Below are 55,250 nucleotides of genomic sequence, written 5' to 3' on the forward strand. Positions count from 1 at the left end.
CAGCAGCCTCGGCTACCGCAGTCCCGCCGAATACGAGACCGCCTTGGCAGCCTGACCACCACACCAAAGGTGTCCGTCAAAGCGGAACAAGCTCAAGTGCACGCTGCGCACGGAAGCACGATAGCGACGGATCCCGCCGGTGACCGCCTCGATGACCCCAGGCCCGACAACCGGCCGTCGCCCCGACTGCTGCTGTTTCGCGTGGACATCCACGGCCCCAAGATCCGCGGCTGCTGGTCAGGACAGCGGACAATCGCCGCTGCTAGAAGTGAACGAAGCCGTTCACCAGCTCGCCCCACCGGTCGACCTGGTCCACCAGGACAACCCCGACAAGGTCGTGGCCCCGCTGACCACGCCCTCGCCGAAGTTCGGCGGCCTGTGACAGAACACCGGCAGCGGCCCGCCGAGGCCATGCCGGGACCGGCTGCGGCTCGCCCCGTACCGTCGGGGCGGGCCGCAGCCGCGTAGCCGCGCCAGCTATCAGCGCATACCGAGCGCATCAGGATCAGCCCGGCGCTGCGGGCTCAGCCCGAGCCCTGGCCTCGCCAACGCGCGTGGACAGGGAAGAGCGTTGCCGGGAACGGCTCTTGGGCCGCCGCGGTCAGCGCCGTCCACGGCTGGTGTGACCGAGCGGCTCAGCCGTTCCCGGGTCCCTGGCGAGTAGGGGCAGGGTCAGGTGGCGGGCAGTACCTTCCAGGAGCCGGTGCCGGTGGCGCGGTCGGTGTAGGGGCTGGTGGACACGTCGTACTTGGCGCCCTGCTGGGTGGACACGCCGTTGGTGTCGAGGAAGCCGCCGTTGGCGGAGCCGTAGTCGTTGAGCAGGCGGACGATGTCGTCGGTGCGGATGTGACTGTCCCTGGGAGAGGACGTCTTGGCGAAGATGTGCCACTTGCCGGTGCCCGGACCGCGGTCCTTGGTGACGGTGGTGGACACTTCGTACTTGGCGCCCTGTCGGGTGGAACGACCGTTGGTGTCGAGGTAGGTGCCGCTGCCGTACTGGTTGACGAGGTAGATGACATCGCCGCTGGTGACACGGGTACCGCTCGCCTTGCCGGTGGCGGAGACGACCTTCCAGACCGACGTCGCCGGGCCACGACTGTTGGGGGTCTGGTTGGTGCTCACGTCATAGGTGGCGCCAGACTGGGCGGAACGGCCGTTGGTGTCGAGGTAACCGCCGTCGCCTCCGTACTGGTTCTGCAGCAGGATGCTGCTGCCGTAGGTGAGTTCACTGCCGGCCGCGGCGCCTGCGGCCGCCGCCGGGGCGGCGAGCGCGGCGCTGGCGAAGGTGAATGCTGCGGCGGCGCCGACTGCCAAGCGCTGCTTCATGGTGCGGAGCAAAGGTCCCCTCCATTACCTTCCGTGCTTAAAGGATTGCCGAGAGTGAGTCTGTCCGACATCGGAGACTTACGCGCACAGTGCATGACCTTTGCTTCGCCAAACCGCCCTATATGGGGAAGCTTGCATATTTCTGCATCATGGACGGCTGTCGGAGACGAGGCCGAACCCACTCGTGTGTCAGCGAGGCCGACATCCGGCCTCGCGGTAGGAGTCGGTGAGGCGCGGGGGCGCAATGGTGGTCGGGGAGCGGCAGGCCGGGGGCGAGCCGTACATGCGGGTGGAGACGGATCTGGTGGTGGAAGTGCTGGCCGGGGCAAGCATCTGGCGAGTAGGCCTGACGAGTGCCGATGTTGATTTCCAGCACGGGTTGTCGACACTGCCGGCCCACGGAAATGCTACGGCCGGGCTCAGTATCGACAGACCTGGGTGCCGCCGGCGCACGCCATGGTCGTCAGCGCTCCAGCCCATGGGCAGCGAGCCCGCCTGACAGCCATATCGTTCGACGGGCTCCGCAGCAGATGCACTCTGGGCGTGTGTCATGACGTTGTGGCTCTGTTCAACGAGTTCCGGTTCTGGCCCAACTGCCGTGGAGCCGGCTGTGGGGCTTCATTTATGACGTGGCGTCAGGCTGACAACCTCAACCGCACAACCTCAGCGGCGATCAGCTACGTAGACCTTCTCCCCCAGCATGAGCGGCGCGTCGGCCGATCCCTCGATGGAGGGGCCGCGCCAGATGAGGCGGTGCTCCTGCGCGGGCGGGTACCACTGACGCACCTTGTGCATGCGCACAGGTCACCGATGGTGATACGTCCGTACGTCCGCACCTGCTTCTCTGCCCCATCTCCGCGATGCGCTGCGCCGGGACGGGCGCGGCCCCCAGGCGGCCCAGGCGTTCGTAGAGGGCGCGGACGAGGCGGGCGCGGTACTGGACATACAGCGCACGGCGCCCTCCAGCGTCGTGGACAGCCGCCCTTCCGCCTCTTTGAGGACGACGTCGGCAAGCGCCTTGGACCCGCTGTTCTTCGGCACTGTTCGGCGCGGCGTCGTACGTCGGCGGCGACCGCGTGGGCGTGGCCGGTTTTCGCCTCTGAGGAGCGGCGTCGATGTCGATGCATTTCCGGGAGCCGGCTGCGGGCACAGGCCGAAACCGAGGGGCTCGCCATCGGGTGCTTCGGCGCCGGCACAGGAGCTGCCGCCACCCCGTGGGCCGCCGCAAAGCCGGTTCACCGGGAACATGGCTCCTGCGCACCGCACACGCACAGCCGCATGGCGCCCCCATCGCACGGATCCTTCGCGCATCGCCCGCGACGGCTTTAGCGTGGGAGGGTGCACGAGGGTGTGGTCACCCTGTTCCTCGGCGGGGACGTGATGCTCGGCCGGGGCGTCGATCAGATCCTCCCGCACCCCGGTGACCCGGCACTGCGGGAGGCGTACATCCGCGACGCCCGTGCCTACGTCGACCTGGCGGAGGCGGCGAGCGGGCCGATCCCCCGGCCGGTCGACTTCCGCTGGCCGTGGGGCGAGGCGCTGCCGGTCCTGGATGACGCCGCGCCGGACGTGCGGGTGGTCAATCTGGAGACAGCCGTCACCAGTGGCGGGGACTTCGCGCCCGGCAAGGGCGTCCACTACCGGATGAGCCCGGCCAACCTGCCGTGCCTGGCCGCGGCCCGGCCGGACGTCTGCGCGCTGGCCAACAACCATGTGCTCGACTTCGGCCCCCGCGGCCTCCACGAGACGCTCGACGCCCTGGCGGATGCGGGGCTGCGGACGGCGGGGGCGGGCCGGGACGAGGTGCGGGCGAGACAACCGGCGATCGTGCCCCTCGGCGCCGGCGGGCGGGTGCTGGTCTTCTCCTTCGGGATGCCGTCCAGCGGGATCCCGAAGGACTGGGCCGCCACTGCGCAGCGGGTCGGTGTCGACGTGCTCGCGGAGCCTTCGGCGGCCGCCGCGTCCGCGTTCGCCGACGGTCTTCGGCAGGTCAAGCGGCCGGGGGACATCGCGGTGGCCTCGATCCACTGGGGCCCCAACTGGGGCTACGACATCTCCCGCTCCCAGGTCCGCTTCGCCCACGCGCTCCTCGACGCAGGCGTGGACGTCGTGCACGGACATTCCTCGCACCACCCGCGCCCGCTGGAGGTGTACCGGGAGAGGTTCATCCTGTACGGCTGCGGCGACCTCGTCGACGACTATGAGGGCATCGGCGGCTACGAGAGCTACCGGGACGACCTGCGGGTGCTGTACCTGGTCTCGGTGGAGGCGGACACCGGCCGCCTGGTTGATGCGCGGATGGTGCCCCTGCAGGCACGCAGGATGCGGCTGGAACACGCCTCCCCCGAGGACACCGAGTGGCTGCGCGCCATCCTCGACAGGCACAGCCGGGAGTTCGGCACCCGCGTCGATTGCGGGCCCGACGGCACGCTCACGCTGCGGCCCCTGCGCGCCGGGCGGCACACATGACGTGGACCTCGGGCGGGGACCGCTCAGCACGTGTGCGACGCATGCGACGTGCCTGTGGCCCGTGGCCCGTGGCAGAGCACCGGAAGATCTTGAAACATGGAAGCGGAGATCCGTCGCGGGGGTCGGTTCGCTGGTGGTCGACCACATTCGCGCCAGCTGATCTCGGCTGGCCCGTTCGATCCACAGGAGGATCACGATGGGCGTTCATGTCGTGGCCGGTTCTGCTCACAGGACACTGGCCGAGCGCGGCCTCCAGCCAATCCAGCCGTTCGTAGAGGGCGCGGACGAGGCGGCCGCGGCTCTGGACGCAGCGCACCATGCCTTCCAGCGTCGCGGACAGCCGGCCTTCCGCCCCCGCGCAGGACGACGTCGGCGAGCGCCCGGGGCCCGCAGCTCTCCGGCAGCTGGTTCGCGCGGCGCTGTACGTCGGAGACGACCGCGCGGGCACGGCCGGTCAGCTGGAGGCCGATCTGCTCGTAGTCGCGTTCGGCGAGCGTGTCCTCGCCGGTCCACGCAAGGACTGCCTTGACGAGGCAGTCGTACGGTTCGCGGTCGAGCGGGAACTCCGCCTCGATCAGATTGCGAGCTCCGGGCGGGGCGTCACTTCAGTTCCATGAGGATGTTGGCGCGAGCGTAATAGTCGGCCACCGGGAGACGGTTGCGGGTGATCCTGACGAACCCGGCTTCCTTGTACAGGTGGATGGCGGCAGCCAGCTTGTCGTTCGTGCCGAGGAACAGTCGGGCCGCACCAAATGCCTGGGCACGGTCGATCGCCGCGACTATGAGTTGGCGGCCGATGCCGCGTCCTTGCGCGGCTGGGGCCACGGCCATCTTCGCCAGCTCGAACACGGCCTCCGGGTAAGCCAAAAGTGCGACGCACCCGACAACGGCGCCGCTGCCCTGCTCGCGCGCCAGGAGCACATCACCGCCCGGGCCCACGATGTGGCCGAACGGATCTCCGAGAACCGCCCGGTCCTCTTCCTGCAGGGTGAATAGGCGGGAGATCCACTCCTCGTTCAACGCGCGGAACGCGTCGGCATCACTTTGTGAGGCGATCGAGGAGACCACGGTGGGAGCAGAAATGTACGGCATGAGGCGGGTTTCCCTTCGGATGTAGCTTCCCGCCAGCCTCCGACCCCGCTTACCCATATGTCCAATACAAGCAGTGGCCCATATCAATAAGCTTGAACTATGGATCAGCGAATCGAGCTCCGCCACCTGCGGTACTTTCTGGCTGTGGCCGAGGAACTCCACTTCGGCCGTGCCGCCCAGCGGCTGCACATCGCTCAGCCCGCCCTGTCGCAGCAGATCAGGCAGCTCGAGAAGATCGTCGGTGTCGAGTTGTTCCGGCGGACCTCTCGAAGCGTCCGCCTCACAGACGCGGGAGCGACGTTCCAGCCACGGGCGAGGGACCTTCTGGGCCGTCTGGCGGCCGATCTCGACGAGGCCGGCCGTGTCGGGCGTGGCGAGGCCGGTCGCCTGGATGTCGCCTTCATCACCTCCGCCACGGCGATCGTCAGCGAACGGCTCCGTGAATTCTCCCGCTGCCGCCCAGACGTCCAGGTCAAACTGCACGACGGCTTCACCGTCGATGTCCTGGCGGCTCTGGAGCGGGGCACGGCCGACATCGGGATCGTGCGTGATGCTGAGCAGCGAGACGACATCGACCTTTCCCTGCTGACAACGGAACGGTTTGTCGCCGTCATTCCTGCAGACCACCCCGCCGCAAAGGCTGACCGTGTGGAAGCAACCGCGCTGGCCGCTGACCCGCTGATTCTGTTTCCGCGTTCAGCAGGAGCACAGGCGTTCGATGTGAACACACAGCCGTTGCGGGACGCCGGCATCGACGTCCAGGTCGCGCAAGAGTGCTCGAACTGGCACACCATCATCATGTTCGTCGCCGCTGGCCTTGGCGTCACCATCGCCCCCTACAGCATCACGGCGCTGCTCCCCGCAGGCGCCCAACGTCTTGAACTCGACGGACCTCCCACAATGAGCCGGATCTTCATGGCCACCCGCCGAGGCGACAAGCGTCCCCTCGTGCAAGCCTTCATCGCAGCTTCTGAGTCGGTGACAGAACGTGGCCACGACCGGACGACGAGAGCACGTTGACCTGTCGACCGAGTGCCTCCAAGTGCAAGGGCCGCTTGAAGGCGTACCGTGCGCAACCTCATCCGCCGCGTCCGCTGCACCCACCTGCAGCAGGAGCAGCAGGAGCAGCAGGAGCAGCGTGCCCGGGAGCGGGCGCGGGCCGAGCAGTCGCGGAAGACCCGACTTCGGCGCAGTGGGAACACAGGGTTGTTGCACCGCGGGGCGGTTCCCTGTACGGGACGCAGGTCGGCTTCCTCAACCGAGAGGACACGGTGATCGTGCTGGCGGAGCCGGACATCGAGCCGTGCCAGATCGGCAAACCCGAGGCGGGACTGGTCGACGGGTAGGGCCGTACGGACCGCTCAGCGCGCTTCGGGGGGGGCGGGTCTTGATCATCCCCCTCGAACGTACCCGACGGGCGCAGGGGTGAGCGACGAGGACATGCTGCCCATGGGCCTCCACCTGCGCGACATCGCCGCCCGGCTCGTCATCACCATGGCCGGAACCCCTCGCCCGCCACCGTCATGCGCATGCTGCGCGAGCACGACGAGCAGACCGTCATGTCGGCGAGCGCGTGATCCCCCGTACTCTGCGGCTGGTGTCCGGGCTGGGACTTCGGGGGCGTGTCGATCCAGCGCCACGACGAGGCAATGGAGCTGACGAAGAGTATCGCAGGGGGCTTCGTGCCCGGAGACCCGCTCGACCCGAAGGCCAAGCTCGGGCCGCTGGTGTCCGGCGCCCAGCGCGACCGGGTACACGGATTCATCAGGCAAGGCATCGAAAGCCGGCGCGCGCCTCGTGACCGGCGGCAGCGCGGCGCCCGACGGCTTCGAGCGCGGCTACTTCGTACGCCCGACCGTGTTCGGCGGAGTCGATCCGGACTCGGTGATCGCCCAGGAGGAGATCTTCGGCCCCGTTCTCTCGATCATCCCGTTCGAAGGTGACGACGAAGCTCTGGCTATCGCGAGCCACTCTGCCTTCGGCCTGCACGGAGCGGTCTGGTCGGCCGACCAGGATCGCGCACTCACTTTCGCGCGGCGCAGGTCCGTACCGGGCAGATCGACGTCAACGGCGGCGCCTTCAATCCGCTCGCTCCGTTCGGTGGCTACAAGCAGTCCGGCGTCGGCCGGGAGATGCCCGGCTCCTCTCCACAGCCCGCCAGTAACCCGACCACCCTTGCTACACCGCTCGATCGACATACCCCCGCCCGGTCGAGATGGCGTCCATGGCCGGGGTCCCCGACGTAGATGGACGCGGCGCCAGCTGCGCACAGCGGCGCAACTGGGTAGTACATCCTGCTGTTACTCCCGCCCGAACCTGCCCCGCCGGACGTGCCGTATGCCCGCCGACTACCGAACCGGGATGGTCGGACCACACGATTGCGCTTCGATGGGATGCGGTTCAACGCCGAGCCAGCACCGCGATCTCATGGCCGAAGGCCACGGCGAGCCGACCGTCCGATGTCATGTCAACCGCTTTGACACCCAGCGGGGCAACCACGTTGGGTCGGATCTGCCGCATGCTGGCCAGGTCCCACAGCCGCACCGCCCCGACCGTATCGACATCAATGCCGGCATTGTCGGCATCCAAGTCTGTGAGGCTGGTTGTGCCACTGCCGGTGACGGCGATCGGCCGACCGTCTACTACCGCCGTCGCCGCCGACTGCACCGGGTGGGCGTGGCCGGTCAGGGCCTCGCCGACCTGTTCACGAGTAGTCAGGTCCCACACCCGCACCGTGGCATCATCGCCGCCGGTGATGGCAATCGGACGGCCGTTTACTACCGCCATCGCCACCGCCTCCACTGCCGGTGTGGCCGGTCAGGGGTTCACTGTGGTTGAGGCGTTGTGGGCGTAGTTCGCTCGCATTGTTGCCGGTCCGGTTCAACCTGTCTGTCCGCGGGCGGGTGCCGCGAGCCCGGTCAGGTCCCACAGCCGTACCGTCTTGTCGTTACTGCCGGTGACGGCGATGGGCCGGCCGTCCACCAGGGTCGTCGCCGCTCCCCAGACCATGCCCTTGTGGCCCTCCAGGGGTTCGCCGATTGGCTTGCTGGTGAGCGGGTCCCAAATCCGTACCGTCCCCACTGCCGACCAGGGCAATGAGACGGCTTCCCACCACCGCGGTCGCTACCGCGCCCACCTCGGCGTGTGCTTCCAGGGGCTCGGCTGCGGTCCGACCGGTGGCCAGGTCCCATACCTGTACCTTCCCGCCGAAGTCGCCGGTGAAGGCGATGGGACGACCGCCGACCACGGCCGTCGCTGCGGCGTGTACCTCGTCGGTGTGGCCTGCCAAAGGCTCACCGATCTGCACCTGGTCGGCCAGGTCCCATACCCGTACCGTCTTGTCGTTGCTGCCGGTGACGGCGACGGCCCGGCCGTCCACCACTGCCGTCGCCACCGCCTCCACCCAGTCGGTATGGCCTGCCAAACGCTCACCGATCTGCACCCGGTCGGCCAGGTCCCATACCCGTACTGCGCCATCGGCATGACCAGTGACGGCAACGGGGCGCCCGTCCAATACAGTCGTCGCCACCGCGCACATGCGGCCGATGCCTCGATCCAGCGGCTCACCCACATGTCGGCCCGTGGCCAGGTCCCACATCTGTATTAGACGTCATCTCATTTGGCTAGTTGAGTAGGCTGTGACTCGTGGGGATTGTTGAGCGGCTGGTGCCGGATGAACTGTGGGAACTGTTTCAGCGGGTCGTGCCGGAGGCGCCGTCGCGGCCTCAGGGCGGTGGACGGCGTCGGCATGGCGACCGTGAGGTGCTGGCCGCGATCGTGTTCGTGGCCACGTCGGGCTGCACGTGGCAGCAGTTGTCGTCGGTGCCGTTCGGGCCGTCGGGGGCCACGGCCCACCGAAGGTTCTCCGAATGGACAAGGGCCAGGGTGTGGGCCAAGCTCCACCGCCTGGTCCTCGACGAACTCGGTGCCTGCGGCGAGCTGGACTGGTCCCGCTGCGCGATCGACTCGGTCAACATGCGGGCCCTGAAAAGGGGGACCTGACAGGTCCGAATCCTGTCGACCGGGGCAAGTACGGCTCGAAAATCCACTTGATCACCGAGCGGACTGGTCTGCCCCTCTCCGTCGGAATTTCAGGGGCGAACCTGCACGACAGCCAGGCCCTGATCCCCCTCGTGCAAGGGATACCGCCGATCCGCTCCCGCCGCGGGCCCCGACGGCGCAAGCCCGGAAAGCTCCACGCCGACAAGGGCTACGACTACTCCCACCTGCGGCGATGGCTGCGCGGACGCGGCATCACCCACCGCATCGCCCGCAAGGGAACCGAGTCCACACAGCGACTCGGCCGCCACCGCTGGACCATCGAACGCACCATGGCCTGGCTCGCCGGCTGCCGCCGCCTCCACCGCCGCTACGAGCGCAAAGCCGAGCACTTCCTCGCCTTCACCAGCATCGCCTGCACCCTCATCTGCTACCGCAGGCTCGCTAAATGAGATGACCTCTAAAGGGGCTGTGCTGCTGTGGAGAGGGTGGATCCCCTCTCTCTGTTACTCCATATGGCTGATTCATCTGCTTATGCCCTTGCCGGTCATGCGCCCGCATGGGTCACTGTCGGTATCGAACCGGTGGGTCGCCCATCCCAATACCGGGGAAGCGTGGTAAGGGCGACGTCCGCTGGTCTTTTTTGCGTCTGCATGCGCGGGGTGGCCGCCGTGCGGCACCACGTGTCTCTCTGGAACTGCTCGCTCGCCTGGGTTGCCGACCGGCAGGCGGCGGTGGTCGTTCGGCCGGTTTGCGGCTTCTCCGTCCATCTCATCCAGCAAGGGAGAACAACCATGCCTATCTCTCCGAACGAGGGCTCCACCGGTGGCGGAACTCTCGTGACCATCACGGGCACGAACCTGTCCAACACCGGCGCGGTGAAGTTCGGTTCCGCGTCCGCGACGAGCGTCACCCAGGTCTCGCCGACCCAGGTCACTGCCGTGTCTCCCTCAGGGGCTGGCACGGTCGGGGTCACCGTGACCACCCCGGGCGGGGTCAGTAGCCCGGTGTCGTTCTTCTATGTCGGCGCCCCGTTCGAGTCCTCGCTGAGTGCCACCTCCGGCCCGCTGGGCGGCGGCAACGTCATCACCATCAACGGCACCGGGCTGTCCACCGCGACCGGTGTGTCCTTCGGCACTGTCAGCGCCACCCCGACGGTGGTCTCCGACAGTCAGATCAGCGTCACAGTGCCCGCGGGCACCGCGGCCGGAACCGTGTCGGTGAGCGTGACAACCGCGGGCGGCACCAACAACGGCCTGTCGTACACCTACGTCGACGTCCCGACCATCACCACCATCGCCCCCAACTCCGGCCCGGCGTCAGGCGGAACGGCGGTGACCATCACCGGTACCGGCTTCGCAACGACCGAATCGGTCACCTTCGGTGCCGTTCATGCCCCGTTCACCGTCATCAACGACACCACCCTGTCCGTGGTCGTCCCGCCCACCCCCGATGGCGGGGCCGGCCCGTCTGACGTCAGGGTCACCAACGCCGCCGGGATCGTCCTGGCAGCAGACGGATTCACCTACCTCGCGGCTCCCGGCATCTGACCGATAGTCCCAGCCGTGAGACGGTCCATCGGACCGCAGGAAGGAGGCCGCGTCGACGTAGACGCGGCCTCCGAGCGCGAGCCGCCACCGCTAACCCATCGAACGCACCATGGCCTGGCTCGCCGACTGCCGCCGCCTCAACCGCAGCAACGAGCGCAAAGCCGCGCCCTTCACCGGCATCGCCCGCACCCTCATCTGCCACCGCAGACTCGCCAAATGAGATGTCCTCTTAGATTGCTTCCGCCACCAGATATGGCGACGGGACGACCGTCGACCACGGCTGTCGCCACCGACCATGCTTCGCCGTTGCAACTGAAGCCGTTGTGACCGACCAGGGGTCCACCCACAGGTCGGCCATTGCTGAGGTCCCAGATGCGTACCGTCTCGTCCTGGCTGCCGGTTACGGCGACGGGCCGACCGTCCACCACGGCTGTCGCCAGCGACCAGATGCCGTGTTCGTGGCCGGTCAGGGTGGATCGGAGTCGGGAAGCCATAACTGCACTCACGCTATCGGACACGAACGACAGGATAGGGCCCGCGATGCCGCCCGGGTCTACCGTTCTGGCGCGAGAGCCACAGTCACGGCGGCCTCAGCGTGCAGGCGGGTGGTGGCGAAGACGGGAACAGGGCTGTGTTCCGGGCCGATGAGGAGCTCGATCTCGGTGCAACCGAGGATGATGCCCTCCGCTCCGGAGGCCACCAGCCTGCCGATCACCTCACCGTAGGCCGCTCGGGACTCCTCCCGGATGATGCCCAGGCACAGCTCCTCGTAGATCACCCGATGGACGACGGCCCGGTCGTCTTCGTCGGGAACGAGGACCCCGAGGCCATGGCCGGCGAGGCGGTCACGGTAGAAGTCCTGCTCCATGGTGAAGGCGGTCCCAAGCAGTCCCACGCGGCACAGACCCGCGGAACGTACCGCCGTCGCCGTCGCGTCGGCCAGATGCAGCAACGGAATGTCGACCGTCGCCGCCACCTGGTCGGCGACCTTGTGCATGGTGTTGGTGCAGATCAGCAACAGGTCTGCACCAGCGGCCTGCAGAGACCGGGCGGCGTCGGCGAGTACTTCGCCCGCCTTGTCCCATTGCCCGGCCACCTGCAGCCGCTCGATCTCGGCGAAGTCGACCGAGTACAGCACACACTTGGCCGAGTGGAGGCCGCCCAGCCGCTCCCGGGCGAGCTCGTTGAGCAGCCGGTAGTACTCGGCCGTCGACTCCCAGCTCATGCCGCCGATCAACCCGATGGTCTTCATCGGGTCACCCTCGCACATCCTTCCCAAGCCACCGCGCAGAGGATCCGGGTGACAGCAACTGCGCCTTTGTGACATCTATCGTTCGTCGGCTCAACAGGCCACCCGTCCGGCCAGCATCGGCTGCTGTCGCCGAAGTGACGCCGGTGCGGCGGGAGAGATGCGCTCGTCTTCTCCGCGTGGGCGGAGGAGGTGGCACGCGCTTGCGGAAAACAGAAACTGATGCACCTGATGGCTCGTCTTGGGGTGCGAGGCCAAGCAGATGGGAAGCCATGGTGGAGCGGGTGGACAGCAGTGCGACGTCGACGGTGAAGGCAGCCGCACCCCGGTGGGCGCGGCGCCGGGCGGGGCGGTGGGAGGGAGACGCGAGGGGTCGGCCGGCCTGGGCGCGGGAGCGGTTCTCCGTAGCGCTTGCAGTGCTGACGGCCGGGCTGCTGGCGTTCCACCGGGCCGTGCCCAACTCCGCGGGCCGCCTGGGCAGCCTACTGGAAGCGTTCCTGCCTTGGCTCGGCCTGGTGGTCGTGGTGCTGCTCGGCATGGCACTGCTACGCCCTTCGGTGGATACCCACGCTGCTCGCGGACGTCGCCGAACGCATCGTCATCCCGGTCACCTCGCTGTGCGGCCTCGACCCGGAGCCCTACGACGACTCCTTCACCCTGGAGGCGGTCGGCCGCATCCTCGTGACCACCCTGCACGAAGCCGGGACGCTCTCCCGACAAGCGATTCGGTACACGGCCATGGACAGTGGTCGTACCGGCCGTCCACGGCCGCGCCGCCGGCTCAGCGGACATGCACCGTCACCACATCAGAGGCGTGCAAGCGCACCGGATTCTGGTCGTGCGGGCCGGTCAGCCCGTACAGCACCGCACGGAACCCCAGGTCGCCCCGGCGCGCGGACGTGCCGCGTGCAGTGACCCGTGCCTCGCCCCCGACCGCGGCGCTGCAATTCTCCTGATGCCACCCTTCACCGAAGCCCTTCTCCTCCAGGCACAGCTGATGCAGGTAGCCGGCGCTGTCATCGCCGCCGTGCGCCTTGACCGTGATGGTCTTGCCGACATGCGCAGTGCGCGGCGCCGTGATGTCCACACTGCCCTTGGCGAACGCCGGCCCGGCGGCCAGAGCCACTGAGGCCAGACCCAGCGCACCGATCACAACCACACGCCCGCACCGCGCCTCCACACCGGTCTGCTTCGTCCTGGACATGGACTCCCCTCCCACGGATCCCCCACCTGGTGAGACCCACCCCTTCACGAAGGGCGCCCGGTGCGCCCCGCTGACCATCCAGATGAGCCGGCCACCCCGCACGTTGCCCCTCGCCCAGCACTGTTACGAATTGACGACATACCCCGCCAACCATGGCTTGATCCCACCAACAGCCGCCAAATCACTTCCTGGGAGCGGTAGCTGGCTGACCTGAGTGCTCCGACACCGCCAACAGAAGAGGCATCCACCGATAGGCAAGATGGCCCGCCGCGTCACCGAATACCTCGAAGCGCCGAAGCGCCGGAGCGCCGGCCACCGCGTGACACCGGGGGACGCAGGAGACCAGCGTCTTGACCGCCTCGCCCACGAACTCGACCAGGACAAGGCACCGGACAACCCCGATTGGGCTCGAAGGGCTGCGAATGCGGGACGTGGCCGGGCGGGCGTCGACCACTCGACGATCCATCACCACTTCCCCACCAAGCAGGCGCTGGTAGTGGCAGTCGTGGACCACGCCACCGGGCAGTTCAGGTCGACCACACCGCCCAACGGCAGCCCGGCCGACCGCCTGCGCGGCCACCTCACCACCCTCCGCCAGAAGATCAACGACCAGCCCGAACTGCACGTGGTGCTGCGCGAACTGGACCTGCGGGCCCGCCGCGATCCCGAGCTGCGAGAAATCATCGCCAGCCGCGAGGAGGGCTGGCGGACCTCGCTACGCGCGCTGCCGGTCGAAGCCGCCGCGGACGGCGCGCTGACAGCCAGTGCCGATCCGGCCGCCGGGGCCGAGCTGATCATCGCTGCGGTCAAGGGCGCGAGTCTGGCTCCCGACCGAAGCGGGGGATGGATCAGAGGCCTGTTTCTTCTTCCCGCGTGTCGAAGACTTCGCGTGCGCGTGCGATGGCGGGCATGTTCTCCGCAGCCCACGCCAACAGCACGTCGATGGGAGGCCGAAGGGTCTTGCCGAGTGGTGTGATCCGATACCTGACCGCCACCGGGCGGGTGGAGACGACCTCGCGCTCGATCACGCCGTTTCGTTCGAGTCGTCGAAGTGTCGCGGTCAGCGACTTCTGCGTGACCTGGGGGACGGCTCGGCGCAGTTCGTTGAAGCGGCACGGGCGATCGCAGAGCTCGTTCAGGACACTGAGCGACCACTTGTCGAGGACCTGGTCGAGCAGTTCGCGGTGCGGGGGGTCGATGCGGAGTTCGTCGTCGGTATCCATGGCGAAACCTGGTCTCGTTGAAGTGTCCTTTTTCCACTAGGTAGCTTACGGATACCCAGTTCAAAGGAGAAACAGCCATGACTGTTCAGCACTTCACACCGGAAGGCATGCTGCAGCCGGTCCCCTACCACCACGTGGCCGTGGGCACCGGGACGAAGCATGTCCACGTCAGCGGGCAGGTTGCGCGCCGGGCCGACGGGACTCCGGTCGCGCCCGGCGATCTGGCCGGGCAGGTCGCCCAGGCGCTGCGCAACACCTCCGTCGGGCTGGCGGGCGCGGGCGCGTCATTCGCGGACGTGCTGCGCCTGACGTTCTACGTGACCCGGTGGAGCCCGGAAAAGATCGGCGACTTCATGGCCGGTGTGGAGGCCGTCGCCGACGAGATCGGGCTCCGGCTTCCCATGCCGCCGGCCTCCCTCATCGGTGTCGAATACCTCTTCGAGCCGGATGTGCTCGTCGAGGTCGAAGCAACCGCGCTGCTCGCCTGAATTCCTGAGGCGGACGCCTTCAACCTCGTCTTGACGCGGTCGCCTCGAAGGGACAGCGATAATCGACCCACCGTCGCCCGGGACCGTACCGGACCGGCCGGCATCGACAACGGGGGTGTTGTTCGACGGCGCGGGACAGGGCTTCCATCAGTTCGGCGCTGTCGACACGGACCTCCGGGGCAGCCACTGGGCACCAGCCGAGGGGGCCGGGACACAGCAATGCGTCCCGGCTACCCGGCCAAGCGCCCGAAGTTCGCCGAGCGGTTGGCGTACGCGCGGCCGGGCGACACCGTGCACATCTCCGAGATGTTCCGCCTCGTACGCGGCACCCGGCACATCCCGCAGCTGAACCAGGCGTCGATGTCGTGCTGGGTGCTCGTTGAGCCGTCGTCCGCATTCGGCGAGCCGGTGGAGGAACTGGATGGCGACGGTGATGTGCTGCTTGGCGCGCAGGAACGCGATTGCAGTCGGTCAAGAGCTCACCTACCTCGTGACGGGGCTCGACACCGGCAGCCAGCCGGTTTCGGCCGCCCAGAGCTCGGCCGCCATCATCAGCACCTCCGTTGCCGGGGCCTTGATCTGCCCATAGTCCAGCAGGTCCGGAACGCTCAGGGACAGGCGCTTCTTGAACGCTCCCCACGAGCGCCGGGCAGCTTCACTGGCGCACAAGTAGTCGCGGAAGAGCAGAGCGAAGCGGACGTTCGGACCGCCGTCCTCACGCAGATGCACGTTGCACCTTCGGGCGCCGACCGGCGGCGCGAACACCAACTTGCGGCACTCCTCGCCTCCGGAGATCTCGACACGGTTCCAGGGCTCGGGGCGGCAGCGGAAGCCGATCGCCGCAAGCAGCCCAACCTGCCTGCCTTCATCGATCGCCTCGACGCAGACCTGGATGTCCACGCAGTCCTTGGCGGCCAGACCCGGCACCGAGGTGGACCCGACGTGATCAATCGACCGGGCGTGATCTCCGAGTGCGCCCCCCAGCGTTCTGGCCAACCGCTCAAAGTCCACAGCCCACTGCGGCTGATAGTCCAGCACCGCCACCGGAACCGACTCATCTGGAAAAGGCATACCCACAGCATGGACGGGCCGCTCACGCTTCGACGACAATCGAATACCGCACCTTCGGAAATACCGCCTCTCCGCCAGTTGGACGGCGGTGTGGAGGTGGCGGAGTACCGGGTGAGGGTTCGGGCCCCGGACATATGCGGCCGGTCGACGGCGTCGACGACGACCACGTCGTCACCGAGCGCCTGGCGCCGTCGCCGCAGTCGGCGGTCCGCGAAGTGCTCGGGGGAGCGCCGGCCCTCGGGGTGGGTGCTGCAGAAGGTCCCGTCAACCGCCGGATGGGTCGGAGCGGGGCAGGCTGCCTTCTGGGCGTCTCCCGCCGCACGGCCCCAAGGCAACTGCATTGGCCTGCGCGGCCGGCTCGGGTGTTACGGGGGAGGAAGGGTGACGCAGTCACGCGGGCGGGCTCTGGAGCTGGACCAGGCGGTGGCATCGCGGGCCGGATCACGGCGCTCGCCAACAGCCGGGCCTTGGCGAGTCGGCCAAAATGGGCGGCCGACGGGCGCCTGTGGACTCCCGGAACGCACGGCCCGGGAGTCCACAGGGTTGGGACTCGGCTCAGGCGACTGTGATGTTCTCCGCCTGCGGGCCCTTCTGGCCCTGCGTGATGTCGAAGGTCACTGCCTGGCCTTCCTGGAGCTCGCGGAAGCCGGAGGCGTTGATGTTGGAGTAGTGCGCGAAGACGTCCGGTCCGCCGCCGTCCTGCGCGATGAAGCCGAAGCCCTTTTCGGAGTTGAACCACTTCACGGTTCCGCTGGCCATGGTCATGCCTTCCAGTCGTTGTCGGATCCGCACCGCGCGAACCCGGAGGTGATCGCCCTGGTCCAGCACTGCACAGCAAAACGCCCACGCCAGGGCGCGGGCAGGGACTGCGAACCACGACATCTGACATTGAAACTACACGCCGAAATCATCCTTCACCAGAGAGCAACAACGACCACCGCGTTCAGGCATGCCAGTTTTCCACTCGCGGGCGCGGCCGCCGCGCCATTCGATCCAGTGGGTGGTCGTCGAGCACAGTGCCGGCGTGAGCGGTGACGCGCCGGTCACCCATACGGGACGGCGCCGGTCAGGTACTCCCAGACGCGGATGCGCGGTTCGCCACGGTACTGCTGTCGACGACGGGCCGGCTCGGACGGAACCTACCGCTGGCCCCAGGCACGGTCCTGCTCGCCCTGGCCGTGGCTGGCCCTGGTTGGTTCGTTCAAGATCCAGTACAGTTCCCGTTGCCGAGCGTCCACGCCTCGATGTCGCGGTAGTGGATCGGTCCGCGGCTACGGCCGACGTTGCTGCCGACCAGGTGCAGACGTTCGGCAAGCCATCGGCGGCCGGTGAATCCGGCGAACCCTTCGGCGATTTCTCCTGCCGAGGAACGATCTCCCCGGCGTGCACGGGCCAACGTCAGGTGTGGGCGCAGGGGCCGATCCTCGAAGGCGACACCACAGCTCTTGACAGTGGTACGCACATCGGCGGCGAGCATGTGCAGCTCATCGAGGTCTCCGTCGATTCCGCTCCACAGCACCCGGTCGTCGAAGTTCCCGCTGCCGCGCAGTGCCAGACAGAGTGGTGGGCGGTCCGCTGCGAGTTCGGCGAGGGGCGGGCGCAGGAGCGGAACTGTCTCGGTCGGCAGTTCCCCGAGGAATGCAAGGGTGATGTGCCAGTCCTCGATGCGGTTCCACCGCATGTGAGGGTGTGTGTCATAGGCGGGGCGCAGTTCCCGGGCCAGTTCTTCCTTCGCGTAGTCGGGCGGGGCGAGAGCGATGAACACGCGAACGGTCGCGGGCTGAGTCTGTTCGTTCACACGGACTTCGTACCGCACCCGGGTAGTGGACGCGGCGGCCGGCCCCGGTAATACGGGAGAGGTGTTCACGGTCGCGATGCCGGGGAAGCCACCTCCGGCAGGTCGCGTCTCGGCCGGACCGCTGGAACCGCAGACCAGGGAACGGGAGCATGCCGGTCTGCGGCGGGACCACGTGCCGCAGGCCGGTGCGGCAGCGCCGCAGAGACCTTCGCCGGTCGCATGGTGGACGAGGCGCCCGCGGCGGAGGCAATGGGAGCAGAAAGCCCCGGGGCGAGGCCGATGCCCGCGCCGATACAGCCCCTGAAGGACCGGTTGGCGAGTGAGAAGGAGGCCAGACACCGCGCCGCGCTGGACCAGTGACAGGAACAGGCTGCTGCCTTCCAGCCGCCCGACGCCCCCGCGCCGGCCGAATCGGAAGCCCACGCCGCCGACCGACGGCACGAGGTGCTGGGCAGAGCGGTTCAACAGATGGGCCTGGATCCCCAACGGGGTCGCCGGGCTGCAGGCCGCGGCACAGGCTGCTCGGGGTGACCGCGCCCATGCCGAGGAAAGCCACGTCCAAGCCGAGGAGAGTCATCGGCGGGCTGCCGACGCCGAGGCAGCGCTGGAGGCATGCAGACAGCCAGGCGAGGTCGGCCTCGAACAGGCAGTCGCAGCTGCCGACCAGGCCCACGCGGAGGCAGTCGCGCAACTGGCTGCCCACCGAACGGCCCACACCGAAGCCGATCAGCCCGGAGGACGACTGGCTGGACGAACGCAAGACCTGTCCGAGCTGCGTGCCCGAGCCCGCGCGTGGCCTGGACGAGTACGCGGACGCCGTGTGCCTGCACCTTCGCGAAGAACCGGACGACGGCCGGAGCGTGGCATGCACGGGCCCGCGCCCGAGCCGATGCCGGCTCATCAGCTCGCCTTCGCCGGGCGGTGCTTCTCTCCAACTGCGGCAGCCGAAGAAGCCGCGCCGCCGCGACCAGGCACCGACCGATTGCAACGCAGCCGACGCGCGGACCCTGCAGCGCGTTTTCCTGGGCCGGATCCCGGCCCCCATCAGCACCGCATGGATAGAACTCCATTGGGTCCGCGATGTCGACGCACAGACACCGCTCGCCCCCGCGTCCTTCGGCGTCGGCGTCCGGATCGACGTCAGTGTCCACAAGAACCTCTCCCCCGCCGTCGCCACCATCCACAGGCTGGCCTGCAAGGTGGCGGACGCCGACCGCACCTCCGACAGCAGCAGCGCATCAGTCAGGCACTGCCGGCCGTACTGCGGATGAGCGAGCCGGACCTCACCGACGAAGGCCCCGCCACAAGGAACGAGCGGCCTGCTGGCCGAAAGCACCGACATCCGCGCCCGGGGCACCATCAGATACATGGTCACGCGGGCCGACGGAAGTCAGGAGCGATGGGATGCCCGCGATGCCACCGTCTCCCAGGGCGAAAGCCGCTTGATCGCCCTCGCCCCGATGCCGGCCACACCGGCATCCGACCGGGACGGTGGCCGGGTGGCCGTGCCGATGCGGGGTTCACGGTTGCTGTTGGGCCTCAGCCGGAAGCCGGTGCGGTCTGTTTCGCAGTTGCGGGTCCGTCACCCCTCCCGGGCATGCGAGCGGATCGATCGGCCATCCGGCGCGCCGGGCACCCGCCCGGTACGCGCTCTCGTAGAAGGCGAGTACGGCGGCACGCGGGTCGGCTTCGGCACGGACCTCGTCGTACGGCAGTACGGCCAGGTGGCTGTCGTTCCGGGCGACCCAGTGCGCCGCCCCGGGCTCGAGCGGCTCCTCGGCCAGGTGTGCCGGCTCCGGAGCGGTGTAGGAGTAGAACGCGGGCGCGGGGAAGGTGTCGTCCCCGAACCAGAAGCCAAAGCTGATCACCTCCCGGGAGTACGCCTCCCGGGTGACAGGGTCCGGCTGCTGAAGCTGCTCGATGTGACGCTCGGAGAACCGGGTGTGCGCGATGTCGAAGGTGTGCCAGAAGTGGTGCACCGGGCTCACCTTCCCCGAATACCCTGCGGCAAATTCCTCCAGCACCGACGCCACCTGGCTGAGTACCCGCCAGTAGCGGTTGGCCTGCACGGGCTCGTACGTCGCATGCTCGGCGTCCTCGGCGAACGGCCGACCGGAGTCGGGCAGGTCGAAGGGCCTGGGCACGTCCAGCCGCACCCGGATGCCCAACGTTGCCAGCAACTCCATCACCGCGTCGTGGAAGGAGGCAACGGACTGGCCGACGAGCGGAAAGGAGATCTCCCGGCCGTCCAGCGTCGAGACGACCAGCCGATGCGCGACGAAGTCGAAGTCCATCGTGAAGATCGGGTTGCCGTCGACCTGCCCCATCGGGCGTGTCGTGATACCGCGCCCCGTGAGGTGGAACGGGACATTCCACCAGTGGTTGCGCCGGGCGCTGGCGGCGAGACGGATCTTCCCGACGATCTGCTCGAAGCGCTGGAGCGTCTCCTTGGTGTCACGCCACTCGGCAAGCGGGATCGGCAGGAACAGCTCCATGGTCATCAGCCTTCCCTCTGAGCTTGCTGAACGGACCCGCGCCGTCCGGTAGTGCTGGCACGTCCCGCCCCGTTGTTCGGGTCGTTTGTCACCCTCCCCGGCGTCCCCCGGATCGGGCGGCCCCGGCTTCACCAGACCGTTGCGACGGCCTGACGGACGAGTGCGTACGTCCCAAGACATCGCTCGGGGCCATGGCGAGGCTCGCACCGTCCTTCCGGCAGGAGAACAGTACGGTGACCGCGGGCAACTCACTCGCCATGACACGGGCCGTCGATCGCTATCCGATCGAGGACGAGGCCGAATCCGCACCCCCGGGTAGCAATCTTGGAAAAACCGGCCTGATATCCCTGTCCGTCGCGGAGGTCCGCCGCTTGACCGGACTGCTCCTCCACCCACAACGCCTCACTCCGACCCATCATCTGCACTGGTCATGGTGGAGACGACTCAGCCAGACCCACGCCCGGCCGAGCCACTACGAACGCCGAGGCCGCATTCCACAACTGTGTTTGCAGTACTAACCGTGCATCGCGGTGCTGTAGATGTACAGGGCGATCACACTGGCGACGCAGGCGAGGATCACCCATGAACCGAAACTGGTGTGTTTCCCAGTACCTTTGGGCCGCGCGACCTTCCCGGAACGGTTGGACCGCCCGGGCGCTGCCCGTCCCGGCTCGACCAGCGCCGGATCGGCCGCCGCCTCGGCGAGCAGGCGCCGGCAGGTCGCGGCGAGCACGCCTGTACCGTCGGAGAGGGGCACCACGGCCTCGGAGCGCGCCGGAGCAGTGGTGCCGCCGCCCAGGATGCGCCCGGCGCGTACGAGAACCTCGTCCCGACCGCCAGCCGGAGCGAGGCTGATCCACCGCCGTACATGCTCACCTCGGATGACCACACCGCCGGACCGCTCCCGATACACGGTGTACTCCCGCCACAAGATCTCCGCCAACTCTCCAGCGATGTCCCTCAGTTGTGCGCTCACAACCCCTCCCCCTCCGCCTCACGGCGAATCGAACAAGCATCGCACTCTAGCGGTAACCGCAGAGCAGGGGTCCAGCACCCCCAGCGGCCGCGCCCGGGCCGTGGAAAAGGCTAGCTCCGGCTGAAAGAGCCGTTGTTCCCGTTCGATCGTGGACATCGCAGTGCCTTCAGTGGACGTGAGCATCGAGAGGGCGTACGTCGACGCGCGCTGTACTGCGACCGGCGCCGCCTGCCCGAGTTGGGAAGCCTGGTCGACTCGACTTCACGGCTCCTGCCTGCGATTCCCCGCTGACGTGCCGAGCGCCGGACGAAGCCTCCTACTCCAGCCACGGGTTCGCCGATTTCACTGCCGGAACACCACATGCACGCACCGGACCTTCGTGGGGCAGATACCGGTCTGACACGCAACCACGGCCGCCGCACCCGGCTCCGGCCGGCGCACCCCCTGTACGGAGAGGTGCTGCGCCGGGGCTGCCCGCCCCATCGGCGGCGGCGCCGCTGCCGGGAACTGGCCGCCGCGGTCGAGCGGACGGGCTAGGGTGGGAGAGGATGAGGATGCTGAACGGTCACGTCAGCGGCGGTTACATTTACCACCCGTCCAGCGTCAACCACACACTGACGGCCTCGGGCAACAATGCGGGGGCGGGCTGGGACACGAGACTCCCGCCCGCCAGCAACTCCCCGGGGTTGCTTGAGGAACCGCCATAGTTCTGGTGGATACAGCCCAGCACGCCAGACGTGTTGTCGGTGATACGCCACCAGTACGTCTCCAGGGGCCAGGGGTTCCACAATGCACAGCGACGCCGTGGCTCCGGTACCCGAGTCCTGCGAGGTCACATCCGGGTTCGGCGCGTTGTGGATACTCACGCCGTCGGTGCAGAAGCTGCCGGGCATCGAGCCCACCCTGGCGGGAGCAGGCGGGGCATCGCTCAAGGCCGCCGGGTTGGTGTCCGCCTGCGCAGTCCCGGTGAGGGTGAAGCTGAGTCGGCCCTCGCGCCGGACTATGGCATTCCTCCGGGATAGGCATCCACGACACTTGAACATGCGAGCTCACCAGCCTCGCCCCCAGAACTGGAACAGCGCGAACACCGTGCTCCACTACGGCAAGGACGGCGCCCCCGCAGACCCGGCCAAGGAGCCAGCCGAAACCTCGATGCTCGCCCTGCACCCGCTGCAGTCCGCGCTCGTCCACGTCAACACCCTGCTGATGCAGGAGGTTCTCGCCGAACCGGCGTGGCCATCGAGGCTGACGGACGGGGACGGCGCGGCCTGACCACCTCGTTCTGGTCGACCATCAACCTGCACGGAACGTTCCGCTTGGAGATGGACACCCAACTCGACCTCGACCGATCGGCGACCGTGCCGATGCAGAGAGACACCGGGTCCCGGCCGTCGGTCAAGGTCGGCGAGCGACACGCCGTGGCCCACCTCGACCGGGCAGACCGTCCTCGAGCTGCATCAGCTCCTCCGTGCTCAGCTTGAGGTCCGTGGCCCTGGCCGAGTCGGTGATGGAGGCCGGGCGGCTGGCTCCCGGTACCGGGATCACTGCCGGGGAACGGGCGAGCAGCCATGCCAGGGCGATCTGCTGCGGGCTGACGCCGCGGTCGTCCGCGATGCGGTGGAAGGCAGTGCCGACCGAGGTGGGCCCGGAGAGGCCGTCGAGGGAGCTGCGCGAGATGCCGCCCAGCGGGCTCCAGGGCAGAAAGGCCAGACCCAGCTGTGTACTCAGCTGCAGCTCTGCCTCGCTGTCGCGCACGGCTGGCGAGTACTGGTTTTGCACGGAGACGAGTCCGTCGCCGACGATCACATGTGCTTCGCGGATCTGGGCGGTGGTGACGTTGGAGATCCCGGCGGCGCGGATCGTGCCGGCGTCGAGCAGCTCACGCAGCGCGCCGACGGATTCTGCCCAGGGCACCCCCGGATCCGGCTTGTGCAGCTGGTACAGGCCGATCGCCTCGACGCCCAGACGCTTGGCGGAGGCCTCGGCGGCTTGCTTGAGATGAGCGGGAGTGGCGGTGACGGTCCAGCTGCCGTCGCCGGGACGGCCGCGGCCGCCCTTGGTGGCGACCAGGACGCCTGAGGTGTCGCCGCCGTAACGGGCCAGGGCGCGCGCGATCAGCAACTCATTGTGGCCGGCCTCGTCGGCACGCCAGTGGTAGCTGTCGGCGGTGTCGATCAGCGTGACACCCGCATCGAGGGCGGCGTGGATGGTGGCAATGGCCCGCGTCTCGTCCGGACGCTGCTCGATGGACAGCGGCATGGCGCCCAGGCCGATGGCACTGACGGTGGTGTCTGCGATGGTGCGGTACTGCATGCTGGCTCTGCTCCTCAGACGCTTGGTGACGGTTCGGTGGTAAGGGCTTCGGCGACGGCGCCAGGCAGCCAGTGGTATACGTCGTCGTGCCAGGGAAGGTCCACGGCCACCAGCCAGGTGACCGGGTGCACGATCTCCTCCGGTACCGGCGTGCCCGGTGGAACAGCCTGCAGTGCAGCGGTCGCCGGGGCGTGGACCTCGATCGTGGACGTCATGACGTAGCGCCGGGTGTGGCCTGCGAAGGCGCGGGCGGCTATGGCGGCCTGTACGGGGATGTAGCAGACCTGTTCGACAACCACGTCGCAGGTGCGGGAGCCGAGCGCGGCCGTCAGATCGGCCTCGGCATTGCGGTCCACGACCAGGAGTTCGACACCGGCGGGCGGCTGGGTGGAGCCGCACTTGACCGCAGTGACCTGTCGGCCTCCGCCTGCAGGCGCTTCACCGAGCGCTTTCCAAAGCACCGGTTTCCGCCGATGACGCAGATCTTTTGCATGCCCCCATCCTGAACACGTACCGTCATCAGCAGAAGTGCTCACTTACTGAATAGGAATTAAGGCAAACTGTTGATCGATGTACAGCGGCTCCGCGTCCTGCGGGCGGTAGCGGAGCACGGCAGCTTCAACCAAGCGGCCGCTGCCCTGCGCCTCACCCCCTCGGCCATCTCCCAGCACGTGGCCGCCCTGGAGCGCAGCCTCGGCGCCCAGGTCGTCGCCCGCAGCACCCGCGGCGTCACCCTCACTCAGGCCGGTCAGATCATGGTCGGCGCTGCCGAATCGGTCGCCGCCGAGCTCGAACACGCCAAACAGCAGGTCGACCAGCTCAGCACGGGCCGGGTACGGCTCACCGTCGCCACCTTCACCAGCGGCGGTCGGCTCCTGCTGCCCGGCGCCCTCACCCGGCTGATGGCAGCTCATCCCCGCACCGTGCTCCACGTCAGGGAGGGCGAGCCCGAGGGCACCCTGCCGCTCGTCCGCCGGGGCGCCGTGGATGTCGCACTCGCCTATCACTTCGACGGTCCACTCCCGGTTGGGCCGGGCCCCAGCTCCAGCCTGGAGTGGACTCCACTCCTGGAAGACCCCCTGCACGTCGTCCTGCCGGAATGGCATCGGCTCGCTGACAGCGACGTGCTCGACCTCGCCGAGCTGGCAACCGAGCCCTGGGTGCTCGGCTGCCTGAAGACCGAGACATACCTGCGCCGCTACGCCGAGCGCGCCGGCTTCGCTCCGGAAGTGCGGGGCACCACCACCGACTACTTCTTTGCCCGCTCGCTCGTCGCCGCAGGCATGGGAATCTCCCTGATCCCCTCTATTGCGCTCTCCCCTGAGCTCCCTGGCCTTCGCACCGTCCCGATCAAGCCGCCGGGGCCGATCCGGCACATCGGTGTCGCCGCAATCAACCGCAGCGACCGGCCTCACGTTACGACGCTCATCCAAGCCCTTCATGAACAGGCGCTGCAGCAGGACCAGTAGGACTTTGTCAGGTGGTGTCACAGGTCTGCCAGGGGTGGGTTGTCGGCAGGTGGCGCGGGTTCCGGTCCAAGTGGCCAACAGCTGTTGGAGGCGGGCCGGGGCCTGGTAGAGGGCCAGGCCCTGGCGGGGGCTTTTCGGCAGGTCCTCTGTCCGGTCAGGAACAGGTGGGCGGCGGTCACGAGGGTGACGTGCCGGTGCCGGCAAGCGAACGAGCGTCCTTCGAAGTGGTCGAGTCCCAGAATGGTCTTCAGCTCGCGGCAGTCGTGCTCGATGCGCCACCGTGATTCTTCGCAAGGCGCACCAGATCCCGGCCGGGGAAATGGGCGGGCATGTTGGATGCCCAATACCGGAGCGGTTCATCCCCACCTTCGGGCCACTGGGAGATCAGCCAGGTCAGGTCATTGCACCGTCTGGGGCGGGCTTCGGGTGCCGCCCGGCAAGATGGATGCGCAGCAACACGAGACGCAAAGTCATCGCCGCTTTGGAGCCCTTGCGCCAGGTGACGCTCAGCGTCTTGCGGCACCCTGCGGGCCGGGACGTGTTCGCGTGTCACCACAACCCGCCGCGACCCTCTCCAGCGCCGTCCGCCCCTTGTCCTCTGCAGTCAAATTCCCCAAGACTTCCAGTCCGGCGACGCCCTGGGATCATGTGCGTCCAACTCAGATCAGGAGGGGCCTGTGATGAGCCTTGATGAGCTGCTGCAACAGGCGATGCGCGTACATGACCGGTACGACCGGCTGAACATGCAAGAACGTGGCCGGGTGTGGACACGAGAGGAATTCATGCTCGGCTTCGTTGGCGATGTCGGCGATCTGGCCAAGCTGGTCATGGCCGAGGAAGGTGCTCGTGAGGTGCCTGGCGGACGCGCGGCGCTGGAGCATGAACTTGCGGACTGCCTGTGGTCGGTGCTCATCCTGGCCCACCGCTATGGCGTCGATCTGGAAGCAGCCTTCCGCCACACGATGGCAGAGCTCGACACGGCGATCAGCGCTCGGCTGCCGAACAGCGAGGAACCAACGTGACTGCGGGCCAACCCCCCAACTCGACTCTCACGCTCCGACATCCACCCCACCGACCCACACCGGCGCCCGCGAATACGACCCCAGCAGCGTCCGGTTCATCAGCGTCGAGCTCGTATTCACCCCTACCAGCAGCACCCTCTCCCCCGGACAGGTGGAGCACGACGCAAAACCGCACCTCCCACATCGTCCGCGCCACCCACCCTCCGGAATGAGCTGGAGATGCCCGGGACCGATTCGACCTGAGGGCCCTGATGCACGCCCAACGCCGCAGGCTGCCGAGCGGCCGACAGGCCCTGACTGAATGCGCAGGCTGACGCGCGCATGTTCATGCTGGGTGGCGACACCCTTCGGGCGCTCAAGGTGATCGTGGACACGACGGGCTACGACCTACGCCAGGCCCGCGACATCGTGTATGCGCTGGTCTACGACATCGAGGTGCCGAGGGGGAGCTGAGCCGAGGCGCGACGCACGCGGATCCGGATGTCCTCCGTGATCGTCGAGGTGAGGCTTGGCCAGGTGATCAGAGGCCGGGTTCGAGAGCTGATATCCGTTTCTGGATGAGGTTAGGGCAAGGCTGCTGGTCGCGGAGCTTCCGTCGGCTACTGCTTCCTGATGGAGCTGCCAGCGCCGACCTCGGTGAGGACGTTGAGCTTGACGAGGCGTTTGAGCTTGGCGCGGGCGCCTTCGATGTCCCATCGCAACTCCATTGGCGGGTACGGCGGTCGCGAGATCTCGAACCTGTCGCCGCCCACATGGGTGGCGGCATGGCACCAGGAACAGGACCAGATCTCCTCTTCCCAGGCCGTCGGCGGCACAGGCCACCGCCACATCGGCCGTCCACACACATCACACTCCACAGGCGGATCCTCACACGCTCGCACGAGCGGCCCCAAGCGGCTGACATCACGCCAGATACCACACATCCCCGCCAGGACAAAACACCCTTTCAGGAGATCCAGTGCCGGCCGCACCTCATCGACGGCTGCCCTACCGGCACCGGCCTCGCGCCGGACACCTGATCTGGCCTGGCTGTCGATCGGGGCCCGGCCGTGCGAGATGGCAGCCATCTCAGCCCGGCATCCTTGTCAGGCCGAGGTTGGAAGTGAACTCTTCACCCTCACCCTCAGGGGTTTGAGAGTGTTCGGCGATCCAGGGCGGCCTCTCTGGCGAAATCACGCCATGTTCCTGTTCGTTGCTCCGCTCGGCCAGTCTCCGCAACAACTCATCGTGATCAGCCTGGAAGTGGACGAGCCGCCACCTGGCACCTTACTCCGTGGCCAACTCCTTGTAGTCGTCCCTGACCGCGTGGGTGCCCGGACCGCGATCCAGCACTGCCGAACGGCCTTCCCGTAGGCGTGCGACGAGCTGTCGCCGAACGTCCTCGATCACGGGAGCCTCAAGCGCGAGGTGTTCGTACTCGGCGTGGCCCTTGCCGATCCGTCCATGCCGGGCTGTTGTTTGGTCGTCCACTGACACACGGACGACACCGCCTCGTGCCAACTCCGTTCGCGAAGACGGTCTAACCGACCCAGGCATGCCGGTAAGTAGCCATACCGCGGGCTGAAGGTCACTCACCCGTCTGACACCCAGCGGTCCCGGCGCCTCGCAACAACCGGAGTCCGATCGCCCGGGCACCCGATCACACCATCGCGCAAGGCATCCGGAGCACGATGAGCTGCGTGCCGACAACACCCGATCAAGTCCAGTAGCAACTGCATGGCGGTGGACGAAGGCGGACAGAGTCAGGGCCTGTCCGGCGGATCCTGCCGGACAGGCCCTGATTCCGAGGAGGGCTCAGCGCTTGAGCGTGAAGGTGAAGTCGCCGGAGAGCTTGCCGCTCAGCCGGACTGCCGAAACGAGATTCCCCTCCGTGAACAGTCTCTCGACCTCGGCCCGCGAAAGACCGCAACCTTCAGCGATCAGTCGCACCGGCCGGACAGGGATCCGCGCCGCAAAGCGGACCGAGACGTCGATCACCTCGTGGTCCAGGTGATCCGACCCGCCGGTTTCGAGGCGCCAGGCGTTGTCCCAGTCGAGGGCGATGCGATTACGGCGCCGTACGACCGGATCCTGGAGCAGCTCAGCTGTCAGGCCAGGGTCGTTGTCATGCAACCGGTCCAGCAGCCCAGGTCGTACGGAGCGCACATTCATCCGCTCCAGGACCGTGAGCTTTGCAGTTTCCCCGCAAGCGGTGCAGAGCGCGAGGAGCCAGGCGTCGATGAGCTTGTGGTTTGCGTTGACGCGAAATCTACCGCTTGCCCGGAAGCGCTCGGACGCACACGCATGGCAACGGCGGAGAACGAGCGGCAGGCAGGTGGGCACGACCACCCAGGTTTTGAGCACAGAAGTACACCGGTTTCAGTGAGAAGTCCGCAGCAAAAAGGAGCGCGGCGCAGATGCGCGACGCGCGACGATTCAGCGCTCGGGAGGTCTCACAGGGTGTACAACGGCGTGTCCTTGACTAGACAAATTGGCTCGGTAGCACGGTAATGGCGCACAGCGGCGCTGCTCCACTGGTTTTCGAGCGCCTCACCGCCAGCTTCTGTCCGGCGGATCACGGACGAGGCCAGAGCCGGATCGAGGCGACGGTGCATGTGCTGTGGAAGACGTAGGCCCGATTGTCGTACCTCGTGGCCATGGCCCGGACTTCTTGGGCCTGTTGATCGTCCGCTCCACCTCGCTCCTACGCTTGTGGATCGTCCTGTCGAAGCCGGCGGGCGTCCCCCTGCCCGTGTCACCACCAGTCGCCATCCTGGAAGCGCATGTCCCTAGTACAGGTGTGTCAGTGAAGACGGGCGAGCCGAGGTCGACCAGCCGGGGGGAACCGGCGGTGGAGGTCCGGTTGACGAGTTGCTGTTCGTTGGGGACGACTGGGCCCAGGACCACCACGACGTCCGGTTGATGGACGCCGCAGAACGTCGGCTGTCCAAAGCTCGGCTGCCGGAAGGCGTCGCGGGAAGCGAACGGCTGTACTCGGTGATCGGTGCGGAGCTCGGCAAGGACAGCAACGCCGAAGTCGTGATCGGGATCGAGACCGGTTGGAGCGGGGACTGCGACCAGCAGGTTGTGCCGTATCGCCACCGATCAGTGGCTATCAGCGGTCATTTCAGCCAAAGGGCTTCCATCGGAAGCCCACGGCCGGTGGTCCCCAGCTCGGTGATCCCGAACCCGCCGCCGTACCCACCGTCGATCCAGCCGATGTTGCTGACGTGGGCGGCGCCGTCCACCATCCCTGTCGTGTGGTCCAGGTAGATCCTGACCGCCTCGATCGGAGCGTCCGTGTTGACGTCGCCGACCTGGATGGTCCGGTTGCTGGGAGAGGTGCAGGAGTAATAGGCATCCCAGTCGTAGTTGGAACGGTGTGCTCTGGCACAGAAATCGATCGTGCTGGCGGGGAAGTGGAACCGGATTGAGTCGATGCTGATGGCCTGCCCGGTGCTACCGGCCCATTCCCCGTCGCATCTCCAGTCCTGCCAGCCGACCCTCTTGAGGTGAGCCTGGTAGCAGACGGTGCCGGTGGGGTTGTCCCTGGCGCTGGCGGAGCCCGCTCCCATGAACACAGCTGTGGCAGTGACCGCCGCCGCGGCGACTACACGGATCGTACGTTTCAACATGTGTGCTTCCCCGAATCCAGGGCCTCGGATGGCCCTGCGGGCAACGTTAGCGATCACGGTCCGCCGTGTCGTGAATCTGACATCGGCAGTTGCCAAATCGGAGAGTTCGGCACGGAATTGCGAATTCCGCCCGGTCCAGGAGCTGGGCCGGGGCCCAGTATCAGCCGCCCCGTCCAGGTGCTGCCAGAAGGGAAGCGGCAGCTCGAGATCGTCACCAAGATCGACCAGGCAGTCGAAGGCGAGCCCCAGCTCGTTGGGTGCGGTTCAAGCTGGCCTGAAGCGCGTCACGATCCATGGCGTCAGTGTCGCCGGTGTCCTTTGGAGGGTCACGCGACTTTCGCCGGTCGTCCGCCCCAGCGGAGGCCCTTCTCGCTGCGGATGCGAGCGCGCTCCTTGCGCTGGGCGGCGAGCACTTCGGGGTGACGGGCGTTCTTGTTGCGCCAGCGCGGGTAGGCGTGCAGGGCCCGGGTCTGGAGGGTGTGGTTGCGGTGGTGGGAGTTGGCGATGGTGAACTGCCGCAGCGGCCCGAAGTGGGCCTCGATCGGGTTGGCCCAGGACGCGTAGGTCGGCGTGAAGCACAGCTCGACCCGGTTCTTCCTCGCCCAGCGGCGGATCGTCTCGCCCTTGTGGGCGGACAGGTTGTCCAGGATGACGTAGATCGGGGCGCCGTCCGGGCGGGCCGTGCGAATCGACCTCAGCCCCGCCAGGGTGTTCGCGGCACCCTTCTTCCTCCGGTTGACGCCCCACAGGGTGTCGTCGCCGACGGAGGCTGTCCGGACAACGCCTCTGGGCTACGTGCACGGCTGACGGGGTTGCCGAGCAGGAAGAGTCGGGCACGCTCGCTGGTGCTCAGCGGTCCCCGGGCAGGGCCGACCGTCCAGTGGTGATCTGCTCGCCTGCGACTGGTACGTCAACCGGCGCTGAGGGCTGTCCGTCCCCTACAACTCAGGCACCACCCAGGACTGTTGTGTCATTCCCAGGGTGGAGGGGAGGTGCAGCCCGGCGAAGGATCCGCATGCGTGGCCTGTTCCTGAAAGATCTCTCCTGTCCGAACATGCAACCGGAAGGATCGATATCGTGCGCAGACGACGTCTCGCTCCCCTGTTGGCCGTGAGTGTCACGGCAACGCTGGCTCCCGCGCTCGTCACCTCGACGGCCACCGCCGCTGCGGCCGCCACCCCGTCGACCGCCTCCTCGTCCGCCGCCACGGGCGCGCTGAACCGGTATGTGAAGCAGAAGCCGCAGTGGAAGCGGTGCGAAGCCTCCTCTCCGGCTGAGTTCGAGTGCGCCACGATCAAGGTTCCACTGGACTACCGGGTTCCCGGGGGCAAAAGGATCGACTTAGCCATATCCCGGATCAAGAGCACCTCCCCCGACAAGCGGCGCGGTGTCCTGTTCTCCAACCCCGGCGGCCCGGGGGGACAGGGGCTCTACATGCCGCTGGGAATGCAGGAAAGGCTTCCCGAGGCCGCACAGCAGAAGTACGACCTCATCGGCTTCGACCCGCGCGGTGTGGGACAGAGCAGCCCGGTTTCCTGCAATCTGGAGCCGGAGGAGGAGAACTGGCTGCGGCCGTACAAGGAGGAGACGTTCGACAAGGACGTCGCCTGGGCACGCGACGTCGCGAACAAGTGCAAGGAGAAAGCGGGCGACACGCTCCCGCACATCACCACGCGCAACACCGCACGCGACATGGATCTGCTCCGGGCGATCCTCGGTGAGAAGAAGATCTCGTACGTGGGTTACTCGTACGGCACCTACCTGGGCGCCGTCTACACCCAGCTCTTCCCGGGCCGGGCCGACCGGTTCGTGCTGGACAGCGCGGTCGATCCGGCGCGCGCCTGGCGAGGGATGATCCAGTGGTGGGCGGAGGGCGCCGAACCCGCTTTCGACCGGTGGACCGAGTGGGCCGCCGAGCGTTCAGAGAAGTACGGCCTCGGTGACACCCCGAAGCAGGTCGACCGGACCTTCTGGGACCTGGTCGCGCAGGCCGACGAGAAACCCATCGAGGTAGAGGGACAACCGACCACCGGTGATGACATCCGGAGCGGTATGCGCGGGGCGGTCTTCAGTCCGAAGTACGCCAGCGAGGGGGTCGTGGAGCTGAAGAGGGCCGCGGCCGGTGAGCCCGCCTCCGCGAACAAGATCGCGGCGTTCACCGGATCCCAGGGGACCGGGACTGCAGGCGCCGCCAATGCCGGCGAGGTGCCGTCCGACAACATGACGGCGAGCTTCTGGGCCGTGGTGTGCGGCGACAACTCGGCTGCATGGTCCCGCGATCCTGAGAGCTACCGGCAGGACGCCATCGAGGACAAGGGCCGATACCCGCTCTACGGCGACTTCGCGTCCAGCATCAAGCCCTGCGCATTCTGGGACAAGTCCATGGAACCGGCAACCAAGGTGAACAACAAGGTCGGCTCCCTGGTCGTCCAGAACGAGTGGGACTCGCAGACTCCGCTGCCCAGCGGTCAGGCCCTGCACGCCGACCTGAAGGGCTCGAAAATGGTCACCGTCCACGGCGGCGAGGGCCATGGCGTCTACCCGAACGGCAACGCGTGCACGGACGGCACGGTCACCGACTACCTGCGCACCGGCAAGCTCCCGGCGAGGGACGTGACCTGCCAGGCGACGGCCGACTCGAACTCGGAGGCGCGGAAGAACCAGAAGCGGGACGTGCTCCCCGGGTCTCCTCTCCCGCAGCGTGCCCCGGACCGTTTCTGAGCCCGGTCGCATGGCCCATTGCCGCATGACCCATTGAAGACGGGGGCGGGACCACCCAGCGGGGTCCCGCCCCCATAGTGGATGCGGCCGACTGAGCCCGCGACTCGGACGACGAGTGGACGTTGCGTGAGATTTGATCCAGCGGGCACAGGCAACGCAGACGACGGTTCATACGCGGTCGCTCCGGCTCCCGTGGCGGCCTCCGTCGTGTGTGGAGTCCGCGACGGCGCGGAGCGCCCGTCAGGCATCGGCCGTGGCGGAGGTGCCGAGGTCGGTTCCGCGCGCGGTGTCGGGGACGTACGCGTCAAAACGGGCCTGGTACTGGGCGGCGGCCAGTTCGGCGGCGCGGCTGTGGGCTCGTCATGCTCTTCGGCCTGCTGCTGGGCGCGGCCGTCGTGGTCCTGCTCTTCCGTGCCGACCTGTTCGTCCAGGACGGCACCGCGCAGCCGCCCTGCTCGAAGCCGTCCGTCTCCTCCATGTCGTCCACCACCATCCTCACGTCGGCGTCCGGTGGGACACCGTGACCGGCCCCGGGGCGCGGCCTCGCTGGAGCAGACGAAGAGGGCAAGGTGGTGCGGCGCAAACCAGCGCACTGCCCCCGCGGTCCGGCCGGTGCGCGCGGGTGACCGGCTGCCCGCTGGCATAAAGTCGGTGCGAAATAGGGTGACTTGAGGACATGCCGCAGCTTCCCGGTGTGGGCCGGACGTGGTAGATCTTGCACGCGGGGGACCGTTGACGGCCGTGGGTGCCCTGTGTCGTCGACAGCCGCTCGCCGTGGTTCGTCGTCGGGCCGGTCTCCCGCACCCGCCGAGACCTGCTCGGGACCGGCAGTGGTGTGTCCGGCAGGCCGTCCCCGAAGCGGCAGGAGGAAGGCGCATGGGCTGGCACGGGTATCTGACGCTGTGGTGTGCGGTGTTCGGCGCGATGGCGCTGCTCGGCTACGGGCGGTCGCTGGCCGGGATGACGCGGGCCCAGCGGACGGTCCGGGTCAGGGGGCGGATCGAGCGGGTGCGGGAGCCTCGACACGGAAGCTCCCGGCGCGGCGGGATATCGGTGGTCGTCTCCTACCGCGACCCGTCCACCGGGCTGGAGGTCATCGTGACGAACGATGGTGAGCGTGGTGAGACGGTCACCACCGCGTGGACGGGCAGGGAGATCGGGGTCCAGTTCCCGCGCGGGAGACCGCACGCCTACCGGTTCACCAGCGACTTCCAGGGAAGCAGCCGCGGGCTCGGCTGGCCGAACTTCGCGGTCTTCCTGATCTACGTCGGGCTGGTGGTCGTCGCTGCGATCGACTGGGGCTGGCCGTGGGCCCTGATCGGCTTCGGCGCGCCGTGGGCCGTCTCCATCGCCTGCCACCTGCCTCGGAACGTGCGCGACGTGAATCGTCGGCGCGACACGCTGGCCGCCATGGCTGCCGTCCAGGGCCGCGTCATCGCGGTGCTCAAGGACGTCAGCATCGACGAAGACGGCCACACCGCCACCACCTTCACCCCGGTCGTGGCGTTCACCACCCGTGCGTGCACGGCCGTCACCGCTCACTGCACTTCAGGGCTGCGGGACCCGGCAGGCTCCTACGGCCGGGACGTCACGATCCACTACGCGCCCGACGACCCTGCCGTCTTCACCCTGGACCGCGCGGCCGAACGCCGTTCCCAGGGTCTGGACCTCGCGTTCAACGTCCTGGCCCTTGTCGTCACCGCGGCAGCGGCCGTCGTGGGAGCGGCCATGCTGTGACACCCAGGGCGGTGTGTCCTGCGTTCTCGGTGCGCGATCAGGTGGAGTGCGTGCCTCGTCTGCGAGGGCGGCCTGCCGTCCGTTCCGGAGGTGAGCCAGGTGGTCGTATCTGGGCCGGGTGACGGCCACGTGTGCCGACCGCGTTATCTTCTCCCCGTGGATCCGCTCACGTTCGACTACGAGAACCTGCACCTGCGTGTGGACCGGGGGGTGTTCGAGCTGTTCAACCTGGACTCCGCCGAGCACACGTTCCGGGTTCCGTTGCGCTGGCTCGGGGTGTTGGTGCACTACAAGAAACCGGACAGGCCGGGGGAGTTGTTCTTCGGTGTCGTGCGCGATCCGAGTTCCGTCCTTTACGGCACCGACCGGCTCGCTTTCAGGTTCGCCCACTCGCCTACGGTCCGGGTGCCGCACGGCGACGAGCGGTTTTTCCGCGCGTACTTCAGTGAAGTGGCCGTGCTCGCCGACCGGTTGGTGGCCTGACTTCCCAGTCCGCGGTCTTCGAGTACGGCAACGTGCGCATGCGGGTCGATCACGGAGTCTTCGGGGTGTTGCGGCTGAAGCACGTCATCGGGTCGCACCGGGCCCCTCTGCGGTGGGGACAATCGCTGCCCTCCGGCCAACTGTGACGCGCGGAGCGGCCAAGTGCGGCGCCCAGTCACACGCGGCCATCGACCGCGACAAGAGTGGCGAAGGCGTCGACGCCGGGCCGGGCGTACCGATCCGACATCGACGAGCGGCTCGTCATCACCACGGGCGCGAAGCAGGGACAACACTCCTCGGGCAGCACTGAGCCCTTTCCAACCTGACGGCGACGCCGTCGAGGCGGGCTGCTGCACAAGGCGAAGAAGCACCTGGGTGTCGCTCGTCGATCGCTGCCGTTCGTCGTCGGTCGTAGGCCATGCACGGCTCCGCCCTATGCTGGGCGAATGTCCGCGAACGGAGTACCACCAAGCGGCTCGGGCAGTGCGGAGCCCGGCGTCGACGCGGAGTTGCCCGCGACCCTGCACATCGCCGGGCTCGCGCTGAGACGAGGGGAGAGCCCTCCCTCGCTGGCCTGCTGGACCGGTTGCTTCCCGGCACCGGCGGGCGCCGACCCGTCCTGCGTCAGTCTGGTGACTGAACCGCCTGCCCCGCCGCAGTCGGCCACCCTCCGACTCGCCCACGATGTCGTGAGCCGGTTCGACGCCTTCGTCGCCCAGGCCGTGGAGTACTGCCGCATCCGGCTCCGTGAGGAACATTTCGGGCTCACGGCCGAGGAGCTGGATCTGTTGGACCCTCCGGAGCCGCCACTGGGAGTTCCCGAGGCGACGGTGTGGGCCGATCAGAGTTGGGCTGTCCGATTCGCCGAGAGCGGGCTCCGTATGGGCGACCCCTACGGAATCCTCGTAACCTTCGACGGGACTCGGCCCGTCGATGTGCAGGGCATCGACGACGAGTGACGAACCACCCGTCGTACCGTCAGCACACATCGGAGCAGCCTCACCTGCCCTGGAGCTCGGGCGTGGTCGAGGGCCATGTCAACCGGATCAAGATGCTCGAACGCCGGATGCTCGGCCGCGCAGGCTTCCACCTCCTGCGCAAGCGCGCTCTCCTCGCGAATTGAGCGTTTCGCTCCCGACCCTCAGTTCGACTCCCCCGTGCACGAGGCCACTTGCGTCGGAGTCACCGTCGAAAACTATGTGCCTCCCGACCCGGGCTCTGCCAAGCTGATCGGCCATGTGTCCTCCTACGAACTGTTGCTCATCGGTGGTGGTGCGGGCGTCGGGAAGACGACCGTTGCCTGGGAAGTATCCGCATCCCTGCAGAGGGTGGGGACGGCGCATTGTCTGATGGAGGGGGACTACATGGACCAGATCCATCCCGCCCCTGCCAACGACCCTCACCGCACATCGATCACCGAACGGAACATCGCCGCGGTCTGGTCGAACTACGCTGCTCTTGGCCAGAGTCGGCTGATACACCAACACTGTGAGCATCCTCGAAGATCCGGTGATCACCCGTGCCATGGGCGGCAACGGGGTCAGAGTCACGCATGTCTTGCTCACGGCCGACGAGACCACCGTGAGGCAAAGGCCGGCGCAGCGGGAAATCGGAACACAACTTGCCGCGCACATCGAGCGCGGCCTGCGAATGGCGCGGCAACTGGATGCCAAGGTTCCAGCGGGAACCATCCGTGTCCCGACAGATGGCCTGACCGTGCTGGAGATCGCCGCGCAAGTACTCCGCGCCGCCTCCTGGACAACCGGACCTGCGCCCCTGCCGGACGGCCGGCGCAGGCACGAATGACTGCCGTGAGGCCCACATACGAGGGGGGCAGGTACGGTCGAACCGGTTGGACGCGCGGAGACCGGGCCGTCGGCCCCGGACGCGAACGCGTGACGGATCCACGAGGCTGTCAGGTTCCAGACATGCCGGTTTCAGACAGTGAACGATGCTTCTTGATCCGGTAGTTGGACTTAGAGACTGAGCGTCGCCCTTGGATGCCCTACCGGGGCACCCTCGAAAGGAGACCTCGTGAAGAAGACCCTGTCTGTGGCAGCGAGCCTGGCGATCGCCGCGACCTGTGGCCTTGGCATGGCGCTTCCCGCGCACGCCGCTGACGCGACCGGTGTCACGACTGCGGCGAGCCGGTCACTGCAGTCCTCCATCGACACCTCCTCCATGGACCCGCAGCACCAGGCCGTCGTCGACCGGATCCTGGCCAAGCTGCCCGCCGACTGGGAGGCCCGCCTCGACGCGGCCAAGGCCAAGTACGGCCTGAAGGGCGAGGAGTGGCAGCAGATCCGCGACAGCGCGATCAACCCCGGTGACTACCAGTGCCAGACGACCGATCTGTCGAAGTACGCCAACTCCCTCCTCGACGGCGCCCAGGACCCGTGGACCATCTTCATCCTTTCGCTCTTCGGTGGCTTCGACATGCCCACCTACGACGCGCTGATCTACGGCAAGGAGTCGTCGTCGAACAGGTTCGGCGTCAAGGGTGAGTACACCCAGCAGCTCAACTCCGAGATGAAGAACCTCAAGCGTTTCTGGGACATCGACTCCGCGCGCATCGAGCTGATCCCCATGCACGGCGCGGACGTCTTCACCAGCCCGGACCGGCTCGCCCGCACCCTCTCCGTGCTGTACGGCGGCACGCCCGAGGAGAACCTCGACCTGGCCGACATGTTCATCGAACTGGTCGACTCGGAGCCGGTCCTCCAGGGCGGCGCCAACCCGATCTTCACCTTCAACGCCTTCGCCTACAGCGAGAAGGACGACCCGGAGCCGCTCGGCATCACGGACCGGATCATCATGGGTGACGGCATCCTGCAGGGCATGAACGCGGTGAGCCTGGGCGACGTCGCGCCGCGCGGCATCCTGGGCCACGAGTTCGGTCACCACGTCCAGTACCAGAAGAACCTCTTCGAGAGCGACCTGAACGGCCCGGAGGCCACCCGCCGCACCGAACTCATGGCGGACGCGTTCGGCACGTACTACCTGACCCACTCCCGCGGCGAGTCGCTGAACGCCGCCCGCGTCCTCAAGTCCGAGAAGTCGTTCTACCAGGTCGGCGACTGCAGCTTCACCAGCTCCGGTCACCACGGCACGCCCAACCAGCGGCTCGACTCGGCGACCTGGGCGGCGGGCGTGGCCAACGAGGCGCCGAACCAGGGCCATATCCTGCCCGCCCTCGCGTTCGACAAGCTCTTCGAGGCCAAGCTGCCCGACCTGGTCAAGCCGGACAGCAAGTAACAATCACCACCACAGCGCGAGGCGATGAACGCCTGCGCGGCTGAGGACCCGCGCGGGGCGGGACGGATCACGCACCGGCCCGCCCCGCGCGCCCACGCCGCGAGCCCGGCCGCGGCCCGGAGTCACAACCAGCCGCGACGGCTGGCCTGGACACCGAGCTGGAACCGGGTCTTGGCGCCGAGCATCTCCTGGAGGCGGGCGATGCGTCGGGCGACGGTGCGCTCGCTCACCCGGAGCTCACGGGCGATCGACTCGTCGGTCAACCCCGTGCTGAGGTAGCTCAGGAGCTGCCGCCCCTCGGGGGTCGCCTCGCTCTTGACGGCCTCACCGGCCGGCGGAAGCGGAACGGCGATCTGCCAGTAAGACTCGAAGACGCCGATCAGCCCGTCCAGGAGCCCCGACGGCTGCACGACGACACTGTGGTGTCCCGTACGGTTCGGGGCGGCGACGGAGACCACGGCGAAACGGTCGTCGCAGACCAACACGTTCAGCGCGACATCGGGGAAGACCCTGGCCTGTTCTCCCCGGGCGACGCACTCGTTCGCCACTTCAAGCGCCTTGGGGTCCTGCAGGATGTTGGCGCTGTACACCACCTGGTAGGCGATCCCGCGGTCCAGCGCGTCCAGCGTGCCGGGGCCGACCTCCGGCATCCGGTCGCCCCCGCCCACCGGCCCGATCGACAGCGCGCGCACCTGGGACACGGCCCCGTTGTGCACCCGCGACTGGATCTCTCCGCGCCGCTCGGAGGTGTCGACGACCTCGACGTAGCTCGCTCCGGCGGTGTGGTCGAGCCAGTACTGCGACAGGGCCGTGGCGCTCTCGTAGGCGATCCGGGCCTGGCGCGCGCGCCGCTCGGCGACCGCCTCCAGCACCGCGCGGGGCGGCTGGGCGGTCAGCCTGCCGTCCGTGCGGGACACCAAGCCGATGTCGCTGAGTTCGGCGACGGCGTCCCTGAGACCGTCAAGCAGCGACCCGACCAGCGCCGGCCGGTCGGTGAGTTCGGTCAGGGTCTGCGGACCCCATTCCACGAGCGCGAGGTAGGCGGCCTCCGCTGTCGCGGAGAGACCGAGAGCCTGCAACGGGCGCAGCGTGCGCATGTCCCCCCAACCCGGCGGCACCGCACGGCACCACCCCCCGACCCCATTTCTACGGTGGCTGTCATTCCGCCAAAGATCGTCACCCTAACACCGGCATGATCACGCGGACCAGGAGCGGACGGCGTGACAAGCGGCGCTGGTGAAAGCGTCGGCGTGAACGCCGACGGAGACGCCGGCGGAAGCGTCGGCAGTCAGTCCGCGCCCGCCGGGCGGCGGTCTGGAGAGGCGCTGCGCGTGGGTGCGTTGCCTGTCGCTCACTCTGTGCCGACGCTGCCGATATCTCGCAGGCCGTACCGGTGTTGCTCACCCATCAGCAGGGCGCCGGGCAGGCCGGTGAGCCTGCCGCGGTCGGGCAGCCATCCGCCGACGATCACGTCGATGGTGCGGACGTGCCGGATCTTGGTCCACGCGCGGGAGCGACCGCGGGGCTTCCGGCTCTCTCCTGGAGCACTCCTCATCGACCCGCGTGGTTCCCGGCCCACACCGTGGGGGTTCGGCCCGACCACGGGCTTGCCTGTTCGAGTTGTCCGGCAACGCGGAAAAGGCGGCCTTCGAGCCCGTAACCCGCAGCGAACTGCCCACCGATCGGGAGCCCCGTCTCGGCGTCGGCCGTCACAGGCACGGACATGGCGGGCGTTCCCGCCGCATTGAACGCCACGGTGAACGGCGAGATGTCGAAGAGGCAGCGAAGCCAGCCGAGGCCGTCCAGCCTCTCCGCACCTTCGGCATGGGTACCCAAGGCCGGAGGAAGTTCCGGCAGGGTCGGGGTGAGCAGGACATCGTGAGCGTCGAAGTGCCATGCCAGGCTTCGGGCGACCCGGTTTCGGATCGCGAGAGCGGCGACGAACTGGGCACCACTGACCCGCTGCCCGTAGTGGTAGCTGGCAAGGATGGGCGGTTCGAGGGTCGAGAGGTCGATGGGTCGACCGAAGGCGGCAGCCAACTCGTCGACCGAAGCCGTGAGATTCGCCGTCCACTGACGGGCACCGGCCAGGACGAACTCCTCCCAGTCGACCCCGAGGTCGACCTTGACATCCTCCACCCGGTGGCCGAGGGATTCGAACAGACGCACAGTGCGCGTGAGCGCGTCGGCGACGGGTGTGGTGATGCGGCGTCCGCCCCACGCGCGGGTGAGGACACCGATCCGCGGCGAGCCCGGGGGGACTGGTACCGCAGCAGAGGGTACGGAGCCCACAACTGACCGGACGTCACGGAGTAGTCATGGCATCGACCGCCAGCAGGCCGAGCAGGGTGGCGAAACTGCCGCCTCGTGAGCGCATCCTCGACGCGGCCGAAGAGCTCTTCCGGAGCGAGGGGTCCGGCGGGTGGGTGTCCAGGCGATCGCCGAGCGGGCCCAGACCACCAAGATGGCGATCTACCGGCACTTCGACACCAAGGACGCGCTGGTCGCGGAGTGGCTGCGGATCGTCGCCGCCGACTACCAGGCGGCCTTCGACCGGGTCGAGGCCGAACACCCCGGCCGACCGGGAGAGCAGATCCTCGGTCTGGCCCGCTTCATCGCCGAGGGCCTGCCGTCGGTCTCGCACCGGGGCTGCCCGTTCATCAACTCCTTTGCCGAGTTGCCCGACCGATCCCATCCGGCACGGCAAGTGATCGAGAAACACAAGGCACTTCAGACCCGCAGACTGGTCAGCATGTGCGCCGGGGCCGGGCTGCCCGACCCCGAGCAGGCAGCGGCCGAGATCACCTTCGTACTCGAAGGAGCGCAGGTCAGCACGCAGAACGGAAGCATCGGTCGGACGGGGGATCGACTGATGAGAATCGTCGAGGGGATTCTGGGCCGCCACCGCTCCCCCGCCGCGAGTCCGTCCCCGTCGGATCGCAGTCTTTCTCAGCGGCCTCGGTCCGCAACCAGCAGTACCGCCGACCGGTCGTAGAGCGCGAGGGCCAGTATTCCGGCAGAACTTCGCTGGTTGCCGGGCATTTGGAGTGCGGCGGGCTGATGGCGGGTCAGGGGCGGTCGTGCCGTGACCGCCCCGCGATCGTGTGCCGCCGACTCCGATCTCACCGCGCGTGGGCGTGGTGCGTAAAGTACGAGCGGCTCGGGACCGTGCGCTACGGGCCGCCCCGGCCGCGGAAGACGCGGCCGAGGGCAGGCGGCCAGTTCGGCGTTGCTCAGGCCCTGGGCGAGCAGGCGCAGGACGTCGAGTTCACGTGGGTTCAGAGCGGTCAGGCCGGGATGCGGGTCGGGTGGCCGGGTCGGCTCGCCCGGCCACGACCGCGTAGCCGTGCACCACACGGGGGGCGCAGCGGCTCGGGGAGCAGGCGTGCCGCGGTGTCCGGGGCGACCCGGTAGTTCACCAGAAGCCGTCGCTCAATGACGCTGGACAATCGCAGCTGCCTCATGACCCCTCACTCTGCGCCCCGGGCGCCATTTGGTGTGGCGGAGCACGATCTGCTCAGGACAGACGGCGCCGAGGAACCGGCCGATGCAGATCGCCAGGCGATCCTCGGCCAGTGTGTAATGGATCCGGTTGCCCTCGCGGCGCTCGGTGACCAGGCCGGCTCCCTTGCGCACGCCGAGATGTCGTGAGATGGGGGCTTGAGCGGACAGGGGGTTTCGGCGCCGGCACGGCCCGTCGTTCTCTGCCGTGGAGCCCATGACGCTCCTGCATGTCCGGCAGACGCCGGATGCGTACGCGTACCGGAAGCCGTAGCGGTGGGTCATTGAAGTCGGGCCATGCGAAGGCTGAGCGATGCCGCCGTTCAGTCAGCCGATACTGCGACCGGTCCTCGAAAGGTTCGTAACCGCTGCCGCCGGGCACTCGTCCCGCATCGGCCCGTGTCACGTCCCACGGGATCTTGCCCCTGATCCACCTGACGTTCTGCGATTCCCACGCGGGCGACAAGCCCGCGCGAGACAGCAAATCGCAGGGGGCACAGGATTCCCGGATAGAGCCCCGCACGACGGGGAGGACACCTGGGAGAACACGCGGCGGAGGCCGCCCGGTGCGAGGTCTGGCAGGAGGGGCCGTGGCTCATGGGACGGGTGGGAGACGGTGAGCGCGCGGCGGTGGCTGCGCCGGATCGATGCGTGGGCGCGCGTCGCAGTGAAGGTCGCGGGCGGGGTGGCCGTGACGGCCTTGGCGGCGTTGCTCGTCGTCCTCGGGTACGGATTCGTCCGCCAAGGACTCGACGGGCTGAACGACACCTCCGTGGTAGCCGCGCGTGGACGGCAGGTCGACGGGGTCGTCCTGGCGAAGGACGAGGTGGCCGGGCCCCAGGGAAGCCGCTTCAAGAGGATCGAAGTTCGTTTCACCACGGCCACCGGGACGCCCTATCAGTTCTGGGAGGCCGGTGACGCGGACGTCGGCGACTCGATCCGCGTCCAGTACGACCCGGGGCATCCCGAGACGGCGAGCACCCACTCCGTGACAAGCAACAGGGTGGCGTACGGCATGCTGGCCCTGATTGGGCTCGCGCTCATGATCGTCATGCTGCTGCTGGCACTCAGGGGCGGCTGGGAAGGCCTCCGCGGCATTCGGCGGGCGACGCGGAAGCGGAATCGGCCGGCGGTGGGATGACGCTGCCTGCCCGGAGACAGCCTCGCCCTTGCGCTCATGGGTGCCGTGAGCCGGCCGGCGCGGGAGGAGCCGGCCCGGACCCGGATGCCTGGCCACCGCAGGGCAGTCGTCACAGCCGCCGCGCCATGACGGCTTCGCGGACTCGTTCGACCGCGTGCTGGAGGGCCCCTATTCGAGCTGTGTCGCGCATCACATCCGGCCCATGTCATGTCCAGGCCGCCTGCTCCCATCTGGTGGGTGGCAGCAAGCGAGCCGAGGAGGACGGAACGATGAACGCACGGCAGGAGACCGGCACCACGACCGCGTGCCGCGTGGTGGTCCTGGGGGCGGGGTACGCGGGCATGGCCGCGGCGATCCAGCTCGCGGCCCGGGTCAAGGGGCGCGAGGGCGTACAGGTGACCTCGGTGAACGCACAGGAGCGCTTCACCGAGCGGACGCGGCTGCACATGACGGGGACCGGGCTGCGGTCCGCCGAGCTGAGCATCCCGGAGCTGCTGGAGGGCACGGGCGCGCAGTTCGTGCGCGGCTGGGTGACGGCGATGGACGCGGAAGCCAGGACCGTGCGGATCGACGACGACCGGGTGCTGCACTACGACACGCTGGTGTACGCGCTGGGCGGGGCTGCCGACACCTCGACGTTGCCGGGGGCCGAGGACCACGCGTACGCCCTGAGCAGTGCCCAGGACACCGAGTTGCTGGCCGCCCGGCTGGGGCGGCTCGGAAGCGGCACCGTGGTGGTCGCCGGCAGCGGGCTGACCGGCATCGAGTCGGCTGCGGAGATCGCCGAACAGCACCCGGAGCTCAACGTCGTGCTGCTGGGCCGGGCCGAGCCCGGTGCGGCCATGAACCCCAAGGCCAAGGCGTACGTGCGGGCCGTGCTCGACCGGCTGGGCGCCAGGTGCGCGCCGGGGCCGAGGTGGTGAAGATGCTGCCCGACGCGGTCGAACTGGCGGGCGGGGACACCATAGCCGCCGACGCCGTTCTATGGACCACTGGTACGCGGGTGTCGCCGCTGGCGGCCGCCGCCGGGCTGACGGTCGACGAGCGTGGACGCATCGTCACCGACGCCACGCTGCGGTCGGTGTCGCACGCCGACGTGTACGCGGTCGGTGACGCCGCCGCGATACGCCAAGGCTACGGCGTCATGCACGGCACCTGCCAGGGCGGTATGCCGACCGGAGTGCACGCCGCGCTGTCGATCGACCGTGTGCTGAAGGGCAAGCAGCCCAAGCCGTTCCGCTTCGGCTACTACCACACGCCGGTGAGCCTGGGGCGGCACGACGCGGTGGTGCAGTTCACCCGCCCCGACGACAGCCCCCGGCGAATTCACCTGACCGGCCGTATGGCGGCCCGGTATCAGGAGACAGTGACTGCCTCGCCCTGGCCGACCTACGCCCGTATGAAGAAGATGCCCGCCTCGGGCGCGTTCTGGCCCCGAGGGGGCCGCTTCACCCGGGTCGGGGAGGCCCGGTGACCAACCTGGCCGCCCGCCCCGACCAACAGGTCTTCCACGAGCACCGGCGACTGCTGTTCTCCGTGGCCTACCGCCTCCTCGGCTCCGCCGCCGACGCCGAGGACGCGGTCCAGGACGCCTGGATCAAGTGGTCCGCCGCCGACCGCGCGCAGGTGGCCGACCCCAAGGCGTACCTGACGCGGACCGTCTCGAACCTGGCGCTGGAACGGCTGCGCTCCACCCGGCACAAGCGCGAAACGTACGTGGGTCCGTGGCTGCCGGAGCCCGTCCTCACCGGCGGGGACGCCTCAGAGATCGTCACGGACGCCGAATCGGTGTCGATGGCCATGCTGGTGGTGCTGGAGACGCTCAGCCCGCTGGAGCGCGCGGTGTTCGTGCTGAAGGAAGTCTTCGACTTCAGCCACGCAGAGATCGCGCAGGCGGTGGAACGATCCGAAGCCGCAGTGCGACAGGCCGCGCACCGGGCCCGCGAGCACGTGCAGGCCCGGCGGTCGCGCTTCGCCGCCGCCAGGTCAAGGCAGCGCGAGGCCACCGAGCGGTTCTTCGCCGCCGCGACCGGCGGGGACGTCAACGCCCTGATGGAACTGCTCTCCCCGGACGTGGCCCTGTGGACCGACGGCGGTGGCAAGGTCCGGCAGGCCCTGCGCCCGGTCGTCGGCGCGGCCACGGTGGCCGCCTGGTTCGCGGCGATCGGCACCGTCACCTACCGGGGAGTCGATCCCGCTGACATGAATGCCCGACTCGTCGGGATCAACGGTGCGCCGGGCATTGTGTGCAGCGGGCCGGAACGCGTGATCGCCACCGTCACCTTCGACTTCGACGCCGACGGCCGTATCACCGCCATCCACAACGTGGCCAACCCGGACAAACTCAAGGCCGTCACCGACGGCACCACTCACGGCATCGGCACGCGGTGAGCACCGCAAGCGCGTGCTGCCGCCAGGTGCAGGAGACACCGTCGAGCGCCAGGTGCTGCACCAGATCGAACAGCGTCCACTCGGGGCAGGGTTGCGGTTGTCCGGGGTGTGTCCGAGGTGCGCGGTGGTGGGGATGATGCGCGAGCGGGTGCCGTACGCGGTCTGTTCGTGCGGCCCAGATCACCGGCCGGGGCGGCGCCCGCGCATGAGCCGCAGAGTCCACGAGACCGACTGCCGGCTGCCGCACGCATCACGGGCCGGCCGCACCGGCACGGGGCTTCGGCCGACTCGCGGCGTGCGACCTGAGGTTGACGGCATCTACGTCGCACGTCGTGAGCGAACGCCGGGACGTCCAGCCTGCCGACGGATGACCGGGACCAGGCGAACTCGCAGGATGGATCACGTCGAACACCGGTCCTCAAGAAAGTCAGGAGATCATCATGGCGTCTCTTCCACGGGGCAGGACCGTGGCCGTCCTGGCCGCACTCGCCACAGGTCTCACCCTGTCCGGTTCCGCCGTCGCTTCCCCCGGGCACCGGGAGGAGAAGCCGATCCGCGCGAGCGTCGTCGGAAGCGCCGAGTTCGTGCTGCCCTACTACAAGGACGACGACATCCGCTCGTTCACCTTCGACGCCCACGGCGCCCCGTACAGCCGTCCGCTGCCCACGATCCCCACGGGTCTGCCCACCGACGCGCGGGGGACGATCGAGATCTCTCACTACTCGGCCGAGCGACACATCACGTACACGTCCAAGGGGCGCGTGGACTGCTTGGTCACCGGACCGCGAACCGCGACACTGACAGCGGTCATCACCGAGGTGAGCCCCGGCGGACCGCCCACCGTCGGGCACCGGGTCGGGCTGAGCATCTACGACGGGGGCAAGGACGAAGGCCGTTCTGCCGACCGTGTCGGCTTCTCCTGGAACGGCGTGAACCTGCTGACGGACAGCGTCACCCGACCCGAGGAGGCCCCGGTCGGCACCTGCATGGCCCCCGCCCCGTACGCCCCGGTGACCAGGGGCGGGTACACGGTCACGCACGCCGAGCTGCCGCCGCCACCGCCGACGCCCAGCCAACCGGAACAGGACCTCTCACGCCTCCCCGGCAACACGGCGCACCCCCAGCCGTCACGGGCGGCTCACAGATGAGTGTCGACGGGCAGCTGCCGGCACCTTCTCTGCGAGCCGACCGGCGAGGAGGCCGGGACCACACTGCTCCAAATCCTTTGCTCCGGCGAGCATTTCACCCGAGCCATCGACTCCGATCGCCTCCGCGGCGGCGCGCCGCTTGAACTCTCTGCTGTTCAAGCCGGTGCCGGAAGCCAGGTCGAGGACCGGCTCGCCGCGCACGTCCGCCGTCCCGGGCCACCGGGGGAAGCGGCATCGGCGGACGATCAGAACGCAGTGGGGTGGTACCGGCCAGTTCCTCACGGATGCAGGTGTAGGCATGGTCGCGTTCCCTGACCCGAATGCGGGGGCCGGCCTGCCGGCAGGCCACCGGGTCCCGCCAGGACACGACGATCCCGTTCTCGGGCTCCTGCCCGAACGGTCCGCCCCCCACGTCCCCTCGTATTCTGTTCCCGTGCCAGCTTCCCGCCTGCATCGCGTCGCCGTCCTTGTTCTCGAGGGCGCGAAGCCGCTCGATGTCGGCATTCCTGCTCAGGTGTTCACGACCCGCGCGAGCATGCCGTACGAGGTGCGGGTGTGCGGCGCCGCGCCCGGTCTCGTGACCGGCGGCGACGGCCTGTCGTACTGCGTCGCCCACGGCCTCGACGCGCTCGCGTGGGCCGACATCGTCTTCATCCCCGGCTACCGGTCCCCCGACTGCGACGACCCGCCCCAGGCCGTCGTCGATGCGCTGATCGCGGCCCACGATCGGGGCGCACGCCTCGCCGCCATCTCGACAGGCGCCTTCGCGCTCGCCGCCACGGGCCTGCTCGACGGCAAGCGCGCCACGACGCACTGGCACTACACGCGCGCGCTCGCGGCGAAGCATCCGCTCCTCCAGGTCGACGAGAACGTCCTGTTCGTCGACGAGGGAAGCGTGCTGACGTCGGCCGGCGCCGCCTCCGGCATCGACCTGTGCCTGCACATTCTGCGCGGCGACCTCGGGGTGGCCGCATCGAACCACGCGGCCCGACGCCTGGTCGCGGCCCCCTACCGCAGCGGCGGCCAGGCGCAGTACGTGCCGCGCAGCGTGCCCGAGCCGCTGGGCGAGCGGTTCGCCGCCACCCGCGAGTGGGCGTTGCACCGGCTGGGCGAGCCCCTCACCCTTGAAATGCTCGCCCGCCACGCGACGGTGTCGCCACGCACGTTCTCGCGGCGCTTCGCCGAAGACACCGGATACACGCCGATGCAGTGGGTCATGCGTGCCCGCATCGACGTGGCCCGCGAGCTGCTCGAACGTTCGGAACGAAGCATCGAGCAGATCGCCGCCGAAACCGGTCTCGGCACCGGTGCGAATCTGCGGCTGCACTTCCAGCGCATCCTCGGCACCACGCCGAGCGAGTATCGGCGCACCTTCGCCCAGGGCGAGTAGCCCGCCGCCGTGGCGCGATCCTTTCGAGCCGTGGCACTCACGCCGCTGTCACGGGCGGACGGTGCAAGCGAACCTGATGGCGAACCGAAGGGACACCACTCATGACTCGTATCGCCATCAACGGATTCGGCCGCATCGGACGCAATGTGCTGCGCGCGCTGCTCGAACGCGACAGCGACCTCGAGGTCGTCGCCGTCAACGACCTCACGGAGCCCGCCACCCTCGCGCGGCTGCTCGCGTACGACACGACGGCCGGCCGGCTCGGCCGCCCGGTGACCGTCGACGGAAACGTCCTTGTCGTCGACGGCCGTCGCATCACGGTGCTCGCCGAACGCGAACCGGCACAGCTGCCGTGGGCCGAGCTCGGCGTCGACATCGTGCTCGAAGCGACCGGCCGCTTCACATCGGCCGCTGCCGCCCGCGCACACCTCGACGCAGGCGCGAAGAAGGTGCTCGTCAGTGCGCCGTCGGACGGCGCCGACGTCACGCTCGCGTTGGGGGTCAACACCGACGCGTACGACCCGGCCGTGCACACGATCATCTCGAACGCCTCGTGCACGACCAACGCGCTTGCACCGCTGGCCGCGGTCCTCGACGAGCTCGCCGGCATAGAGCACGGCTTCATGACGACGGTGCACGCCTACACCCAGGAGCAGAACCTGCAGGACGGCCCGCACCGTGACGCCCGCCGCGCCCGCGCCGCCGCCGTCAACATCGTGCCGACCACGACGGGCGCCGCGAAAGCGATCGGCCTCGTACTGCCGAACCTCGATGGCAAACTGGCGGGCGATTCGATCCGCGTACCGGTTCCGGTGGGTTCGATCGTCGAACTCAACACGACCGTCGCCCGCGACGTGACGCGCGACGACGTGTTGGCGGCGTACCGCGCCGCAGCACAAGGGCCGCTCGCCGGTATCCTCGAGTACTCGGACGACCCGCTCGTCTCCTCCGACATCACGGGCAATCCCGCCTCATCGATCTTCGACGCGGCCCTCACCCGCGTAGACGGCCGCCACATCAAGGTGGTCGCCTGGTACGACAACGAATGGGGCTTCTCGAACCGCGTGATCGACACACTCGAGCTCATCGCCGCCCACTGACCGGGCGCCAGGACACCCTCCACCTGCCCCAGGGCCTCGACCTCCGTTTGGATCAGGCCGGTTCGTGGACGCCCTCCGGCCGCGCGAGCCGGCGTGGGGGTGCAGCGCGGGCGTGAACTCCGCCGGCATCGGCACCGCCACGGAGCGATGGCAGTCCGCGCGACCGCGATCTGACCAGTCGGTCTTGGCGGCGAAGGGGCCGCCGTCGCCGAAGGCGAGCCGCGCGAAGTTCTCGCCGATGCGGCGGTGTGCCGCGGGATCGGGATGGACCTCGTCCGGCAGCGGGAACTCGGCGCAGTCCGTCTCGCCGTACAGGTCGCGCCCGTCCAGGTAGTGCAGGTTCGGGTCGTCGACCGCCCGCTGGCGGACGATCCTGGTGAGTTCGTCGCGGATGACGTTGAGCGTCAGGCGCCCGGCTGCGCGTTCGGCTGGATCGCCCGTGGCCTTGAACCGCAGGGTGCCGCCGCCGAAGTCGGGCGCGAGGGGGCCGGGAGTGTCCTCCTGGACCGGGCACAGGATGGAGGACACGACCAGCAGCGGCGTGGTCGGATGCCCCTCCCTGATGGTGTCGAGGAAGCCGTGGACTGCGGGGGTGAAGGCGCGCAGGCGCATCACGTCGGAGTTGACGATATTGATGCCGATCTTGAGGCTGATCAGGTCCGCGGGTGTGTCCCGCATCGCGCGCGCGGTGAACGGGTCGAGCAGCGCGCTGCCGCCGAACCCCATGTTGACCAGCTCCACTCCGCCCCGGGCGGCTGCCAGGGCCGGCCAGATGGCACTCGGGTGAGCGGCGTTCGAGCCATGGCTGATGGAACTTCCATGGTGCAGCCACACCCTGCGCCCGTTGTCCGGAGCCTGTTCGATGGAGGCGTTGGTGCGCAGCGCGATCAACTCGGTGATCTCCGTATGCGGGAGCCAGATCTCGATGTTCTTGTCGCCCGTCGGCAGACCGTAGAAGCGGGCGGTGCCGGGAGGCCCCTCGGACAGCTCGGCGGACTGGGTGAGCATGTCTGTGACGGTGCGGACGTTTCCGCCGGTCACCGTGGCCTGGGCGACGAGAACGCCATCGACCAGCAGGTCGTACACGCCGTCCGCCGGGGCGGGGAACCCTTGGTAGACCCGCTTGGTGGGCAGCGTGTCGAGTTCAATCGCGGTGGCCCGGGTACGGAAGGCCAATCGCACGCCGGAGGGCTGGGCCTCGGCCATGGCCAGCTGGTCGTCGGGGATCTGCCGGCGCGCCCGGGCGGGCAGCCGGTGCGGCAGCAGACCGTGCGCGGTCGCCTCCACGTCGAGGAAGCCGCGCAGGATGTCCGCGGTGACAGGTGTGGTGATCCAGTGGTGCTCGGTGTTCATTGCCTCTGCCTGTTGATCAAGAATTTCGGGATGTTCATTCGCGCCGGGGCACGGCGCGACGGACCGCCTCCGGCGGTGCCGCCCTCGTCCGGTCAGGGTGTGGCCCGGTTCCGTAGCAGGACGTCGAGGGAATCGACGATCCAGGCCCAGGATTCCTGCGCGTGGGGGACGCTGTGCTCGAAGCCTCCCGCCGTCTCCGGGCCGACGTAGCCGTGGAGGACACTGCCCATCAGCCGGACCGCGTGCGTCCGACCCGGCTCCGCAGGTCGTGGCCGCGCAGGATCGCCGACGTCATCCATGTGTGCCGAACGCCGGCTTCGGGGGCCGCCGTCTCGGCGTCGAGCCCGAGCCGGGCGGCGGTGTATCGGCCGGGGCGCTCCCGAGCGTAGTCGCGGTAGACGTTCCCGAAGGCTGCCTTGCCGGCCCGCCCGGCCAGGGCGTCGGCTGTCCGGTCGGCGCGTTCCTCCAGCGCGAACAAGGCGATCCCGACCTTGAGGTTCCGGGAGTTCTTCGCGTGCGAGTGGAGACTCGCCGCCTTGACGTCGAACCGCCTGGCGAGCGCCGAGACGGTCACCTGGCCGAAGCCGACCTCGTCCGCCAGTTCCGCGCCCGCCCGGACCAGGCGTTCCGCGGCCACCCCCCACTCGAACCATAATCTTCCTCCTATCCAGCGATACCGATTATGCATTTGCCTAATAACTTTAGGCAAATTAACGTGTCGTTCATGAGGCCTCTGACTGAACAAGAGATCCGTTCCGCGTTCGTGAACTGCACCAAGGGCGAGGCGAAACGCCTGCCCGTCCCCCGTGACCTGACCGAGCGGCCCTGGGCCGACCTGGACTTCCTCGGGCTGGCGAGACCCCCAGGCCCCCGACCGGGCCTACCTCGCCATCGAACTGGACGGCCGACCGGTGGCGCTCGCACTGCGCTCCCCCGGCCCCGGCTCCTGGCAGATGCGGCGCAGCATGTGCTCGATGTGCCTGACCACTCACACCGGAGGCGTCTCGCTGATGGTCGCCGCGAAGGCCGGCAGGGCCGGGCAACAAGGCAACTCCGTGGGGGCCTACATATGCAGCGACCTCGCCTGCTCGCTGTACGTGCGAGGCAAGAAGAACGCGGGCGCCGGCGCACGGCTCCACGAGTCACTCGCCCTGGAGGAGAAGATCCAGCGAACCGTCGCGAACCTCGCCGCGTTCATCACCAAGATCACCACATGAAGCGTTCAGCCTGGCAGCCGACCGGCGCGCGTCTGCTCGCCGGAATCGGCGCACTGGTGGCGGCGGCCTGCTCCGATCTCGTCGTCGATCTTCACGTACGGTGCGGTCAGCAGGGTGTCCAGGTCGTCCGTCACACAACGATCTTGGACGCCCTGTCTGCGTTCCCGGATGTGGAGCGCTCCGGTCGGCCCGGCCGGCCAACTGGAGGCGCTCAGCCCGAAAGCCTCTGACCTGCGGTGACTCTGAGAAAGACAACGACCCGAGGGCTGCGCGAGAATGTGTATCCGGTCGGCCGACTAAGGGTTGTCCCGTAATCCGTGGTGGATCAGTGCGCGGCGTCGGATGCGGTGCATCGCAAGGCGGAGGGACATCCGCATACTGGATGTATGCGGACGTTCCGACAACGCGGCGAGGTGCCGTAGCTGTCGTCGCGCGCCCGCTAGGGATTGCGGGACAGCCCTTAGGCGGCCGCCGCGCGGAAGAGGGCCAGGAGGTCCTGGGCAGGCGGGGTGTCCGCGTCGAAGAACTGGGTGGTCATCGCGGATGGCACGGCCGTGCCGTGCATGCGGACCTCGTGGCACCTGAAACAGAACGCCGCCTCGAACAGCGCCAGGTCAAGAGAGTCCTCGTACGCCCGGATGCTCCAGCCCGGCGAGAAGCCGCAGCGGTGCTGTTCGCTGCCGGGCAGGTTCTCGATCAACGTCAGAGCGTCGGCGGCCTCTGTCCCGGCCCAGTGGGCGACCGTCCTGCCAGGGTATGGGACGCCGCGCTCGGTCGGGAGGGCGCAGATCCTTACGACCTCGATCAGCACGGTGGCGGCAACGGCTTCGGCGGGGAGCTGCATGCGCGCAGCCTGCCCGCCGGGCCGACCGCCGACCAAGGCATGTCGCGAGAGGCAATCCGCCACGCGAAGGCCCGGAGCACAGAGTCCCGGCAGGCCAACTCCCCCGCGCGCGTGCCAACTGAAGCGGCCTCACCAAACACACCGTCAGCATCGGAATGACTCGTCCAGTCCCGCGTCAGGCAACGTTCCCCCGTCGCCTGTTCGAACTCGGCTGCCTGTCTGTACGGCGAGCTCTTTGGTCATGAACACACGGCTGGTGCCCGGCGGATCACAGGGGACCTCCCCCAGGCGCTTCCACCCCTGTTTCCGATAGAAGCCGGGGGCCTGGAAGGTGATCGTGCAGAGCACGGCCGCGCGGCAGCCGCGGGCGCGGGCCTCGCCCTCGGCCCGCCGAAGGATCTCCCTGCCCAGCGACGGCCGGGCGTGGACCGCGACCGAGCTCGCACGAAATGCCGGGGTCGCGCCGTCGACCGCGACGTCGCATCTGAACCTGCTCGTCGGCGGCGGAGTCCTCGTCGAGGAGCGGCACGGACGCCACCGTTACCTTCGGGTGGCCGACCGCACGGTGATCGACTTGATCGAGAGTCTCGCCGCGCTGGCCCCACAGCAAGCTGCCCGACCGAGCTCGCTGGCGGCCTCTGGCCGTCAGCAGGCACTGGCCCGTGCGCGGCTGTGTTACGACCACCTGGCCGGAGCCGTCGCGCTGGCGATCACCGACGCGATGGTCGAGCGCGGCCCGCTGGAGTGGGGACCCGAGCCGGGACTGACCGGTGAGGGCGCGGTCTGGCTGGCCGAGATCGGTATCACGGTGCCGAGCGGATCGCGTCGCCCGCTGGTGCGCGCGTGCCTGGACCGGACCGAGCACCGCCCCCACCTGGCCGGCGCGGTGGGTGCCGCCCTGTGCGCCCACGCACTCACGGCCGGATGGATCACACGGATCGGCACGACCCGTGCCCTCACCGTGACCCCCGCCGGCCGACGGGCATGGCACGACCACCTCGGCCTGCCGCCGGCTGACCTCTGATCCTTCGGCGGTCGTCGCAGACGCGGCGGACATACGACGCCCGGACCCGCATCCTCGTGGCGCATACCCGTCCCCCTGTCCCAGGCGCTGAGAAGCCTCACTTCAACGTGTGACGGCCTCGAAGACCGCCCGGTCAGGCAACGTTCGCCCTGCTGACGACTTCACGCAGGCACTCGTCCCGGGCGTGTTTGTTCCGCCGGACGACGCAGCGGCGGATCATACTGCTCTGCTCCATGTGACCGGCGTGGTCCCTACCGCCCAGGGCGAAGTGGCGCAAGGCGGTACCGGTCGAACGCCGCCCTGTGGAGTCACAGTTGGGGAGGTACGTCACCACCGAGGAGAGCGATCAGCTGGGCGAGGAGGGCGTCGAGTTCGCGGCCGACGTCGGCGATCCCCGGGTTGCCGTAGTCGGCGAACTGGAGGCTGGGCTGTTCGACGGCGAGCTTCGTGTCGCCGTCGGGGTCCGCGTAGAGCAGGGTCCGAAGCGGTGCGTGCAGCATGACCGAAGGGTCGTGGCGGAACATGCGTTCGGCGATGGTGTGGTTGCCCATCAGGTACTGCGTGGCCTTCCAGAGGGATGGTGATCCCGCCATGACGGCGGTGATGTCGCTGCGGAAGTAGCGCATGAACCCATGCGGGGCGTTGATCTCGGCCAGCTCGAGCGTGGCCTGCCAGGAGGCCATCTGGAAGAAGCGGTCGAGATCGACCTCGGGGACAAGGGTTTCGTAGTGCTCGCGGGCTGCGTCGTAGGAGCGCGGGAGCGCCACGACGAGCCGCCGGGCGGGGTGGTCGATGACGGCGGTTTCCGTGGTCATGGTTGTGCCTGTTCGTCGCCGGAGTGAACGAGTTCGACGTCGTGGATGTCGAGCGTGATGGCGGGGAGGTTGAGGTTGACGCTGTTGTCGGGGTTGCGACGGAAGACTCGTCGGCGCGTGGCCACGAGCAGACCGTCGAAGCTCTTGTGGCGGCTGGTGTAGTGGCCGACGAGTGTGCTGCCGTTGACTTCGGTGATGTAGTCCATGCGGCGCTGCACTCCGAGGGCGTCGAAGTAGAACACTTGGTCGGGGTTGTGTGTGGCGATCTCGGGCGGGAAACGCACCTGCAGGCGTCGCCAGGTCTGCCCGGCCTCGCGCCACGGTTCGATCTCGTGGACCCGCACGTCCGGATGGGTGAAGAGGAACGGTGTTGTGAAGTAGTTCCAGCACGCGTAGCCCAGGAAGTAACCGAGATGTGGAGCGTCCCAGGCGCTGTTGCGGAGCATTCCCTTGAAGCCGGCGCGTGCGGGGGCGAGGGTCTCGACCGGTTCGCCGTCGAGGGTCTGCATGGTGACGCTGTCGGCGGCGGCGTCGAAGACCATCCGCTGGTCGGGGCGGGTGAACGGGGTGAACACGATGTGCTCTCTGACCGTGTCCAGCGTCAGGATCTGGTCGAACGTCCTGTCCGGCGGCCAGCCCTTCATCGCCCAGATCGGGCCGCCGATGGAGATGTCGACGTGCAGGCCACGCAGGGTGTCCCAGGACTCTTGGCCGCCGGCGGTGGCGATTGCCAGATCGAGGAGTTCGTCACTCATGAGCCGGGTACTTTCCGTCGCGATGTGTATGCCGGTCACCGAATCCGGGAACCACCAGACCTTCCGGCGGCCATCAGGGGCGGACGAGAACGAGGCCGACCTTGCCGGGCCGTACCGCGTGCTCCACGGCGTCGGCCAGCTCACCGAGGCCGTACGTGGCGGCCACCTCGAACTGGTCCTTGAGCTCCAGCGCGATCTGCTTCGCGGTGGCGACGTCGGATGCCCTCCTCTCGGCGGATGCCTCGGACAGCCACCGGCCGATGTTCTTGCCCCGCAGCGTCAACGATTTGTTGAGCAGTGTCGACGCATGCACCGAGATCGTCTCTTCGGCGATCTGCCCGTAACTGACGAGCTTCCCGCCCGGCGTCAACAGGTCCAGAAGGCTCTCTGCCAGCCTCCCGCCGATCGGGTCGAGGGCCACACCGACCGGGCGGCCGCCGGCTGCCTTGCGGACCTCCTCGGCCCAGCCCGGATCCTCTGTCGATACGACCGGCACGTCCGGGAACCGCTTGCGCAGCTCCGCAGCCCCGCGGTCGCTGCGGACGACGTTGACCAGTCCCAGGTTGTGAAATCGACATATGCCTGTCACCAGCCGCCCGACCGACGAGCCCGCGGCGGTCTGCACCACAAGACCGTCGTATCCGAAGGCCGGATGCTCCTGCGCCTCACGGCGCAGCATCACCGCGGTGAGCGGGTTCGCGAGCATCTGCGCGGCGACCTCGTCCGGCAACTCGTCCGGTACGGCGACGACCGTCTCGGCATCCGCCGTGATCCACTGGGACCACGCCCCCGGCTGGGGGAACACCGCTACGCGGCCACCGACCTCGACCCCCGGGGCCAAGCGCGCTCCGCTGCCGATCGCCTCCACCACGCCGGTGGCCTCCAGGCCGGCCGGAACCGGCTGTGCGGCCTTCCCCGGGTAGGCTTCGATGGCCTGGAGATCACCGGGGTGTATCGAGAAGACCGTGGTGCGGATGAGGACCTGACCGTGCCCTGGTGCTGCCGACTCCGACTCCT

51 protein-coding genes and 15 pseudogenes (1 of these 66 running past the window's edge) are annotated in these 55,250 nt (G+C 68.4%); 31 read left to right on the top strand and 35 right to left on the bottom strand.

The annotated features are described in order from the left end of the window. Window positions 1-672: 672 nt before the first annotated feature. Both ACIOHC_RS31630 and ACIOHC_RS31635 read right to left on the bottom strand, forming a co-directional pair. Complete coding sequence (locus tag ACIOHC_RS31630; RefSeq protein WP_351083921.1) at window positions 673-1,326, bottom strand: hypothetical protein; 654 nt, start codon at window positions 1,324-1,326, stop codon at window positions 673-675. 663 nt (window positions 1,327-1,989) lie between these two features. Next, on the bottom strand, window positions 1,990-2,121 hold the full coding sequence (locus tag ACIOHC_RS31635) for a hypothetical protein (RefSeq protein ID WP_351083919.1): 132 nt from the start codon (window positions 2,119-2,121) through the stop codon (window positions 1,990-1,992). 543 nt (window positions 2,122-2,664) lie between these two features. Here ACIOHC_RS31635 and ACIOHC_RS31640 point away from each other — a divergent pair. Further along, window positions 2,665-3,795 carry a CapA family protein gene (locus ACIOHC_RS31640; RefSeq protein WP_351083917.1) on the top strand — a complete coding sequence of 377 codons (1,131 nt, stop codon included), beginning with the start codon at window positions 2,665-2,667 and terminating at the stop codon, window positions 3,793-3,795. A 244-nt stretch (window positions 3,796-4,039) separates the two neighbouring features. Here the strand turns inward: ACIOHC_RS31640 and ACIOHC_RS31645 are convergent. Continuing rightward, window positions 4,040-4,373, bottom strand: a pseudogene (locus tag ACIOHC_RS31645) (restriction endonuclease); the annotation flags it as partial. Window positions 4,374-4,395: 22 nt separating this feature from the next. Next, a complete protein-coding gene (locus ACIOHC_RS31650; RefSeq protein ID WP_351083915.1) occupies window positions 4,396-4,887 on the bottom strand; it encodes a GNAT family N-acetyltransferase in 492 nt (163 codons plus the stop codon). A 99-nt stretch (window positions 4,888-4,986) separates the two neighbouring features. On the opposite strand from ACIOHC_RS31650, the gene ACIOHC_RS31655 reads away from it, so the two are divergent. The 3 genes and pseudogenes from ACIOHC_RS31655 to ACIOHC_RS31665 all read left to right on the top strand — a co-directional run bounded on the left by ACIOHC_RS31655 (window position 4,987) and on the right by ACIOHC_RS31665 (window position 7,133). Beyond that, window positions 4,987-5,907, top strand: coding sequence for a LysR substrate-binding domain-containing protein (locus tag ACIOHC_RS31655; protein ID WP_351083913.1), 921 nt, complete (start codon window positions 4,987-4,989; stop codon window positions 5,905-5,907). A gap of 777 nt (window positions 5,908-6,684) precedes the next feature. Then, window positions 6,685-6,816, top strand: a pseudogene (locus ACIOHC_RS31660) (aldehyde dehydrogenase family protein); the annotation flags it as partial. A gap of 68 nt (window positions 6,817-6,884) precedes the next feature. Then, window positions 6,885-7,133 carry an aldehyde dehydrogenase family protein gene (locus ACIOHC_RS31665; RefSeq protein WP_351083923.1) on the top strand — a complete coding sequence of 83 codons (249 nt, stop codon included), beginning with the start codon at window positions 6,885-6,887 and terminating at the stop codon, window positions 7,131-7,133. 154 nt (window positions 7,134-7,287) lie between these two features. On the opposite strand, the gene ACIOHC_RS31670 is transcribed toward ACIOHC_RS31665, so the two are convergent. From ACIOHC_RS31670 to ACIOHC_RS31680, 3 genes are all read right to left on the bottom strand, one after another. Further along, complete coding sequence (locus ACIOHC_RS31670) at window positions 7,288-7,680, bottom strand: hypothetical protein (RefSeq protein WP_351083930.1); 393 nt, start codon at window positions 7,678-7,680, stop codon at window positions 7,288-7,290. Between the two features lie 87 nt (window positions 7,681-7,767). Further along, entirely contained in the window at window positions 7,768-7,896 is a 129-nt protein-coding gene (locus tag ACIOHC_RS31675; protein WP_351083911.1) for a hypothetical protein, read from the bottom strand. Continuing rightward, on the bottom strand, window positions 7,835-8,458 hold the full coding sequence (locus ACIOHC_RS31680; RefSeq protein ID WP_401844992.1) for a WD40 repeat domain-containing protein: 624 nt from the start codon (window positions 8,456-8,458) through the stop codon (window positions 7,835-7,837). The genes ACIOHC_RS31675 and ACIOHC_RS31680 overlap by 62 nt, the downstream gene beginning before the upstream one ends. Window positions 8,459-8,538: 80 nt before the next feature. Here ACIOHC_RS31680 and ACIOHC_RS31685 point away from each other — a divergent pair. Next, a protein-coding gene (locus tag ACIOHC_RS31685; protein WP_351087307.1) for an IS5 family transposase occupies window positions 8,539-9,338 on the top strand; the annotation gives its coding sequence in 2 pieces (ribosomal slippage) (window positions 8,539-8,878 and window positions 8,878-9,338; 801 coding nt in all). Window positions 9,339-9,680: 342 nt separating this feature from the next. Further along, window positions 9,681-10,436 (top strand): IPT/TIG domain-containing protein, encoded by a 756-nt coding sequence (locus ACIOHC_RS31690; protein WP_351087305.1) that lies wholly within the window; start codon window positions 9,681-9,683, stop codon window positions 10,434-10,436. Window positions 10,437-10,627: 191 nt separating this feature from the next. Here ACIOHC_RS31690 and ACIOHC_RS31695 read toward each other — a convergent pair whose 3' ends face one another. Next, window positions 10,628-10,930 (bottom strand): hypothetical protein, encoded by a 303-nt coding sequence (locus tag ACIOHC_RS31695; RefSeq protein WP_401845082.1) that lies wholly within the window; start codon window positions 10,928-10,930, stop codon window positions 10,628-10,630. Between the two features lie 59 nt (window positions 10,931-10,989). Continuing rightward, window positions 10,990-11,688, bottom strand: a complete 699-nt coding sequence (locus ACIOHC_RS31700; RefSeq protein WP_351083907.1) for an aspartate/glutamate racemase family protein — start codon at window positions 11,686-11,688, stop codon at window positions 10,990-10,992. Window positions 11,689-11,957: 269 nt separating this feature from the next. On the opposite strand from ACIOHC_RS31700, the pseudogene ACIOHC_RS31705 reads away from it, so the two are divergent. Next, window positions 11,958-12,242: pseudogene (locus ACIOHC_RS31705) on the top strand (endonuclease/exonuclease/phosphatase family protein); the annotation flags it as partial. Window positions 12,243-12,466: 224 nt separating this feature from the next. Here the strand turns inward: ACIOHC_RS31705 and ACIOHC_RS31710 are convergent. Further along, window positions 12,467-12,889 carry a hypothetical protein gene (locus ACIOHC_RS31710; protein WP_351083905.1) on the bottom strand — a complete coding sequence of 141 codons (423 nt, stop codon included), beginning with the start codon at window positions 12,887-12,889 and terminating at the stop codon, window positions 12,467-12,469. Between the two features lie 259 nt (window positions 12,890-13,148). On the opposite strand from ACIOHC_RS31710, the pseudogene ACIOHC_RS31715 reads away from it, so the two are divergent. Next, a pseudogene (locus ACIOHC_RS31715) lies at window positions 13,149-13,700 on the top strand (TetR/AcrR family transcriptional regulator); the annotation flags it as partial. A 37-nt stretch (window positions 13,701-13,737) separates the two neighbouring features. Here the strand turns inward: ACIOHC_RS31715 and ACIOHC_RS31720 are convergent. Then, on the bottom strand, window positions 13,738-14,112 hold the full coding sequence (locus ACIOHC_RS31720; RefSeq protein ID WP_351083903.1) for a helix-turn-helix domain-containing protein: 375 nt from the start codon (window positions 14,110-14,112) through the stop codon (window positions 13,738-13,740). Window positions 14,113-14,189: 77 nt separating this feature from the next. Here ACIOHC_RS31720 and ACIOHC_RS31725 point away from each other — a divergent pair, with 77 nt between their 5' ends. Further along, window positions 14,190-14,600: a RidA family protein gene (locus ACIOHC_RS31725; protein WP_351083901.1), complete on the top strand. Its 411-nt coding sequence runs from the start codon at window positions 14,190-14,192 to the stop codon at window positions 14,598-14,600. Between the two features lie 483 nt (window positions 14,601-15,083). Here the strand turns inward: ACIOHC_RS31725 and ACIOHC_RS31730 are convergent, their stop codons facing one another. From ACIOHC_RS31730 to thpR, 3 genes are all read right to left on the bottom strand, one after another. Continuing rightward, window positions 15,084-15,644, bottom strand: coding sequence for a GrpB family protein (locus tag ACIOHC_RS31730; protein ID WP_351083899.1), 561 nt, complete (start codon window positions 15,642-15,644; stop codon window positions 15,084-15,086). 582 nt (window positions 15,645-16,226) lie between these two features. Further along, window positions 16,227-16,430 carry a cold-shock protein gene (locus ACIOHC_RS31735; RefSeq protein ID WP_351083897.1) on the bottom strand — a complete coding sequence of 68 codons (204 nt, stop codon included), beginning with the start codon at window positions 16,428-16,430 and terminating at the stop codon, window positions 16,227-16,229. A 442-nt stretch (window positions 16,431-16,872) separates the two neighbouring features. Beyond that, entirely contained in the window at window positions 16,873-17,469 is a 597-nt protein-coding gene (thpR, locus tag ACIOHC_RS31740) for an RNA 2',3'-cyclic phosphodiesterase (RefSeq protein WP_351083895.1), read from the bottom strand. A gap of 539 nt (window positions 17,470-18,008) precedes the next feature. Here thpR and ACIOHC_RS31745 point away from each other — a divergent pair. Further along, window positions 18,009-18,740: a hypothetical protein gene (locus ACIOHC_RS31745; RefSeq protein ID WP_351083893.1), complete on the top strand. Its 732-nt coding sequence runs from the start codon at window positions 18,009-18,011 to the stop codon at window positions 18,738-18,740. 249 nt (window positions 18,741-18,989) lie between these two features. Here the strand turns inward: ACIOHC_RS31745 and ACIOHC_RS31750 are convergent, their stop codons facing one another. Further along, complete coding sequence (locus ACIOHC_RS31750) at window positions 18,990-19,964, bottom strand: DUF5996 family protein (protein ID WP_365691915.1); 975 nt, start codon at window positions 19,962-19,964, stop codon at window positions 18,990-18,992. 514 nt (window positions 19,965-20,478) lie between these two features. Next, window positions 20,479-20,940: a hypothetical protein gene (locus tag ACIOHC_RS31755; protein WP_351083891.1), complete on the bottom strand. Its 462-nt coding sequence runs from the start codon at window positions 20,938-20,940 to the stop codon at window positions 20,479-20,481. A 1,041-nt stretch (window positions 20,941-21,981) separates the two neighbouring features. On the opposite strand from ACIOHC_RS31755, the gene ACIOHC_RS31760 reads away from it, so the two are divergent. Further along, entirely contained in the window at window positions 21,982-22,212 is a 231-nt protein-coding gene (locus ACIOHC_RS31760) for a Tn3 family transposase (RefSeq protein ID WP_351083888.1), read from the top strand. Between the two features lie 123 nt (window positions 22,213-22,335). Here the strand turns inward: ACIOHC_RS31760 and ACIOHC_RS31765 are convergent, their stop codons facing one another. Together ACIOHC_RS31765 and ACIOHC_RS31770 are read right to left on the bottom strand one after the other, a co-directional pair. Further along, window positions 22,336-23,253, bottom strand: a complete 918-nt coding sequence (locus ACIOHC_RS31765; protein WP_351083887.1) for an aldo/keto reductase — start codon at window positions 23,251-23,253, stop codon at window positions 22,336-22,338. Between the two features lie 14 nt (window positions 23,254-23,267). Continuing rightward, the gene (locus ACIOHC_RS31770) at window positions 23,268-23,714 is read right to left on the bottom strand and encodes a hypothetical protein (protein WP_401844995.1); all 447 of its coding nucleotides are present in this window, start codon (window positions 23,712-23,714) and stop codon (window positions 23,268-23,270) included. A 102-nt stretch (window positions 23,715-23,816) separates the two neighbouring features. On the opposite strand from ACIOHC_RS31770, the gene ACIOHC_RS31775 reads away from it, so the two are divergent. The 3 genes from ACIOHC_RS31775 to ACIOHC_RS31785 all read left to right on the top strand — a co-directional run bounded on the left by ACIOHC_RS31775 (window position 23,817) and on the right by ACIOHC_RS31785 (window position 26,197). Next, window positions 23,817-24,722 carry a LysR family transcriptional regulator gene (locus ACIOHC_RS31775; RefSeq protein ID WP_351083883.1) on the top strand — a complete coding sequence of 302 codons (906 nt, stop codon included), beginning with the start codon at window positions 23,817-23,819 and terminating at the stop codon, window positions 24,720-24,722. A gap of 680 nt (window positions 24,723-25,402) precedes the next feature. Then, complete coding sequence (locus ACIOHC_RS31780) at window positions 25,403-25,744, top strand: MazG nucleotide pyrophosphohydrolase domain-containing protein (protein ID WP_351083881.1); 342 nt, start codon at window positions 25,403-25,405, stop codon at window positions 25,742-25,744. 321 nt (window positions 25,745-26,065) lie between these two features. Beyond that, the gene (locus ACIOHC_RS31785; RefSeq protein WP_351083879.1) at window positions 26,066-26,197 is read left to right on the top strand and encodes a hypothetical protein; all 132 of its coding nucleotides are present in this window, start codon (window positions 26,066-26,068) and stop codon (window positions 26,195-26,197) included. A gap of 146 nt (window positions 26,198-26,343) precedes the next feature. Here the strand turns inward: ACIOHC_RS31785 and ACIOHC_RS31790 are convergent, their stop codons facing one another. The 6 genes and pseudogenes from ACIOHC_RS31790 to ACIOHC_RS31815 all read right to left on the bottom strand — a co-directional run. Then, window positions 26,344-26,811, bottom strand: coding sequence for a hypothetical protein (locus ACIOHC_RS31790; RefSeq protein ID WP_401845000.1), 468 nt, complete (start codon window positions 26,809-26,811; stop codon window positions 26,344-26,346). Between the two features lie 199 nt (window positions 26,812-27,010). Then, complete coding sequence (locus ACIOHC_RS31795; RefSeq protein WP_351083874.1) at window positions 27,011-27,214, bottom strand: hypothetical protein; 204 nt, start codon at window positions 27,212-27,214, stop codon at window positions 27,011-27,013. A 324-nt stretch (window positions 27,215-27,538) separates the two neighbouring features. Next, the gene (locus tag ACIOHC_RS31800) at window positions 27,539-28,087 is read right to left on the bottom strand and encodes a DUF1062 domain-containing protein (RefSeq protein ID WP_351083871.1); all 549 of its coding nucleotides are present in this window, start codon (window positions 28,085-28,087) and stop codon (window positions 27,539-27,541) included. A gap of 211 nt (window positions 28,088-28,298) precedes the next feature. Then, a pseudogene (locus ACIOHC_RS31805) lies at window positions 28,299-28,477 on the bottom strand (IS5/IS1182 family transposase); the annotation flags it as partial. Window positions 28,478-28,845: 368 nt separating this feature from the next. Continuing rightward, complete coding sequence (locus tag ACIOHC_RS31810; RefSeq protein ID WP_401845002.1) at window positions 28,846-29,358, bottom strand: hypothetical protein; 513 nt, start codon at window positions 29,356-29,358, stop codon at window positions 28,846-28,848. Window positions 29,359-29,684: 326 nt separating this feature from the next. Then, window positions 29,685-30,125 (bottom strand): annotated as a pseudogene (locus ACIOHC_RS31815) (transposase); the annotation flags it as partial. 310 nt (window positions 30,126-30,435) lie between these two features. On the opposite strand from ACIOHC_RS31815, the gene ACIOHC_RS31820 reads away from it, so the two are divergent. The 8 genes and pseudogenes from ACIOHC_RS31820 to ACIOHC_RS31855 all read left to right on the top strand — a co-directional run bounded on the left by ACIOHC_RS31820 (window position 30,436) and on the right by ACIOHC_RS31855 (window position 37,554). Next, the gene (locus ACIOHC_RS31820) at window positions 30,436-32,079 is read left to right on the top strand and encodes an alpha/beta hydrolase (RefSeq protein ID WP_401845003.1); all 1,644 of its coding nucleotides are present in this window, start codon (window positions 30,436-30,438) and stop codon (window positions 32,077-32,079) included. Between the two features lie 362 nt (window positions 32,080-32,441). Beyond that, window positions 32,442-32,603, top strand: a complete 162-nt coding sequence (locus ACIOHC_RS31825) for a hypothetical protein (RefSeq protein ID WP_351083865.1) — start codon at window positions 32,442-32,444, stop codon at window positions 32,601-32,603. 352 nt (window positions 32,604-32,955) lie between these two features. Next, window positions 32,956-33,816, top strand: a complete 861-nt coding sequence (locus ACIOHC_RS31830; RefSeq protein ID WP_401845006.1) for a DUF3592 domain-containing protein — start codon at window positions 32,956-32,958, stop codon at window positions 33,814-33,816. 156 nt (window positions 33,817-33,972) lie between these two features. Beyond that, the gene (locus tag ACIOHC_RS31835) at window positions 33,973-34,299 is read left to right on the top strand and encodes a hypothetical protein (protein WP_351083860.1); all 327 of its coding nucleotides are present in this window, start codon (window positions 33,973-33,975) and stop codon (window positions 34,297-34,299) included. A gap of 446 nt (window positions 34,300-34,745) precedes the next feature. Next, a complete protein-coding gene (locus tag ACIOHC_RS31840; RefSeq protein ID WP_365691891.1) occupies window positions 34,746-35,258 on the top strand; it encodes a hypothetical protein in 513 nt (170 codons plus the stop codon). Then, the gene (locus tag ACIOHC_RS31845) at window positions 35,255-35,422 is read left to right on the top strand and encodes a hypothetical protein (RefSeq protein WP_351083928.1); all 168 of its coding nucleotides are present in this window, start codon (window positions 35,255-35,257) and stop codon (window positions 35,420-35,422) included. Before ACIOHC_RS31840 ends, ACIOHC_RS31845 begins: the two co-directional genes overlap by 4 nt. Before the next feature lie 115 nt (window positions 35,423-35,537). Further along, a pseudogene (locus tag ACIOHC_RS31850) lies at window positions 35,538-36,105 on the top strand (hypothetical protein). Between the two features lie 228 nt (window positions 36,106-36,333). Continuing rightward, window positions 36,334-37,554, top strand: a complete 1,221-nt coding sequence (locus ACIOHC_RS31855) for a hypothetical protein (protein ID WP_365691892.1) — start codon at window positions 36,334-36,336, stop codon at window positions 37,552-37,554. Between the two features lie 122 nt (window positions 37,555-37,676). Here the strand turns inward: ACIOHC_RS31855 and ACIOHC_RS31860 are convergent, their stop codons facing one another. From ACIOHC_RS31860 to ACIOHC_RS31870, 3 genes and pseudogenes are all read right to left on the bottom strand, one after another. Further along, window positions 37,677-38,651 carry a helix-turn-helix transcriptional regulator gene (locus ACIOHC_RS31860; protein ID WP_351083853.1) on the bottom strand — a complete coding sequence of 325 codons (975 nt, stop codon included), beginning with the start codon at window positions 38,649-38,651 and terminating at the stop codon, window positions 37,677-37,679. Between the two features lie 260 nt (window positions 38,652-38,911). Beyond that, window positions 38,912-39,082 (bottom strand): annotated as a pseudogene (locus tag ACIOHC_RS31865) (ATP-dependent DNA ligase); the annotation flags it as partial. 23 nt (window positions 39,083-39,105) lie between these two features. Beyond that, a pseudogene (locus ACIOHC_RS31870) lies at window positions 39,106-39,810 on the bottom strand (amidase family protein); the annotation flags it as partial. 62 nt (window positions 39,811-39,872) lie between these two features. Here ACIOHC_RS31870 and ACIOHC_RS31875 point away from each other — a divergent pair. After that, window positions 39,873-40,549, top strand: a pseudogene (locus ACIOHC_RS31875) (TetR/AcrR family transcriptional regulator). Between the two features lie 437 nt (window positions 40,550-40,986). On the opposite strand, the pseudogene ACIOHC_RS31880 reads toward ACIOHC_RS31875, so the two are convergent. Continuing rightward, window positions 40,987-41,223: pseudogene (locus ACIOHC_RS31880) on the bottom strand (hypothetical protein); the annotation flags it as partial. 448 nt (window positions 41,224-41,671) lie between these two features. On the opposite strand from ACIOHC_RS31880, the gene ACIOHC_RS31885 reads away from it, so the two are divergent. The 6 genes and pseudogenes from ACIOHC_RS31885 to gap all read left to right on the top strand — a co-directional run bounded on the left by ACIOHC_RS31885 (window position 41,672) and on the right by gap (window position 48,225). Then, window positions 41,672-42,196, top strand: coding sequence for a DUF3592 domain-containing protein (locus tag ACIOHC_RS31885; protein ID WP_365691893.1), 525 nt, complete (start codon window positions 41,672-41,674; stop codon window positions 42,194-42,196). Between the two features lie 269 nt (window positions 42,197-42,465). Beyond that, window positions 42,466-43,670, top strand: a pseudogene (locus tag ACIOHC_RS31890) (NAD(P)/FAD-dependent oxidoreductase). Beyond that, on the top strand, window positions 43,667-44,587 hold the full coding sequence (locus ACIOHC_RS31895) for an RNA polymerase sigma-70 factor (RefSeq protein ID WP_401845010.1): 921 nt from the start codon (window positions 43,667-43,669) through the stop codon (window positions 44,585-44,587). Before ACIOHC_RS31890 ends, ACIOHC_RS31895 begins: the two are co-directional and overlap by 4 nt. 440 nt (window positions 44,588-45,027) lie before the next feature. Continuing rightward, window positions 45,028-45,735 carry a hypothetical protein gene (locus ACIOHC_RS31900; protein ID WP_401845013.1) on the top strand — a complete coding sequence of 236 codons (708 nt, stop codon included), beginning with the start codon at window positions 45,028-45,030 and terminating at the stop codon, window positions 45,733-45,735. Window positions 45,736-46,168: 433 nt separating this feature from the next. Further along, window positions 46,169-47,125, top strand: a complete 957-nt coding sequence (locus ACIOHC_RS31905) for a helix-turn-helix domain-containing protein (RefSeq protein WP_351081241.1) — start codon at window positions 46,169-46,171, stop codon at window positions 47,123-47,125. A gap of 101 nt (window positions 47,126-47,226) precedes the next feature. Further along, window positions 47,227-48,225, top strand: a complete 999-nt coding sequence (gene gap, locus ACIOHC_RS31910; protein WP_365691895.1) for a type I glyceraldehyde-3-phosphate dehydrogenase — start codon at window positions 47,227-47,229, stop codon at window positions 48,223-48,225. 183 nt (window positions 48,226-48,408) lie between these two features. Here gap and ACIOHC_RS31915 read toward each other — a convergent pair. Both ACIOHC_RS31915 and ACIOHC_RS31920 read right to left on the bottom strand, forming a co-directional pair. Next, a pseudogene (locus ACIOHC_RS31915) lies at window positions 48,409-49,578 on the bottom strand (GDSL-type esterase/lipase family protein); the annotation flags it as partial. 92 nt (window positions 49,579-49,670) lie between these two features. After that, window positions 49,671-50,266 (bottom strand): annotated as a pseudogene (locus tag ACIOHC_RS31920) (TetR/AcrR family transcriptional regulator). Window positions 50,267-50,302: 36 nt separating this feature from the next. On the opposite strand from ACIOHC_RS31920, the pseudogene ACIOHC_RS31925 reads away from it, so the two are divergent. Then, window positions 50,303-50,795 (top strand): annotated as a pseudogene (locus ACIOHC_RS31925) (FBP domain-containing protein). A gap of 5 nt (window positions 50,796-50,800) precedes the next feature. Here ACIOHC_RS31925 and ACIOHC_RS31930 read toward each other — a convergent pair. Together ACIOHC_RS31930 and ACIOHC_RS31935 are read right to left on the bottom strand one after the other, a co-directional pair. Then, the gene (locus tag ACIOHC_RS31930) at window positions 50,801-50,929 is read right to left on the bottom strand and encodes a hypothetical protein (protein ID WP_351081247.1); all 129 of its coding nucleotides are present in this window, start codon (window positions 50,927-50,929) and stop codon (window positions 50,801-50,803) included. Window positions 50,930-51,255: 326 nt separating this feature from the next. Beyond that, complete coding sequence (locus ACIOHC_RS31935) at window positions 51,256-51,639, bottom strand: hypothetical protein (RefSeq protein WP_351081249.1); 384 nt, start codon at window positions 51,637-51,639, stop codon at window positions 51,256-51,258. A gap of 397 nt (window positions 51,640-52,036) precedes the next feature. Between ACIOHC_RS31935 and ACIOHC_RS31940 the strand changes: the two genes are divergently transcribed. Next, window positions 52,037-52,663, top strand: a complete 627-nt coding sequence (locus tag ACIOHC_RS31940; RefSeq protein WP_401845083.1) for a winged helix-turn-helix domain-containing protein — start codon at window positions 52,037-52,039, stop codon at window positions 52,661-52,663. Window positions 52,664-52,971: 308 nt separating this feature from the next. Here the strand turns inward: ACIOHC_RS31940 and ACIOHC_RS31945 are convergent, their stop codons facing one another. The 3 genes from ACIOHC_RS31945 to ACIOHC_RS31955 form a co-directional block, all read right to left on the bottom strand. Beyond that, window positions 52,972-53,478, bottom strand: a complete 507-nt coding sequence (locus ACIOHC_RS31945; RefSeq protein WP_401845015.1) for a DUF302 domain-containing protein — start codon at window positions 53,476-53,478, stop codon at window positions 52,972-52,974. Next, window positions 53,475-54,233, bottom strand: coding sequence for a hypothetical protein (locus tag ACIOHC_RS31950; RefSeq protein WP_351081253.1), 759 nt, complete (start codon window positions 54,231-54,233; stop codon window positions 53,475-53,477). The genes ACIOHC_RS31945 and ACIOHC_RS31950 overlap by 4 nt, the downstream gene beginning before the upstream one ends. A gap of 73 nt (window positions 54,234-54,306) precedes the next feature. After that, window positions 54,307-55,250: the 3' portion of a zinc-binding dehydrogenase gene (locus ACIOHC_RS31955; protein WP_401845016.1), read on the bottom strand. It continues 61 nt past the right edge of the window; only the last 944 of its 1,005 coding nucleotides appear in the window; its start codon lies off the right edge, out of view; the stop codon is at window positions 54,307-54,309.

Origin of the sequence: Streptomyces sp. NPDC088252, assembly GCF_044740965.1 — a bacterium.
GTDB lineage: Bacteria > Actinomycetota > Actinomycetes > Streptomycetales > Streptomycetaceae > Streptomyces.

Excerpts from the sequence above, each read along its gene's own strand:
- ACIOHC_RS31630 (WP_351083921.1), bottom strand. The coding sequence starts at position 1,326 with ATGAAGCAGCGCTTGGCAGTCGGCGCCGCCGCAGCATTCACCTTCGCC.
- ACIOHC_RS31635 (WP_351083919.1), bottom strand. The coding sequence starts at position 2,121 with ATGCACAAGGTGCGTCAGTGGTACCCGCCCGCGCAGGAGCACCGCCTC.
- ACIOHC_RS31650 (WP_351083915.1), bottom strand. The coding sequence starts at position 4,887 with ATGCCGTACATTTCTGCTCCCACCGTGGTCTCCTCGATCGCCTCACAA.
- ACIOHC_RS31655 (WP_351083913.1), top strand. The coding sequence starts at position 4,987 with ATGGATCAGCGAATCGAGCTCCGCCACCTGCGGTACTTTCTGGCTGTG.
- ACIOHC_RS31675 (WP_351083911.1), bottom strand. The coding sequence starts at position 7,896 with ATGGTCTGGGGAGCGGCGACGACCCTGGTGGACGGCCGGCCCATCGCC.
- ACIOHC_RS31690 (WP_351087305.1), top strand. The coding sequence starts at position 9,681 with ATGCCTATCTCTCCGAACGAGGGCTCCACCGGTGGCGGAACTCTCGTG.
- ACIOHC_RS31695 (WP_401845082.1), bottom strand. The coding sequence starts at position 10,930 with ATGGCTTCCCGACTCCGATCCACCCTGACCGGCCACGAACACGGCATC.
- ACIOHC_RS31700 (WP_351083907.1), bottom strand. The coding sequence starts at position 11,688 with ATGAAGACCATCGGGTTGATCGGCGGCATGAGCTGGGAGTCGACGGCC.
- ACIOHC_RS31710 (WP_351083905.1), bottom strand. The coding sequence starts at position 12,889 with ATGTCCAGGACGAAGCAGACCGGTGTGGAGGCGCGGTGCGGGCGTGTG.
- ACIOHC_RS31720 (WP_351083903.1), bottom strand. The coding sequence starts at position 14,112 with ATGGATACCGACGACGAACTCCGCATCGACCCCCCGCACCGCGAACTG.
- ACIOHC_RS31725 (WP_351083901.1), top strand. The coding sequence starts at position 14,190 with ATGACTGTTCAGCACTTCACACCGGAAGGCATGCTGCAGCCGGTCCCC.
- ACIOHC_RS31735 (WP_351083897.1), bottom strand. The coding sequence starts at position 16,430 with ATGGCCAGCGGAACCGTGAAGTGGTTCAACTCCGAAAAGGGCTTCGGC.
- ACIOHC_RS31745 (WP_351083893.1), top strand. The coding sequence starts at position 18,009 with ATGCCGAGGAAAGCCACGTCCAAGCCGAGGAGAGTCATCGGCGGGCTG.
- ACIOHC_RS31750 (WP_365691915.1), bottom strand. The coding sequence starts at position 19,964 with ATGGAGCTGTTCCTGCCGATCCCGCTTGCCGAGTGGCGTGACACCAAG.
- ACIOHC_RS31760 (WP_351083888.1), top strand. The coding sequence starts at position 21,982 with ATGCGAGCTCACCAGCCTCGCCCCCAGAACTGGAACAGCGCGAACACC.
- ACIOHC_RS31765 (WP_351083887.1), bottom strand. The coding sequence starts at position 23,253 with ATGCAGTACCGCACCATCGCAGACACCACCGTCAGTGCCATCGGCCTG.
- ACIOHC_RS31780 (WP_351083881.1), top strand. The coding sequence starts at position 25,403 with ATGAGCCTTGATGAGCTGCTGCAACAGGCGATGCGCGTACATGACCGG.
- ACIOHC_RS31785 (WP_351083879.1), top strand. The coding sequence starts at position 26,066 with ATGTTCATGCTGGGTGGCGACACCCTTCGGGCGCTCAAGGTGATCGTG.
- ACIOHC_RS31790 (WP_401845000.1), bottom strand. The coding sequence starts at position 26,811 with ATGGCTGCCATCTCGCACGGCCGGGCCCCGATCGACAGCCAGGCCAGA.
- ACIOHC_RS31810 (WP_401845002.1), bottom strand. The coding sequence starts at position 29,358 with ATGTTGAAACGTACGATCCGTGTAGTCGCCGCGGCGGCGGTCACTGCC.
- ACIOHC_RS31825 (WP_351083865.1), top strand. The coding sequence starts at position 32,442 with ATGCTCTTCGGCCTGCTGCTGGGCGCGGCCGTCGTGGTCCTGCTCTTC.
- ACIOHC_RS31830 (WP_401845006.1), top strand. The coding sequence starts at position 32,956 with ATGGGCTGGCACGGGTATCTGACGCTGTGGTGTGCGGTGTTCGGCGCG.
- ACIOHC_RS31840 (WP_365691891.1), top strand. The coding sequence starts at position 34,746 with ATGTCCGCGAACGGAGTACCACCAAGCGGCTCGGGCAGTGCGGAGCCC.
- ACIOHC_RS31860 (WP_351083853.1), bottom strand. The coding sequence starts at position 38,651 with ATGCGCACGCTGCGCCCGTTGCAGGCTCTCGGTCTCTCCGCGACAGCG.
- ACIOHC_RS31900 (WP_401845013.1), top strand. The coding sequence starts at position 45,028 with ATGGCGTCTCTTCCACGGGGCAGGACCGTGGCCGTCCTGGCCGCACTC.
- gap (WP_365691895.1), top strand. The coding sequence starts at position 47,227 with ATGACTCGTATCGCCATCAACGGATTCGGCCGCATCGGACGCAATGTG.
- ACIOHC_RS31935 (WP_351081249.1), bottom strand. The coding sequence starts at position 51,639 with ATGCAGCTCCCCGCCGAAGCCGTTGCCGCCACCGTGCTGATCGAGGTC.
- ACIOHC_RS31945 (WP_401845015.1), bottom strand. The coding sequence starts at position 53,478 with ATGACCACGGAAACCGCCGTCATCGACCACCCCGCCCGGCGGCTCGTC.
- ACIOHC_RS31950 (WP_351081253.1), bottom strand. The coding sequence starts at position 54,233 with ATGAGTGACGAACTCCTCGATCTGGCAATCGCCACCGCCGGCGGCCAA.